Origin of the sequence: Pantoea sp. CTOTU46764 (assembly GCF_031974595.1) — a bacterium.
Classification (GTDB): Bacteria; Pseudomonadota; Gammaproteobacteria; order Enterobacterales; family Enterobacteriaceae; genus Pantoea; species Pantoea trifolii.
Map to the genome: position 1 here is coordinate 22,426 of NZ_DALYOQ010000012.1, position 56,962 is coordinate 79,387.

At 54.6% G+C, this 56,962-nt stretch carries 53 protein-coding genes and 2 tRNA genes (1 of these 55 cut by a window edge); 24 read left to right on the forward strand and 31 right to left on the reverse strand.

Annotated elements, in window-relative coordinates:
• Positions 1-230: 230 nt before the first annotated feature.
• The 3 genes from ompC to pncB form a co-directional block, all read right to left on the reverse strand.
• Positions 231-1,352: a porin OmpC gene (gene ompC / locus RTM06_RS06575; RefSeq protein ID WP_305961170.1), complete on the reverse strand. Its 1,122-nt coding sequence runs from the start codon at positions 1,350-1,352 to the stop codon at positions 231-233.
• Between the two features lie 299 nt (positions 1,353-1,651).
• Positions 1,652-3,052 (reverse strand): asparagine--tRNA ligase, encoded by a 1,401-nt coding sequence (gene asnS / locus RTM06_RS06580; RefSeq protein ID WP_256696105.1) that lies wholly within the window; start codon positions 3,050-3,052, stop codon positions 1,652-1,654.
• Between the two features lie 152 nt (positions 3,053-3,204).
• Positions 3,205-4,410 (reverse strand): nicotinate phosphoribosyltransferase, encoded by a 1,206-nt coding sequence (gene pncB / locus RTM06_RS06585; RefSeq protein WP_312180888.1) that lies wholly within the window; start codon positions 4,408-4,410, stop codon positions 3,205-3,207.
• Between the two features lie 252 nt (positions 4,411-4,662).
• Here pncB and pepN point away from each other — a divergent pair, with 252 nt between their 5' ends.
• Positions 4,663-7,278, forward strand: a complete 2,616-nt coding sequence (gene pepN, locus RTM06_RS06590; protein WP_312180807.1) for an aminopeptidase N — start codon at positions 4,663-4,665, stop codon at positions 7,276-7,278.
• A 39-nt stretch (positions 7,279-7,317) separates the two neighbouring features.
• Here the strand turns inward: pepN and ssuB are convergent, their stop codons facing one another.
• The 5 genes from ssuB to ssuE are packed head-to-tail and all read right to left on the reverse strand — an operon-like array spanning position 7,318 to position 11,584.
• On the reverse strand, positions 7,318-8,109 hold the full coding sequence (ssuB, locus tag RTM06_RS06595) for an aliphatic sulfonates ABC transporter ATP-binding protein (RefSeq protein ID WP_312180809.1): 792 nt from the start codon (positions 8,107-8,109) through the stop codon (positions 7,318-7,320).
• Positions 8,106-8,894, reverse strand: a complete 789-nt coding sequence (ssuC, locus tag RTM06_RS06600) for an aliphatic sulfonate ABC transporter permease SsuC (RefSeq protein WP_256696108.1) — start codon at positions 8,892-8,894, stop codon at positions 8,106-8,108. The genes ssuB and ssuC overlap by 4 nt, the downstream gene beginning before the upstream one ends.
• A gap of 11 nt (positions 8,895-8,905) precedes the next feature.
• The gene (gene ssuD, locus RTM06_RS06605; protein ID WP_312180811.1) at positions 8,906-10,051 is read right to left on the reverse strand and encodes an FMNH2-dependent alkanesulfonate monooxygenase; all 1,146 of its coding nucleotides are present in this window, start codon (positions 10,049-10,051) and stop codon (positions 8,906-8,908) included.
• Positions 10,052-10,053: 2 nt separating this feature from the next.
• On the reverse strand, positions 10,054-11,022 hold the full coding sequence (locus RTM06_RS06610) for a sulfonate ABC transporter substrate-binding protein (RefSeq protein WP_061717113.1): 969 nt from the start codon (positions 11,020-11,022) through the stop codon (positions 10,054-10,056).
• Between the two features lie 10 nt (positions 11,023-11,032).
• Complete coding sequence (ssuE, locus tag RTM06_RS06615; protein ID WP_256696109.1) at positions 11,033-11,584, reverse strand: NADPH-dependent FMN reductase; 552 nt, start codon at positions 11,582-11,584, stop codon at positions 11,033-11,035.
• A 754-nt stretch (positions 11,585-12,338) separates the two neighbouring features.
• Between ssuE and RTM06_RS06620 the strand changes: the two genes are divergently transcribed.
• From RTM06_RS06620 to RTM06_RS06640, 5 genes are all read left to right on the forward strand, one after another.
• Entirely contained in the window at positions 12,339-13,166 is an 828-nt protein-coding gene (locus RTM06_RS06620) for a hypothetical protein (protein WP_312180815.1), read from the forward strand.
• A 97-nt stretch (positions 13,167-13,263) separates the two neighbouring features.
• On the forward strand, positions 13,264-14,781 hold the full coding sequence (locus tag RTM06_RS06625; RefSeq protein ID WP_312180817.1) for an oligosaccharide flippase family protein: 1,518 nt from the start codon (positions 13,264-13,266) through the stop codon (positions 14,779-14,781).
• A 2-nt stretch (positions 14,782-14,783) separates the two neighbouring features.
• Positions 14,784-15,785 carry a glycosyltransferase gene (locus RTM06_RS06630; RefSeq protein ID WP_312180819.1) on the forward strand — a complete coding sequence of 334 codons (1,002 nt, stop codon included), beginning with the start codon at positions 14,784-14,786 and terminating at the stop codon, positions 15,783-15,785.
• 119 nt (positions 15,786-15,904) lie between these two features.
• On the forward strand, positions 15,905-16,915 hold the full coding sequence (gene pyrD / locus RTM06_RS06635; protein ID WP_312180821.1) for a quinone-dependent dihydroorotate dehydrogenase: 1,011 nt from the start codon (positions 15,905-15,907) through the stop codon (positions 16,913-16,915).
• 147 nt (positions 16,916-17,062) lie between these two features.
• On the forward strand, positions 17,063-17,605 hold the full coding sequence (locus RTM06_RS06640; protein WP_256696114.1) for a cell division protein ZapC: 543 nt from the start codon (positions 17,063-17,065) through the stop codon (positions 17,603-17,605).
• Between the two features lie 5 nt (positions 17,606-17,610).
• Here RTM06_RS06640 and RTM06_RS06645 read toward each other — a convergent pair whose 3' ends face one another.
• Positions 17,611-18,720: an MOSC N-terminal beta barrel domain-containing protein gene (locus RTM06_RS06645; RefSeq protein ID WP_312180823.1), complete on the reverse strand. Its 1,110-nt coding sequence runs from the start codon at positions 18,718-18,720 to the stop codon at positions 17,611-17,613.
• A gap of 108 nt (positions 18,721-18,828) precedes the next feature.
• Between RTM06_RS06645 and rlmKL the strand changes: the two genes are divergently transcribed.
• From rlmKL to rmf, 6 genes are all read left to right on the forward strand, one after another.
• Positions 18,829-20,946, forward strand: coding sequence for a bifunctional 23S rRNA (guanine(2069)-N(7))-methyltransferase RlmK/23S rRNA (guanine(2445)-N(2))-methyltransferase RlmL (gene rlmKL / locus RTM06_RS06650; protein ID WP_312180825.1), 2,118 nt, complete (start codon positions 18,829-18,831; stop codon positions 20,944-20,946).
• A gap of 5 nt (positions 20,947-20,951) precedes the next feature.
• A complete protein-coding gene (locus RTM06_RS06655) occupies positions 20,952-22,862 on the forward strand; it encodes an ABC transporter ATP-binding protein (RefSeq protein WP_256696116.1) in 1,911 nt (636 codons plus the stop codon).
• Between the two features lie 15 nt (positions 22,863-22,877).
• Positions 22,878-24,161 carry a membrane integrity-associated transporter subunit PqiA gene (pqiA, locus tag RTM06_RS06660; protein WP_312180828.1) on the forward strand — a complete coding sequence of 428 codons (1,284 nt, stop codon included), beginning with the start codon at positions 22,878-22,880 and terminating at the stop codon, positions 24,159-24,161.
• Positions 24,133-25,776 (forward strand): intermembrane transport protein PqiB, encoded by a 1,644-nt coding sequence (pqiB, locus tag RTM06_RS06665; protein ID WP_256696118.1) that lies wholly within the window; start codon positions 24,133-24,135, stop codon positions 25,774-25,776. Before pqiA ends, pqiB begins: the two co-directional genes overlap by 29 nt.
• On the forward strand, positions 25,773-26,339 hold the full coding sequence (gene pqiC / locus RTM06_RS06670; protein ID WP_312180831.1) for a membrane integrity-associated transporter subunit PqiC: 567 nt from the start codon (positions 25,773-25,775) through the stop codon (positions 26,337-26,339). The genes pqiB and pqiC overlap by 4 nt, the downstream gene beginning before the upstream one ends.
• Positions 26,340-26,610: 271 nt before the next feature.
• Positions 26,611-26,778, forward strand: coding sequence for a ribosome modulation factor (gene rmf / locus RTM06_RS06675; RefSeq protein ID WP_071531634.1), 168 nt, complete (start codon positions 26,611-26,613; stop codon positions 26,776-26,778).
• A gap of 66 nt (positions 26,779-26,844) precedes the next feature.
• Here the strand turns inward: rmf and fabA are convergent, their stop codons facing one another.
• Positions 26,845-27,363, reverse strand: a complete 519-nt coding sequence (gene fabA, locus RTM06_RS06680; protein ID WP_007887361.1) for a bifunctional 3-hydroxydecanoyl-ACP dehydratase/trans-2-decenoyl-ACP isomerase — start codon at positions 27,361-27,363, stop codon at positions 26,845-26,847.
• A 67-nt stretch (positions 27,364-27,430) separates the two neighbouring features.
• Positions 27,431-29,293 (reverse strand): Lon protease family protein, encoded by a 1,863-nt coding sequence (locus tag RTM06_RS06685; RefSeq protein ID WP_312180836.1) that lies wholly within the window; start codon positions 29,291-29,293, stop codon positions 27,431-27,433.
• 53 nt (positions 29,294-29,346) lie between these two features.
• Between RTM06_RS06685 and matP the strand changes: the two genes are divergently transcribed.
• On the forward strand, positions 29,347-29,814 hold the full coding sequence (gene matP, locus RTM06_RS06690; RefSeq protein ID WP_293796005.1) for a macrodomain Ter protein MatP: 468 nt from the start codon (positions 29,347-29,349) through the stop codon (positions 29,812-29,814).
• Between the two features lie 73 nt (positions 29,815-29,887).
• On the opposite strand, the gene ompA is transcribed toward matP, so the two are convergent.
• Together ompA and sulA are read right to left on the reverse strand one after the other, a co-directional pair.
• A complete protein-coding gene (gene ompA / locus RTM06_RS06695) occupies positions 29,888-30,958 on the reverse strand; it encodes a porin OmpA (RefSeq protein ID WP_049851043.1) in 1,071 nt (356 codons plus the stop codon).
• Between the two features lie 350 nt (positions 30,959-31,308).
• Positions 31,309-31,800 (reverse strand): SOS-induced cell division inhibitor SulA, encoded by a 492-nt coding sequence (gene sulA / locus RTM06_RS06700; RefSeq protein ID WP_312180842.1) that lies wholly within the window; start codon positions 31,798-31,800, stop codon positions 31,309-31,311.
• Between the two features lie 222 nt (positions 31,801-32,022).
• Between sulA and RTM06_RS06705 the strand changes: the two genes are divergently transcribed.
• Positions 32,023-32,649, forward strand: coding sequence for a TfoX/Sxy family DNA transformation protein (locus RTM06_RS06705; RefSeq protein WP_312180890.1), 627 nt, complete (start codon positions 32,023-32,025; stop codon positions 32,647-32,649).
• Here the strand turns inward: RTM06_RS06705 and yccS are convergent.
• The gene (gene yccS / locus RTM06_RS06710; RefSeq protein ID WP_312180844.1) at positions 32,646-34,784 is read right to left on the reverse strand and encodes a YccS family putative transporter; all 2,139 of its coding nucleotides are present in this window, start codon (positions 34,782-34,784) and stop codon (positions 32,646-32,648) included. The genes RTM06_RS06705 and yccS overlap by 4 nt on opposite strands.
• Before the next feature lie 9 nt (positions 34,785-34,793).
• Positions 34,794-35,237 (reverse strand): YccF domain-containing protein, encoded by a 444-nt coding sequence (locus tag RTM06_RS06715; protein WP_312180846.1) that lies wholly within the window; start codon positions 35,235-35,237, stop codon positions 34,794-34,796.
• A gap of 123 nt (positions 35,238-35,360) precedes the next feature.
• On the opposite strand from RTM06_RS06715, the gene helD reads away from it, so the two are divergent.
• Entirely contained in the window at positions 35,361-37,415 is a 2,055-nt protein-coding gene (gene helD, locus RTM06_RS06720) for a DNA helicase IV (RefSeq protein ID WP_312180848.1), read from the forward strand.
• Between the two features lie 3 nt (positions 37,416-37,418).
• Here helD and RTM06_RS06725 read toward each other — a convergent pair whose 3' ends face one another.
• The gene (locus RTM06_RS06725) at positions 37,419-37,880 is read right to left on the reverse strand and encodes a methylglyoxal synthase (protein WP_061717079.1); all 462 of its coding nucleotides are present in this window, start codon (positions 37,878-37,880) and stop codon (positions 37,419-37,421) included.
• A 68-nt stretch (positions 37,881-37,948) separates the two neighbouring features.
• A complete protein-coding gene (locus tag RTM06_RS06730) occupies positions 37,949-38,575 on the reverse strand; it encodes a DUF2057 family protein (protein ID WP_312180852.1) in 627 nt (208 codons plus the stop codon).
• 177 nt (positions 38,576-38,752) lie between these two features.
• On the opposite strand from RTM06_RS06730, the gene RTM06_RS06735 reads away from it, so the two are divergent.
• Entirely contained in the window at positions 38,753-39,166 is a 414-nt protein-coding gene (locus RTM06_RS06735) for a CoA-binding protein (protein WP_312180854.1), read from the forward strand.
• Positions 39,167-39,198: 32 nt separating this feature from the next.
• Here the strand turns inward: RTM06_RS06735 and hspQ are convergent, their stop codons facing one another.
• Both hspQ and rlmI read right to left on the reverse strand, forming a co-directional pair.
• On the reverse strand, positions 39,199-39,516 hold the full coding sequence (gene hspQ / locus RTM06_RS06740) for a heat shock protein HspQ (RefSeq protein ID WP_008101422.1): 318 nt from the start codon (positions 39,514-39,516) through the stop codon (positions 39,199-39,201).
• Positions 39,517-39,575: 59 nt separating this feature from the next.
• The gene (gene rlmI, locus RTM06_RS06745) at positions 39,576-40,766 is read right to left on the reverse strand and encodes a 23S rRNA (cytosine(1962)-C(5))-methyltransferase RlmI (protein WP_312180857.1); all 1,191 of its coding nucleotides are present in this window, start codon (positions 40,764-40,766) and stop codon (positions 39,576-39,578) included.
• An 85-nt stretch (positions 40,767-40,851) separates the two neighbouring features.
• Here rlmI and yccX point away from each other — a divergent pair, with 85 nt between their 5' ends.
• Positions 40,852-41,130 carry an acylphosphatase gene (gene yccX / locus RTM06_RS06750; RefSeq protein WP_312180858.1) on the forward strand — a complete coding sequence of 93 codons (279 nt, stop codon included), beginning with the start codon at positions 40,852-40,854 and terminating at the stop codon, positions 41,128-41,130.
• Here yccX and tusE read toward each other — a convergent pair whose 3' ends face one another.
• Together tusE and yccA are read right to left on the reverse strand one after the other, a co-directional pair.
• Complete coding sequence (gene tusE / locus RTM06_RS06755) at positions 41,131-41,457, reverse strand: sulfurtransferase TusE (protein WP_312180892.1); 327 nt, start codon at positions 41,455-41,457, stop codon at positions 41,131-41,133. It lies immediately after the preceding gene.
• A 98-nt stretch (positions 41,458-41,555) separates the two neighbouring features.
• A complete protein-coding gene (gene yccA, locus RTM06_RS06760) occupies positions 41,556-42,209 on the reverse strand; it encodes an FtsH protease modulator YccA (RefSeq protein ID WP_312180859.1) in 654 nt (217 codons plus the stop codon).
• Between the two features lie 222 nt (positions 42,210-42,431).
• On the opposite strand from yccA, the gene RTM06_RS06765 reads away from it, so the two are divergent.
• The 3 genes from RTM06_RS06765 to agp all read left to right on the forward strand — a co-directional run bounded on the left by RTM06_RS06765 (position 42,432) and on the right by agp (position 44,519).
• Positions 42,432-42,519: transfer RNA gene (locus RTM06_RS06765), tRNA-Ser, on the forward strand.
• A gap of 38 nt (positions 42,520-42,557) precedes the next feature.
• A tRNA-Ser gene (locus RTM06_RS06770) sits at positions 42,558-42,645 on the forward strand.
• A gap of 257 nt (positions 42,646-42,902) precedes the next feature.
• Positions 42,903-44,519, forward strand: a complete 1,617-nt coding sequence (gene agp, locus RTM06_RS06775) for a bifunctional glucose-1-phosphatase/inositol phosphatase (RefSeq protein WP_312180861.1) — start codon at positions 42,903-42,905, stop codon at positions 44,517-44,519.
• 54 nt (positions 44,520-44,573) lie between these two features.
• Here the strand turns inward: agp and RTM06_RS06780 are convergent, their stop codons facing one another.
• From RTM06_RS06780 to wrbA, 3 genes are read right to left on the reverse strand one after another with little or no spacing between them, the layout of a single operon-like run.
• Positions 44,574-45,947 carry an NAD-dependent succinate-semialdehyde dehydrogenase gene (locus RTM06_RS06780; RefSeq protein ID WP_176970835.1) on the reverse strand — a complete coding sequence of 458 codons (1,374 nt, stop codon included), beginning with the start codon at positions 45,945-45,947 and terminating at the stop codon, positions 44,574-44,576.
• Positions 45,948-46,003: 56 nt separating this feature from the next.
• Positions 46,004-46,234: a YccJ family protein gene (locus RTM06_RS06785; protein WP_007887329.1), complete on the reverse strand. Its 231-nt coding sequence runs from the start codon at positions 46,232-46,234 to the stop codon at positions 46,004-46,006.
• Between the two features lie 21 nt (positions 46,235-46,255).
• A complete protein-coding gene (gene wrbA, locus RTM06_RS06790) occupies positions 46,256-46,855 on the reverse strand; it encodes an NAD(P)H:quinone oxidoreductase (RefSeq protein WP_256696132.1) in 600 nt (199 codons plus the stop codon).
• 297 nt (positions 46,856-47,152) lie between these two features.
• Between wrbA and RTM06_RS06795 the strand changes: the two genes are divergently transcribed.
• Both RTM06_RS06795 and RTM06_RS06800 read left to right on the forward strand, forming a co-directional pair.
• A complete protein-coding gene (locus tag RTM06_RS06795) occupies positions 47,153-47,317 on the forward strand; it encodes a general stress protein (protein WP_061717065.1) in 165 nt (54 codons plus the stop codon).
• A gap of 109 nt (positions 47,318-47,426) precedes the next feature.
• Positions 47,427-48,341 (forward strand): DMT family transporter, encoded by a 915-nt coding sequence (locus RTM06_RS06800; RefSeq protein WP_256696133.1) that lies wholly within the window; start codon positions 47,427-47,429, stop codon positions 48,339-48,341.
• Here RTM06_RS06800 and rutG read toward each other — a convergent pair.
• The 6 genes from rutG to rutA are packed head-to-tail and all read right to left on the reverse strand — an operon-like array spanning position 48,338 to position 53,288.
• Entirely contained in the window at positions 48,338-49,663 is a 1,326-nt protein-coding gene (gene rutG / locus RTM06_RS06805; RefSeq protein WP_256696134.1) for a pyrimidine utilization transport protein G, read from the reverse strand. The genes RTM06_RS06800 and rutG overlap by 4 nt on opposite strands.
• A gap of 45 nt (positions 49,664-49,708) precedes the next feature.
• On the reverse strand, positions 49,709-50,230 hold the full coding sequence (gene rutF, locus RTM06_RS06810) for an NADH-dependent FMN reductase RutF (protein WP_265297129.1): 522 nt from the start codon (positions 50,228-50,230) through the stop codon (positions 49,709-49,711).
• A 15-nt stretch (positions 50,231-50,245) separates the two neighbouring features.
• Positions 50,246-51,049, reverse strand: coding sequence for a pyrimidine utilization protein D (gene rutD / locus RTM06_RS06815; RefSeq protein WP_265297128.1), 804 nt, complete (start codon positions 51,047-51,049; stop codon positions 50,246-50,248).
• Entirely contained in the window at positions 51,049-51,444 is a 396-nt protein-coding gene (gene rutC, locus RTM06_RS06820) for a pyrimidine utilization protein C (protein WP_265297126.1), read from the reverse strand. Before rutC ends, rutD begins: the two co-directional genes overlap by 1 nt.
• 42 nt (positions 51,445-51,486) lie before the next feature.
• Entirely contained in the window at positions 51,487-52,197 is a 711-nt protein-coding gene (gene rutB / locus RTM06_RS06825) for a pyrimidine utilization protein B (protein WP_312180867.1), read from the reverse strand.
• Positions 52,197-53,288 carry a pyrimidine utilization protein A gene (gene rutA, locus RTM06_RS06830; RefSeq protein WP_312180869.1) on the reverse strand — a complete coding sequence of 364 codons (1,092 nt, stop codon included), beginning with the start codon at positions 53,286-53,288 and terminating at the stop codon, positions 52,197-52,199. Before rutA ends, rutB begins: the two co-directional genes overlap by 1 nt.
• Positions 53,289-53,595: 307 nt before the next feature.
• On the opposite strand from rutA, the gene rutR reads away from it, so the two are divergent.
• Together rutR and RTM06_RS06840 are read left to right on the forward strand one after the other, a co-directional pair.
• Complete coding sequence (gene rutR, locus RTM06_RS06835; protein WP_036649823.1) at positions 53,596-54,231, forward strand: HTH-type transcriptional regulator RutR; 636 nt, start codon at positions 53,596-53,598, stop codon at positions 54,229-54,231.
• 23 nt (positions 54,232-54,254) lie between these two features.
• Positions 54,255-55,229 (forward strand): metal-dependent hydrolase, encoded by a 975-nt coding sequence (locus RTM06_RS06840; protein WP_312180872.1) that lies wholly within the window; start codon positions 54,255-54,257, stop codon positions 55,227-55,229.
• A 351-nt stretch (positions 55,230-55,580) separates the two neighbouring features.
• Here the strand turns inward: RTM06_RS06840 and cycA are convergent, their stop codons facing one another.
• Positions 55,581-56,962 carry the 3' portion of a D-serine/D-alanine/glycine transporter gene (gene cycA, locus RTM06_RS06845; RefSeq protein ID WP_312180874.1) on the reverse strand. Its footprint extends 10 nt past the window's final position, so the window shows 1,382 of its 1,392 coding nt (coding positions 11-1,392); its start codon lies off the right edge, out of view; it ends in the stop codon at positions 55,581-55,583.

Consider the following 56,962-nt stretch of genomic DNA (forward strand, 5'->3'; position numbering starts at 1 on the left):
CGGCGGGTGCGGCAGAGATCGATTCAAACATGAGTCAGTTCCGTTTGGGTGAACTTTAGCGAAATGAGCTATCAGGTTAACGTCAGTCGGCACGCTTGCCAACCGCTGATATAAAAAAGAAATATGTCGGCAGGATAAAGTAGAAAAGCTAATTGCGAAGCCGATCACTGAAATGCAAAACGGAGCCCGAAGGCTCCGTTTTTAGGTATTACGCAAATCTAATCGGGTGATTAGAACTGGTAAACCAGACCGACACCAACGGTGTCATCAGTAGAGATGCCAGCCGCGCGGGTGAAGTCGTTTTCGTCCATCAGGTTGATTTGATAATCAACATAGGTAGACATGTTTTTGTTGAAGTAGTAGTACGCGCCAACAGAAACGTATTTATAGATGTCTTGATCACCCCAGGTCTCGATGTCCTTACCTTTAGACTGGACGTATGCCAGGGATGGACGCAGACCGAAGTCGAATTGGTACTGAGCAACTGCTTCGAACTTCTGCTCTTTATTGATTGCGCCGCCTCGGGCTGGAGCAATATCGGTAGCATCAGTTGAAATCCAGGTTGAATTACGGGTTTCACCGTACATTGCTGCCAGGTATACGTTGTTCGCATCATATTTCAGAGCGGTTGACCATGCATCAGCTTTTTTGCTGCCGTTGCCATAGAAGGACGCTTCCTGGCCATTGGTACGGTCTGAAGAGGTGTATGCAGCAGAAACGCCAACACCGATGTCAGAGGTATAAGTCAGAGAAGTACCCCAACCGTCGCCATTAGCACGGCTCAGGCTACGGCTGTTAGCGTTAGTGCCTTCTTCATTTTTGCCCTGATACTGAACAGCAAATGCCAGTCCATCAACCAGACCAAAGAAATCGTTGTTACGGTAAGTTGCCAGACCATTAGAACGACCAACCATGAAGTTATCAGAGTAACCCGAGTCACCACCGAATACTGGCAGAACGTCGGTCCATGCCAGTGGGTCGTAACCTACACCGTAGTTACGGCCATAGTCGAACGAACCAACATTGGCAATTTTCAGACCGGCAAAGCCCAGACGGGTTTTGTTGCCATTTTGAGCATCGCTAGCGCCTTCAGAGTTGTTAGCCTGAATGTTGTATTCCCACTGGCCGTAACCGGTCAGTTGGTCATTAATCTGAGTTTCACCTTTGAAACCGAAGCGAACATACGTTGCATCGCCATCGCTGCTGGCATTATCAGAGAAAGTGTGGCGCGCATCGACTTTACCGTACAGGTCCAGTTTGTTGCCGTCTTTATTATAAATTTCTGCTGCGTTTGCTGCACCAGCAGCTAACAGAGCTGGAATAACCACTGCAAGAATGTTGCGCTTCATCATTATTTATTACCCTCATTGGAGTTATTTGGACATCTGCCACTGCTGCCAAGAAATCTTTACAGAACCTTGAAAGAAGTTTGATGTCTCCTGTGTCTGCACGCATCTTTCCATCACAGGGTTGCTAATTCTAGCCCGAAAATGATTCAAATCTCTCGATTAGGTATCAAAAGGAAAATATGTATTACAAAATGTAAAATATCGGGAACTTTGTGAGAGAACTCTAAATTTACAAAAATAAAAAAAGGCCGGCTGGGCCGACCTCTTTATATATATGAATTACTTATAATTAATTGCTAAATTTAGAAATTCGCGTTGCGTGGCGTACGTGGGAAGGGGATAACATCCCTTACATTTTGTACGCCGGTGACATAGGCGATTAATCGTTCGAAACCTAATCCGAAGCCAGCATGTGGCACGGTGCCGTAACGACGCAGGTCACGATACCACCAATAATCTTCTTTATTGAGGCCCATTTCTGCCAGACGCGCATCCAGCACATCCAGACGCTCTTCACGCTGTGAACCACCGATGATTTCACCGATGCCCGGTGCGAGAACATCCATCGCCGCCACGGTTTTGCCATCTTCGTTCATACGCATATAGAAGGCTTTAATGTCTTTCGGATAGTTTTTCACTACCACTGGCGCTTTAAAATGCTGCTCTGCGAGGTAACGCTCGTGTTCTGATGACAGATCCACGCCCCATGAAACCGGGTTTTCGAAGGTCTGACCGCTTTTCAGCAGAATATCAACCGCATCGGTGTAATCCACCTGAGCAAAGTCGGTAGTCACGAACCGTTCGAGACGCGCAATCGCATCTTTATCAACACGCTCGGCAAAGAAGGCCATGTCATCAGCACGTTCGTTGAGAACGGCCTGGAACACGTATTTCAGCATAGATTCAGCCAGAGCTGCGGCATCATCCAGCGTCGCAAAAGCAATTTCCGGCTCCAGCATCCAGAATTCCGCCAGATGGCGGCTGGTGTTGGAGTTTTCTGCGCGGAAAGTCGGACCAAAGGTGTACACCTTTGAGAGCGCACAGGCATAAGTTTCTGCGTTGAGCTGGCCGGATACGGTCAGGAACGCTTCTTTACCGAAGAAGTCTTTATCGAAATCGATTTTGCCCTGCGGATCGCGCGGCAGATTTTCCAGATCCAGCGTCGAAACGCGGAACATCTCGCCGGCACCTTCGGTATCCGAAGCGGTGATCAGCGGAGTCGAAACCCAGAAATAGCCGTTTTCGTGGAAGAAGCGATGCAGCGCCTGCGCCAGCGTATGACGCACGCGCGCCACGGCGCCCACCAGGTTGGTGCGCGGACGCAGGTGCGCCACTTCACGCAGGTATTCGATGCTGTGACGTTTCGCCGCCATCGGATAAGTATCCGGATCGTCAACCCAACCGGTAACTTCAACCTTGGTTGCCTGCAGCTCGAAGGCCTGGCCTTCGCCTGGCGATTCGACCACTTTACCGGTAATGATTACCGAGCAACCGGTGGTCAGACGCAGCACTTCGTCCTGATAATTATTCAGAGAATTATTGACGACGGCCTGAACGGGATTAAAGCAGGAACCGTCGTAAACGGCGATAAAGGAAAGACCAGCTTTGGAATCTCTTCGGGTACGCACCCAACCACGTACGGTGACTTCACTGTCAACCGCGACACGGCCGTGCAGTACATCCGCTACAGGCACAACGCTCATAAAGTTCTCTCTATATATAAAAGAAGGTGGATAAAAGCCCTTTTTCAGGGTTTTGCTATGTTACTTGCGAGCCGACAGGAAACAAGCAAAATTGCCGTGTAAACAGGAGATTTGTTGCGTGAGAGCAGGGTGCAAGCACCCTGCAATAAGAATCAGCTGGCTCTTTTAACCAGCGGCAGATCGAAGGCTTTGCGCAAGGCGCGCACGAAGGCTTTATCCTGGCAAATGGTTTTGCCGGGACTGTCGGAGAGTTTTGCTACCGGTTTGCCATTGCAGCTCACCAGTTTGATCACGATATTCAGCGGCGTCACGCCAGGAATATCGCAGGACAAGCGCGTTCCGATACCGAACACCACATTTGCCCGTTGGCCGAAGTGACGATAAAGTGCTAGCGCTTTGTCCAGATTGAGGTTATCCGAGAACACCAGCGTTTTGCTTTTTGGATCGATATCCAGCCGCTGATAGTGCGCAATGGCTTTTTCACCCCATTCCACCGGATCGCCAGAGTCATGGCGTAGGCCTTGGTAACGATGAGCAAAACCGGGACCAAAGTCGCGCAGGAAGGCATCCATGGTGATGCAGTCAGTCAGGGCGATACCTAATTGATCGTCATACTCGTCCAGCCAGGATTGCAGTGCCGCACGTTGGCTGTTCGCCAATACCGGGCTGATTTGCTGGTGCGCCTGGAACCATTCGTGCGCTTGCGTACCTACCGGATTTAGCTGCAGGCGGCGCGCCAAATCGTAGTTGCTGGTGCCCACCAGCCACGGAAACTCCGCTTTAAGCGTCGCGACAATCGCTTCCTGCACCGCTTTGGAGTAGCGGCGACGCGTGCCAAAATCCATCAGCTGGAAGCGTGACATATCCAAATCGCCAACCTGCTGACGGAAATCCACCAGCTTATGCTGCAAGTGCGCAACGGCCTGATCCACACCCATTTGCGGTGTGCGATGGCGATGCACCACCTCACTGATCAGCGCCAGCAGCGGCACTTCCCACAGAATCACTTCACGCCACGGCCCGCTGATCTGAATCGTCAGATGGCCGTTGTTATTACGCACGTTGACTTGTGACGGATCGAGGCGGAACTGACGCAGCCAGTTAAGGTAATCGCTCTGGAAGAAAGGCAGCCCGCTGAGATAGTGATACTCATCGTCGCTCAGGGCGAGCGTTTGCAGGGTTTCAATTTGTGCGCGGATCTCATCCGCATAAATACCGAGCAGTTCGTCGCCACGGCAGCGAAATTCCGCCGTAACCGGGACATCATAATAGCGATGATAGACGGCCTGCTGCATATGAAGCTTGTACGCATCGGTATCAAGCAGCGTGGTCAAAATCGGGGAAGCATGTCCAGTCATGGTGCGTTTCAGCATCCTCTTCCGCGGAGCAAAGCCCGGTGTTCAATAAAGTCATAAAGACGCAGGAGTATAAAACAGTAATGACCGCGATCACACCATAATTGCGGGTGGCAGGTCGAGGGTCATTTGTGCCATTGTTAATGAATTGTAGCCTTTTCAACGAACGCACGCATTGACCGTGGCAACCGAGGCACAACCCGCTTAGACTTTGACGGGTCAACATATTAACGAATAACGATGCGAGAAGGACTTATGACGCAACAGCCGCAAATTAAATATCGCCACGACTACCGTGCGCCGGATTACACCATTACCGATATCGACCTGACTTTTGATCTGGATGCAGCTTCGACGCGCGTTACGGCGGTCAGTCAGGTGAAGCGCATTGGCGCTGCCGATGCGGAACTGCGTCTGGATGGTGAAGATCTTACGCTGGTATCGCTGGCGGTGGATGGCAATACGTGGTTGCATTACCGCGAAGAAGAGGGCGCGTTGTTCATCAGCCAGCTACCGGATAACTTCACTCTGACCATCATTAATGACATTCATCCGGATAAAAACACCGCGCTGGAAGGGTTATACCAATCTGGCGAGGCGCTCTGTACCCAATGCGAAGCCGAAGGTTTCCGCCACATTACGTGGTATCTCGATCGCCCGGACGTGCTGGCGCGCTTCACCACCACCATCATTGCCGATGCCGCGCGTTATCCTTATTTACTCTCCAACGGCAACAAGCTGGAGAGCGGCCGCCATGAAGATGGCCGCCATTGGGTGAAGTGGCAAGATCCGTTCCCGAAACCATGTTATCTGTTTGCGCTGGTGGCGGGTGATTTCGATGTGCTACGCGACAGCTTTACCACGCGTTCAGGCCGCGATGTGGCGCTGGAGATCTTTGTCGATCGTGGCAATCTCGATCGTGCCGATTGGGCAATGACCTCGCTGAAAGCCAGCATGAAGTGGGATGAAGAGCGCTTTAACCTCGAGTACGACCTCGACATCTTTATGATTGTCGCGGTGGATTTCTTCAATATGGGCGCGATGGAGAACAAAGGCCTCAACGTCTTCAACTCCAAATATGTACTGGCGAAAGCCGAAACCGCCACCGACAAAGATTACCTCGGTATTGAAGCGGTTATCGGTCACGAATATTTCCACAACTGGACCGGCAACCGCGTGACCTGCCGCGACTGGTTCCAGCTCAGCCTGAAAGAGGGTCTGACGGTGTTCCGCGATCAGGAGTTCAGCTCCGATCTGGGTTCACGTGCGGTGAACCGCATCGATAACGTACGCGTAATGCGCGGTGCGCAGTTCGCGGAAGACGCCAGCCCAATGGCGCATCCGATCCGTCCGGATCAGGTGATCGAGATGAACAACTTCTACACCTTAACGGTTTATGAAAAAGGTTCAGAAGTGATCCGCATGATGCACACCTTGCTGGGCGAAGAGAACTTCCAGAAAGGCATGCAACTCTATTTCGAACGTCACGACGGCAGCGCCGCCACCTGCGATGATTTCGTGCAGGCGATGGAAGATGCGTCGAACGTTGACCTGTCACAATTCCGTCGCTGGTACAGCCAGGCTGGCACGCCAATTCTGACGGTGCGTGATGACTACAATCCAGAGCTGGAGCAATACACGCTGCACGTCACTCAGCGCACGCCGGCCACCGCCGAGCAGAAAGAGAAGCTGCCGCTGCACATTCCACTGGATATCGAACTGTACGATAACGAAGGCAAAGTGATTCCGCTGCAGCATAATGGTCATCCGGTGCATCACGTGCTGAACGTTACCGAAGAGTTCCAGACCTTTATTTTCGATAACGTTTATTTCCAGCCGGTGCCGTCGCTGCTGCGTGAATTCTCTGCGCCAGTGAAGCTCGACTACAAATGGAGCGATGCACAACTCACCTTCCTGATGCGCCACGCACGCAACGACTTCGCGCGCTGGGACGCGGCACAAAGCCTGCTGGCAACCTACATTCGCCTCAACGTCGCGCGTCATCAGCAGGGCCAGCCGCTGTCGCTGCCGCTACATGTGGCCGATGCGTTCCGCGCGGTATTGCTGGATGAGCAGGGTGACCCAGCGTTGAAAGCGTTGATTCTGTCGCTGCCGTCTGAAAATGAAATCGCCGAGCTGTTTGATGTTATCGATCCGCTGGCGATTTCGGCGGTGCGCGATGCGCTGGTGCGCACGCTGGCTAAAGAGTTGAGTGACGAATTCTTTGCGCTCTATCTGGCCAACCAAAGCAGCGAATACAAAATTGAGCATGCGGAGATTGGCAAGCGCACGCTGAAAAACGTCTGCCTCGGCTATCTGGCGTTTGCCGATGCGGCACAGGCCGACAAGCTGGTGCAAGCGCAATATCAGCAGGCGAATAATATGACCGACGCATTAGCGGCGCTGGCTGCAGCGGTAGCGGCGAACCTGCCGTGCCGCAATTCACTGCTGGCGGCCTATGATGAGCGCTGGCATCAGGATGGTTTGGTGATGGATAAATGGTTTGTGCTGCAAGCCACCAGCCCAGCGGCGGATGTGCTGAGCAACGTGCGTAAGCTGCTGAATCACCGTTCGTTCACCATGGGCAACCCGAACCGTATCCGTTCACTGATTGGTGCGTTTGCCTCAGGCAATCCAGCGGCGTTCCATGCCAAAGATGGCAGCGGTTATCAGTTCCTGGTGGAGATGTTGACCGATCTCAACACGCGCAACCCGCAAGTGGCTGCACGCATGATCGAGCCGCTGATTCGCCTGAAACGCTACGATGCCGATCGTCAGGCGCTGATGCGTAAGGCGCTGGAAACCTTGAAAGGGCTGGATAAGCTGTCTGGCGATCTGTACGAGAAGATCACCAAAGCGTTGAATGCGTAAAAGTAACCATGGGGTCGCCATTTAAGGCGACCTCTATCATTAACTCTGCTGCGCAAACTTCAACGGCTGTTCCGACGAGCCCCGCTTCATCACCCGATCCAGCACTTCCGCTTCCAGTTCCGCCAGACGTGCCGATCCGCGACGGCGTGGGCGTGGCAAATCGACGATCAAATCCAGGCCAATCTGGCCTTCCTCAATCAAAAGTACGCGATCGGCAATCGCCACCGCTTCGCTGACATCGTGCGTCACCAGCAGCACGGTAAAGTTATGCTGTTGCCACAGCGACTCAATCAATCCCTGCATTTCGATGCGCGTCAACGCATCCAGCGCACCGAGCGGCTCATCGAGCAGCAGCAAACCTGGGCGATGAATCAGCGCACGTGCCAGCGCCACACGCTGTTTCTGTCCGCCGGACAACGCGGCAGGCCACTCGTTGGCGCGATCCGCCAATCCCACGGCTTCCAGCGCGTCCAGCGCGGCGGCGCGCCATTCGCGGCCTTTCAGTCCCAGCCCAACGTTATCAATCACCTTTTTCCACGGCAGCAAGCGTGAATCCTGGAACATCAAACGCGTATCTTCGCGTGCCTCGGATAACGGCGCATTGCCCGCCAGTAACTCACCGCGCGTGGTCGATTCGAGTCCCGCCAGCAGACGCAGCAAGGTACTTTTCCCGCAGCCGCTGCGGCCGACGACGGCGACAAACTGTCCGGAGGGAATGTGCAGATCGATATTATTCAGGATGGTGCGGTCGCCATATTGCTTGCTGACGCCATTCACACCCACCGGCGTACCGCGATTTAAACGCGCCGGATTCAGGGTTACGTTGCTCATGCGTTCTCCTTCAATTGGTAGGCCGGATGCCAGCGCAGCCAGACGCGCTCCAGCAGTTGTGCCGCAACGTCGGCGAGTTTGCCGAGCAGGGCATAGAGAATGATGGCAACGACCACCACGTCGGTTTGCAGGAATTCACGCGCGTTCATCGCCAGATAACCAATGCCGGAGTTAGCGGAAATGGTTTCGGCCACAATCAGCGTCAGCCACATCAGGCCAAGGGCAAAACGTACGCCAACCATAATCGAAGGCAGCGCACCCGGCAGAATCACCTGAATGAACAGGCTCCAGCCAGACAAGCCGTAGCTGCGCGCCATCTCAACTAAACCCCGATCAATGTTACGAATGCCGTGATACGTGTTGAGGTAAATCGGGAACAAGGTGCCCAGCGCCACGAGGAAAATTTTGGCGGATTCGTCGATGCCAAACCACAAAATCACCAGCGGAATCAGCGCCAGATGCGGCACGTTACGCAGCATTTGCACCGAGGTATCCAGCAAGCGTTCACCGACGCGCGAGGTGCCGGTAATCAATCCCAGAATCAAACCAATCGAGCCGCCAATGGAGAAACCGATGGCGGCACGCCAGCTGCTGATCGCCAGGTTTTGCCACAGTTCACCGCTGGCAGTCAGTTTCCAGAAGGTGATGAGGATATTTTCTGGCGACGGCAAAATGCGCGTCGACAGCCAACCCACTTGCGATGCCAGTTGCCACACCGCAATCAGCACCACTGGCAAAACCCAGGGCAGCACGGCATTACTCAGCTTGGTTTTAACGTTCGCCATGATCGGCTCCTTTAGCTCTGTGACACTTTTTGCGGCGTGAAATCGTTAGCCACCGCTTCACCGTGCGCTTGTACCACACGCGGCCTCGGTACTTCCGGAATCGCCAGATCGAGGTGCGGGAACAGCAACTCGCCCACGCGATAAGCCTCTTCCAGATGCGGATAGCCGGAGAGAATAAAGGTCTCGATGCCGAGATCCTGATACTCCTGCATGCGCGCCGCCACGGTTGGGCCATCGCCCACTAACGCGGTGCCTGCGCCGCCGCGTACCAGACCGACACCGGCCCACAGATTTGGGCTGATCTCCAGCTTGTCGCGACGTCCGCCGTGCAGTGCCGCCATGCGCTGTTGGCCCACCGAATCGGTGCGCGCAAACGCGGCCTGCGCTTTAGCAATGGTGGCATCATCAAGATGGGCAATCAGGCGATCCGCCGCTTGCCACGCTTCTTCATTGGTTTCACGCACAATCACGTGCAGACGAATCCCGAAGCGCACGGTGCGGCCTTGCGCTGCCGCTTTGGCGCGCACTTGCTCAATCTTCTCTTTAACTAAGGCGGGCGGTTCGCCCCAGGTGAGATAAACATCAACCTGCTCGGCGGCCAGATCCTGCGCGGCATCCGACGATCCGCCAAACCACAGCGGAGGACGCGGTTCCTGCACCGCTTTAAACATCAGACGCGCAGCGCGCACCTTCACATGCTTGCCTTCGTAATCGACGGTTTCGCCTTCGCTAACGCGACGCCAGACGCGGGTAAACTCGGCCGATTCTTCATAGCGTTCGCGGTGATCGAGGAACACGCCATCGCCGGCCAACTCTTCCGGATCGCCGCCGGTAACCAGATTAAACAGCGCGCGACCATTCGACAGACGATCCAGCGTGGCGGCCTGACGCGCCGCTTGCGTCGGCGAAATCACGCCCGGTCGCAGTGCAACGAGGAAACGCAGACGCTGCGTCACCGGAATCAGTGATGCTGCCACCAGCCAGGCATCTTCACAGGAGCGGCCGGTGGGGATCAGCACGCCGCCGAAGCCAAGGCGATCCGCTGCCTGCGCAATCTGTTGCAGGTAACCATGATCAACCGGGCGCGAACCTTCCGCTGTGCCAAGATAGTGACCATCGCCGTGCGTCGGGAGAAACCAAAATACGGATACGCTCATGATTAATTTCCTTTGGGCTGGGCGGATTGTGGATGCCAGATGCGGTCAGCGATATTCACTTTTACCGGCATCAGATGATTGGCATAAAACAGATCGGCCGTTTGCTGTTGGGCCTGCGCGGTATGGGCGCTGACCGGCGTAATGGTGGTGGGTGGACGATGGTCGAGATAGCTGGCAATCACCGGTTTCGGTAAGCCCATGGCGTTTGCCAGCAGATCGATACTCTGGTCGCGCTGACTGCGCGTTAATGCATCGGCGTCGCTGAAGGTATTCAGTACCTGCTGCACGAAGGCGCCGTTCGCCTCGGTGTATTTGCGCGTGGCTAAATAGAAGGAACCGGTTTGATTGAGTTTGCTGCCATCGGCCAGCACGCGCACGTTGCCTTGCAGTAGGGCGGCTGAGTAGTAAGGATCCCAAATCGCCCAGGCATCGACGTCACCTTGCTGGAACGCGGCGCGTGCATCGGCGGGCGTCAGATAGGTTGGCTGAATATCTTTAAAGCTCAATCCGGCCTGTTCCAGCGCACGCAACAGCAAGTTGTGCGAGCTGGAGCCTTTCTGGAACGCCACTTTGTGGCCTTTCAGTTCGGCCACGCTGTGAATCGGGCTATCTTTCGGCACCAGAATCACTTCGGCCTGTGGCTTCGGCGGTTCCGAACCAACATAAAGCAGATCGGCACCCGCAGCTTGGGCAAACAGCGGCGGGATGTCGCCGGTGCTGCCCAAATCGATGCTATCGACGTTAAGCGCTTCTAGCATTTGCGGGCCAGCCGGGAATTCCACCCACTTGATGTTGGTATGCGGGAAGCGCTGCTCCAGCAGCTTGTGGGTTTTCGCCAAAACCATGCTCACTGAGCCTTTCTGATAACCGATGCGCAACTGTTCGGGTGCATCGGCGGCCTGGGCGCTTACGCTCAAGGTGAGCAGTGCCGCTACGGCTGGCATAAGTAAACCCGTCAATATCCTTTTCATCTCTCTTCCTTTATACCGCTTGTGCGTAAGGTTGGTGGCGACGATGCAGCGCGTGCCAGAAGGTATCCAGCGCCTCGTCAATGCGTTGCGACAGCAGCGGATCGAGCAGCGGCTGGCGATCGTAATCAGTAATCTGGCTGTCAGTGGCGAACACGCCGTGCAACACTTCCTGCGCCTTCAGCGCATTCAGCACCGGCTTCAGCGCGTAATCCACCGCCAGCAGATGTGACGCGCTGCCGCCGCTTGCCAGTGGCAGCACCACTTTATGCTCCAGCGCGCGCTCTGGCAGCAGATCGAGCAGGGTTTTCAGTGCGCCGGAAAACGAAGCCTTATAAATAGGCGTGGCGACAATCACCCCATCTGCCAGCGCCAAATCAGCTTTCAACGCGGCTAAGGCAGGTGAATCGAAGCGTGCATAGAGCAAATCTTCAGGCTGGAAGTTGTGAATATTCCACGGAATCACGTCAACGCCGCGTGCTTCCAGCGCGTGCTGGCAAAGGCTCAGCAGCGCAGTAGAGCGTGAAGGGTAGCGAGGGCTGCCCGCCAGCGTAATAATCCGCATGGTCACTCCTTATAACTTAAAGTTATTGATTATCTGATATTCAGAACTGATGTGTTCAATACTGTCAGAGCAGGCAGCGAGGCTTAAATGATTTATCTGGTAATCCTAAGTCGCAAAATGGGATAGTCCGGAACAGATAAAGGAAGAATAAAAACCAGCGGAATTGATGCTTAGGGTTAATCTGAAAAGCACTCGAGCAATCGAGCAGTTATATCAGTTACTGCATCGCGTTTTACTGCGCCATTAGTTAAAGCGCTTAATGCATGACCTTAATTGAGGTATCAATAAAGAAACATATCCCCATAGCTCGTAACATCCTGTGATGAAGGTTGTTGCGAACTTTGAAATAAAAGAAGAAAAATGATGATTCTGATTTATTCTAAAGTTTGGGAATCAGATTTAACTTAGAGGGAATGAAAGTTATTCTATTTATTTATGGTTTTTATTTGAGCTAACCGTTGAGATGGCGCGAGTAAATGTTAAATACAAGACGGGTCTCATGCTCGTCTCAAAAAAATATTGTTACTTTTTGCGCCCTGATTTACGTTTTACTAAAGCAATGCTGAACAATTAAAAGTTGTATTGATAAAACAACGGTGATCGTCGTTGGAATCAGAACGCTAAGCCTGTTTATAATTGGTTGAGCTAATTTCCGCTAGAACACGATAACGATATTTCACTTATTTATTTACGCCCGCGTTTTGTGGCGTGAACTGCCGTTGCGGCAAGCTACTTTATTCTTAGGGAGATAAATATGGGTAGTTCTTCATTTGCTCAGGATTTAACTGAGCAGCAGGTCGTGCCTGCCACCTTCAATCGCATCTCACCCTCACCTAAACCAGAAGAAGAGCTGGTGTGTTATTGGCTGCAACCCGATGCCGCAGGCGCGCATCTTATTTCTTCATTGCTGCCAACCTTCCCGCACAGCACGCCTGCTGAAGATGATTTCCTGCTGTTCAGCGCGGAGCGCAACGCCTTGCCGGCCAGCCTGCTGCAGGACGTGGCGAAGCTCAGTGACCAGCGTCCAGAGCTGAACTGCTTTATTGTCTCGCTGGCAAAGCGCGAGCTGCCAAACGGCTTACACTCGTCTCTGCAGCTGTTTCAACAGTTGCATGCGCAGCGCTGGTGGCAGGAGGGCGGCTTTGCGGTGATCTTGCGTGCTGGCCTGGCCCGCGTGGGTGCGCCGCTGACGCGTATTCAGGATGTGATGCTCGCCGGATTACTGCATACGCAAACGGCGTGGGTGCTCGATTACGCCAGCGAAGCCTCGCTGACCACCAAAGCCGATGCATCGCCGCGCTTAACTTATCAGCAATTTATTACTGATTATGAAAAACTCACGCGTTTGTCACACTATATTCCGGAGCGAAACCGCTATCGCGAAAGTTATTTACGCAGCGGCTTATTACAATTAGTCATGCAGGAGTTGAGTGGCGCGGCGAAATTCTCAGATAATACCCGCCACGCATTAACCTACTTTGCGGAAAACTTCCCGGCCAAAGGTGCAATGGAAAAACTTATGTTGAAACAACCTGACATCTATTTCGCTATCATGAAAATGAGAAAAAGGCTGGGCGCTTAGCACCAAGGTTAATTTTAAGAATAACTCCGGTGTGCGCGTGAATACTTTTATGTCACGCTTAAGGCCACTGAGATAATCCCCAGATGCCAAAACACCTATGTCTATAAAACGTAACGCGATTGCCAACTATGTTGGTCAAATCTATCTGACGCTGTCAGGTATTTTGGTTGTACCACTTTATATTCAACACTTAGGAATGGAAGCCTACGGTTTAGTGGGCTTCTTTTCGATCTTATTAACCTGGCTGCAATTACTGGATGCCGGTGTTTCTACTACCTTAATGCGGGAAGCGGCGCGTTATCGTGCTAATCAGGCGGAGTTCGTCTGGTTCCCGGCGCTGTTTGCCACGCTGACCAAATTCTTCCTGTGCTCCACCATTGTGCTGGTGGTATTGGGTTGGCTGGCAACGCCATGGATTGCCACGCACTGGCTGGATGCACGTCATCTGCCTGCGGGTGATGTGGTGATTGCCGTGGCGATTATGGTGATCACCGCCGCGATTCGCTGGCGCACCAGTCCGTATCGCAGCGTGATTGTCGGCTTCGAACATCAAGTGTGGCTGAACGGCGTCAACTTGATCATCACCACCTTGCGCACTTTCGGCGCGGTGCTGGTAATCCAGTTCTTCTCCAATCCGGTATTGGCGTTCTTTATCTGGCAGCTGATGGTGTCGATTGCTGAAGCGGCCTGCTGTATCTACAAATCCTGCCAGCTGATTCCCAAAGCGGCGCGCAAAGAGAAGCGCGGCGATCTGAAAGAGGTGCTGAAACCCTTTATTCGCTTTGCCCTCAGCGCGGCATTCTCCAGTGCGGTGTGGACCTTTATTTCGCAAATCGACCGATTGGTGCTCTCCAAAACGTTGCCGCTGAGCGAATACGGTTCGTTTACCGTGGTGGCGACGGCCGCGACCGGCATTTTGCTGCTCAGCAGCCCGATCATGCAGGCGATTGTGCCACGCATGACCGGCATGAAAACCCGTAAAGAGGGCGATGCGGAGTCGCTGAAACTCTATCGCTACACCACGCAGGCGGTGGCGATCTTTATGGCGCCGCTCAGCATTACTATCGCCTGTTACGCTGGCCCGCTGCTGTGGGCGTGGACGCAGAAGAGTCAGATTGTTGATGAGATGTCGTTTGTTCTCAGCCTGTACGCATTGGGCAGCGGCATTCAGGCCATCTGTGGCTTGCTCTATCACCTGCAATACATCAACGGCAACCTCAAGCTGCACATGAAAGGCTTCACCTGCTTTGCCGTGCTGCTGGTGCCGCTCAACATCTGGTGTGCCGTTCACTACGGCGCATTGGGTACCGGTTGGTTGTGGCTGGGACAAAACATCTTCTATCTGGTGGGTTGGGCATGGTTGGTGCATCGCCGCTTCGCGCCGGGCATTCATTTCACCTGGTTAACCCGCGACGTGATGCTAATTTGGGCGGTATCCGCCGCCATCGCCTGGTTGAGCACTTTCTTGCCGATCGAGTGGAATCAAAATCGCTGGATCAACCTGTTGTGGCTCGGCTTGATTGGCGCATTCAATCTTGGTGTCTGCTGCCTGCTGCACAGCGTGGTGTTGAAGCGTCTCAGAATTCCGTTGTTTAACGTTGAGGAAAGAGGATGAGCATGATGTCATCTCACCGTATCCCTACGGTTTCGGTCATCATACCGAACTGGAATTGCGCGCCCTGGCTGCCAGAAGCGATGAGTTCTTTGTTGCGTCAGTCATCGCCGCCGGAACAAATCATTGTTATCGACGATGGCTCCAGCGACAGCAGCGTGGCCTGGCTAACGGCGTTTGCGGCCCAGCACCCGCAGGTGATGCTGCTGAGCGGTGAGCGCGGCGGCGTCAGCGCGGCGCGTATGAAAGGGCTCGCTGTAGCAACCGGCGATTTTGTTTACTTCATGGATGCGGATGATTTTGTCTCCACCGACTTGTTTGCCGACTTCCGTCGCGTGCAGGCGCGCCATGAGGATATTGACCTGTTCTGCTTTGGCGCAAAGATGTTCTTCGATCTGCCCGCCGCGCAGCGCCACTATCAAACCATTCACCAGCGTCATGTCAGTGGATTATTGCCCGGCGGCAGCACCAGCTTGCGTACGCTGATGCAGCATCAGTCGGCGCACCGCGTAGTGTGGAGCAGCATCATTTCGCGTCGCTTGATTGATCAACTGGCGCTGCAGTTTCTGCCGATCCAGAACCATGAAGATGCACCGTACATGTTCGCGCTCTATCTGCAGGCGCGTAATATTTATTGCACTAGCCAAAGCTACTACTACAAACGCTTTATGCTGACCTCGTTGTCGCAGAGCACGCGCGATTTTTCCTATGTGAAAAACTACTTTATTGCGCGCCAAAGCAGCGAACAATTCCTGCGTGAACAGCAACTGCCGGTGGATGCGGCCTTGCTGGATAGCTATTACCAAACGGTGATGCACAGCTGTCTGGCCCAGATCCGCAAAAATCATATGGTGATCCCGACAGACTGGCAGCCGCAGGTGAATCAGCTGGTGCGCAATGTGTTGCAGCACAGCGCGCGTCTGAAGCTGATGTGGTATTGCCCGACGATTTACAGTGGCCTGCAGGCGTGTCGTGAACAGCTTGGCCGCTATTCTGCACGACGCTGATAACGATCAAATTGTGATGCAGTAGAACAATTTACTTTTGCGCCAGAGCACCTTACCATTCTGGCGCACATTTTCCCGTGCACCCCGACTTCCCTGGTTTCCGTCATTGAGGAGAGTGCATGTTATATCCTATCGTCCGGCCGGCGCTGTTTAAGCTTGATCCTGAGCGTGCGCACGAACTCACCTTTCAACAACTGCGTTTTATCAGCGGCACCCCGCTGGAAGGGCTGATTCGCCAGTCGCTGCCATCCCGTCCGGTCACCTGCATGGGATTAACCTTCCCGAACGCGCTCGGCTTAGCGGCCGGCCTCGACAAAAATGCCGAGTGCATTGATGCCTTCGGCGCGATGGGCTTTGGTTTTGTCGAAGTGGGAACGGTAACGCCGCTGGCGCAACCGGGAAATGATAAACCGCGTATGTTCCGCTTAGTGCCTGCGGAAGGGATTATTAACCGCATGGGGTTTAATAATCACGGCGTTGATCATCTGATCGCCAACGTCAAAAAGTCGCGCTTTAAAGGCATTCTCGGCATCAATATTGGCAAAAATAAAGATACGCCGGTCGAGAAAGGCAAAGACGATTATCTGATTTGCATGGAAAAGGTATATGCCCACGCCGGTTATATTGCCATCAATATTTCCTCACCGAACACGCCAGGATTACGCACGCTGCAATATGGTGAAGCGCTGGACGATCTTCTCTCCGCCATCAAATTAAAACAGCGAGAGCTGCAAGAACGGCACCTTAAATATGTGCCGGTGGCGGTAAAGATCGCGCCGGATCTGACTGAAGAGGAATTGATCCAGGTTGCCGACAGTTTGGTGCGCCACAATATTGATGGTGTGATTGCCACCAATACTACGCTCGATCGTTCGCTGGTGACCGGCCTTAAATATGCCGAAGAAGCGGGCGGATTAAGTGGTCGTCCGGTGCAGTCACGCAGTACCGAAGTGATTCGCCGCCTGGCGCAAGAGCTGCAGGGCCGCTTACCTATTATTGGCGTCGGTGGTATTGATTCCCTGGTTTCTGCGCGCGAGAAAATTGCCGCGGGTGCAACATTAGTGCAGATATACTCCGGATTTATTTATAAAGGCCCAGGCTTAATTAAAGATATCGTGACCCACCTCTAAGACATTTCCCACTTTACTGCGCCGAGGGGTTTATTTATCCCTTCGGCTCGTTTATATTTTGTCCTGCTGGTGCATTTTTCAGCTTTTTCTCAGATTTATTTTTTAATTAAGCGCCATTTAGCGCAGCGATAAACCACAGGGCAGATCATGAAAATCAAACCTGATGACAACTGGCGTTGGTATTTCGACGCAGAGCATGACCGCATGATGCTGGATTTAGCCGACGGCATGTTATTTCGCTCGCGCTTCTCGCGCAAAATGCTGACGCCTGATGCATTTAATGTCAGCGGTTTTTGCGTTGATGACGCCGCGCTTTATTTTACTTTTGAAGAACGTTGCCGTCAGAGTGGATTAAAAGGCGATCAGCGTGCCGAATTAGTATTAAACGCGCTGGTGGCCAGCCGATTTCTCAAACCCCTGATGCCTAAAAGCTGGCACTTCACCAATCACGCACACAGCTGGCAGCCGGCAGCAGGCGATATGGTGGCGGTGACGCTGGCCGATAGCGGCGAAAAGGCACAACTGTTTGTGGTTGAAAGCGGTGAAAATGCGGCGCTGTGCTTGTTGGCGCAAAACGCGTTAAGCGTGGCGGGGAAAGGTATGCAGCTGGGTGATGCGATCAAGATCATGAACGATCGTCTGCGCCCACAGCAGCAGGAACAAACCGCCCACTTCGCGCGGGCGGTGTGATCGGCTTACGCCAGTTCGATATCGCCTGCCGGAATACAGCTGCAGCTTAAGATCGTGCCATCTGCGCGCACCGCGCTTTTCTTCAGTGCTTTCACTTCACCCGCGACCAACGTCACTTTGCAGCTGCCACAAAGTCCGGCGCGGCACGAGTAGGGAATGCGGAAACCCTGCATCTCCAGTTGTTCCAGCAACACTTGCTGATTGTCGCCGCTAAAGCTCGCTCCCTGATAATCGATAGTTACTGCGCTGTGGCTGCTAGCGTCAGGTGCCAGCGTTTCGACCACGGCGCCCGCACCGTATGCGCGCGGCGTTTGCTTCTCTAAAATGGTCACCGCATCGCCAACGCGAATAATGCCGCTATTGAGCGCAATCAAATTCAGGCCGAAATCAATATCGCCGCTGCCATCCTGCGCGCTGCGGAAACCCTGCAAGGTGGTGAGCGGTTCGCCATTAGGATGTTTTTGACCCGTTTCGGTGCCGACGGTGGTAAACACGCAGCGGCTGCACGGCTTCGGCATCTCAAAGCTAATCTCGCCAATTTGCAGACGTTTCCAGCTATCTTCTTCCCATGCGGCCGCGCCGCTTACGACCAGATTGGGTCGGAACTGCTCAACACGCACGCTGGCCGGACAGCGTTGTTGCAGATCCTGCAACGAGGCCATGTTCACAAGCAAGTAGGGAAAACCGTCAGCAAAGCTCAGCGGCACATGATCAAAACGCTTCACGCGGCGCGTCGGTTCCGCGCCGGTCCAGCGCAGTTGCACCGGACGCGGGAAGAAGGTGCTCAACCAGCTATTAATCGTTTCCGGTGCAATACGCGCGGTGAAATGGTTGCCCCATACTTCGGTAGGTGACTGCTCAGCGGTGAAATCGGCAAAGCGGATCAGCGCCTGCGATCCATCCGGTGCTTGTAAAAACAGGCCATCCGGCAGCAGCGCAGGCGTGAAACGCACCATTTCCGGAAACTGGCGCGCGGTGACAAACGTGCCGTCCAGTTCGGTCACCATAAAGATGCGATCAAAGCCCAGACCGCTTTCCAGCACCTGCGCATGCGACAGTTGCAGACCGCGCATAGATTTAACGGGATGGATGTAAAGGCGTGAAAGCGTAATCATCACCACTCCAGAAATAGGGTCATAAGTTTAAAAGAAGCTAACTTTATGACATAGCACGCTGATTCGCTATAATGCGCAGCAATTTAAGCAAGAGTAAAAAGTGACGATATGAATTCTCTGTTTGCCAGTACGGCGCGTGGGCTCGAAGAGCTGTTGAAAAGTGAGCTAGACGCGCTGGGTGCGCAGGATTTGCAGGTGGTGCAGGGCGGCGTCCACTTTCAGGCCGACGACCATGTAATGTACCAAAGCCTGCTGTGGAGCCGTTTGGCTTCGCGCATTTTGCTGCCGCTGGGAGAATTTGGCGTCTGGAGCGATCTCGATCTTTACGTGGGTGCGCAAAGTATTCCATGGACCGAGATGTTCGACAGCAACACCAGTTTTGCCATCCATTTTAGCGGCACCAATGAGGTGATCCGCAACAGCCAGTTCGGTGCGTTGCGTATTAAAGATGCCATCGTGGACAGCTTTACCCGCCAGAATCTGGAACGCCCGAACGTTGATCGTGAACAACCGGGCATCCGCATCAATGCGTGGCTGAACAAAGATCGCGTCAGCATCGCGCTGGATCTGAGCGGTGATTCACTGCATCAGCGCGGCTATCGCCAGCAAACCGGCGCGGCGCCGTTAAAAGAAACCTTAGCGGCGGCGATTGTGATGCGTTCGGGTTGGCAGAGCAGCACGCCGCTGGTCGATCCAATGTGTGGTTCCGGTACGCTGCTGCTGGAAGCGGCGCTGATCGCCTGCGATCGCGCGCCTGGCCTGTTGCGCAGCCATTGGGGCTTCAATCGCTGGAAGAAACACAATCAGGCGGTCTGGCAGGAAGTTCATGCTGCCGCGAAAGAGCGCGCACGCGTGGGTACCGCTGCGGCGACCGCCCGTTTCTTTGGCTACGATAATGACAGCCGCGTGCTGGAATCGGCGCGCGCCAATGCTCGTCGTGCCGGCGTGTTCGAGCTGTTCACCTTCGCGCAGCAGGATGTGATCAAGCTGAAGAATCCGCTGGCGGGCAAGGAGATTACCGGTACGGTATTGAGCAACCCGCCGTACGGTGAACGTCTGGAAAGCGAACCGGCGCTGATTGCGCTGCACAGCCAGTTGGGCCGCATTATGAAGCAGAATTTCGGCGGCTGGAATCTGTCGCTGTTCAGCGCCTCGCCGGAGCTGCTGAGTTGCTTGCAACTGCGTGCCGATCGCCAGTTCAAAGCCAAAAACGGCCCGCTCGAGTGCGTGCAGAAAAACTATCAGCTGGCTGCGACCAGCGCAGAAGGCGGCGCGCAGATTGCGGAAGATTTTGCTAACCGCCTGCGTAAGAATCTGAAGAAACTGGATAAATGGGCGCGCCAGTCGAATATCGACTGTTATCGTCTGTATGACGCCGATCTGCCAGAGTACAACGTGGCGGTCGATCGTTACGCTGATTGGGTGGTGATCCAGGAGTATGCGCCACCGAAAACCGTGGACGCCAACAAAGCGCGTCAGCGTCTGTTCGATGTAATTAGTGCAACGCTGAGCGTGTTGGAGATCCCGGCGAATCGTCTGGTGATGAAAACCCGCGAGCGCCAGAAAGGCAAAAGCCAGTATCAAAAGCTGGGCGAGAAGGGCGATTTCTTCGAAGTGCAGGAATTTGATGCGCGCCTGCTGGTGAATCTCACCGATTATCTGGATACTGGTTTGTTCCTCGATCACCGTATCGCACGCCAGATGCTGGGCAAAATGAGCGCAGGCAAAGATTTCCTGAATCTGTTTGCCTACACCGGCACCGCCAGCGTGCACGCCGGTTTGGGTGGCGCGAAAACCACCACCACCGTAGATATGTCGCGTACCTATCTGGAGTGGGCCGAGCGCAACCTGCGTCTTAACGGTTTAACCGGTCGTCAGCACCGCCTGATGCACGCGGATTGCCTGAGCTGGTTACGCGAGAGTGACGAACAGTTCGATTTGATCTTTATCGATCCGCCGACGTTCTCTAACTCTAAGCGCATGGAAGACGATTTCGACGTGCAGCGCGATCACATGATGCTGATGCAGAACCTGAAACGTCTGCTGCGTCGCGGTGGCACCATTATGTTCTCCAACAATAAGCGCGGCTTCAAAATGGATCTCGACGGCTTAGAACGTCTGGGTCTGCAGGCGCAGGAAATTACCCAAAAAACGCTGTCGCAGGATTTCGCGCGCAACCGTCAAATTCACAACTGCTGGCTGGTTAGCCACGCCGGTAAGGAATAAGTTTTATGTCACTGATCAGTATCCATGGCGCTTACCTCTCGTTCAGCGATGCGCCGCTGTTGGATAACACCGAACTGCATATCGAAGAGGGCGAACGCGTCTGTCTGGTTGGCCGTAACGGCGCCGGTAAATCGACGCTGATGAAAATCATCAACGGCGAACAGCCGCTGGATGATGGCCGCATCATTTATGAGCAGGATTTGGTGGTGGCGCGTCTGCAACAGGATCCGCCACGCAACATTACCGGCTCGGTTTACGACTTCGTTGCCGAAGGCGTGGCCGAGCAGGCGGAGCATCTCAAGGCTTATCACGCGATTTCCCATCTGGTGATGGAAGATCCGAGCGAGAAGAACCTCAACGAGATGGGCCGTCTGCAAACCATTCTTGACCATCAGAATCTGTGGCAGCTGGATAGCCGTATTAACGACGTGCTGCTGCAGATTGGTTTGGATGCGGATACCGAGTTGTCCTCACTTTCCGGCGGCTGGCTGCGTAAAGCGGCATTGGGCCGCGCGCTGGTGAGCAACCCGCGCGTGCTGATGCTCGACGAACCGACGAACCACCTCGATATCGAAACCATCGACTGGCTGGAAACGTTCCTCAAGACCTTTAGCGGCAGCATCGTGTTCATCTCGCATGACCGTTCATTTATCCGCAACATGGCAACGCGTATTGTCGATCTCGATCGCGGCAAGCTGGTTTCCTGGCCGGGCAACTACGATCTGTTCCTGACCGGTAAAGAAGAAGCGCTGCGCGTCGAAGAGATGCAAAACGCCGAGTTCGACCGCAAGCTGGCGCAGGAAGAAGTGTGGATCCGTCAGGGCATCAAAGCGCGCCGCACGCGTAACGAAGGCCGCGTTCGTGCTTTGAAAGCGCTGCGTAACGAGCGCTCTGCACGCCGTGAAGTGATGGGCAAAGCCAATATGCAGGTCGGCGAAGCGGCACGTTCCGGTAAAATCGTGTTTGAGATGGAAGATGTCAATTACAGCGTGGGTGGTAAAACCCTGGTGAAAGACTTCTCTACTCAGGTGCAGCGCGGCGACAAAATCGCCCTGATTGGCCCGAACGGTTGCGGTAAAACCACCTTGCTGCGTTTGATGCTGGATCAGCTGAAAGCCGACAGCGGCCGCGTGCACTGTGGTACTAAACTGGAAATCGCTTACTTCGATCAGCACCGCGCTGAGCTGGATCCGGATCGTACCGTGATGGATAACCTCGCTGAAGGTAAGCAGGAAGTGATGGTTAACGGCAAACCGCGCCATGTGCTCGGTTACCTGCAGGACTTCCTGTTCCATCCGAAACGCGCCATGACGCCAGTGCGCGCCTTGTCTGGCGGTGAACGTAACCGCCTGCTGCTGGCACGTCTGTTCCTCAAGCCAAGCAACCTGCTGATTCTCGATGAACCGACTAACGACCTCGACGTCGAAACGCTGGAACTGCTGGAAGAGCTGGTGGATGGTTACCAGGGCACGGTGATGCTGGTGAGCCACGATCGTCAATTCGTCGACAACACCGTGACTGAATGCTGGATCTTCGAAGGCAACGGCGAAATCGGGACCTTTGTGGGTGGCTATCACGATGCGCAGCAGCAGCGCGCCGCGTATAAGCAGGGCAAAGCCACTCAGGCCAAACCGGCTGCACCGACGAAAACAGCAGAGAAAAGTGACGTCGCCAAACGTCCAGCCAACAAGCTAAGCTATAACCTGGCACGTGAGCTGGAACAGCTGCCGCAAAAACTCGAACAGCTGGAAACCCGCATCGGTGAGTTGCAGGCTAAAATGAGTCATCCGGACTTCTTCAGCCAGCCACACGATAAAACCCAGCCCGTTCTGGATGCGTTAGCGCAAACCGAGCAGGAACTGGAAGTGGCGTTTGAACGTTGGGAAGAGCTGGAAGCGCTGAAAAACGGCGCGTAAACGGAAGGAGTCAGCATGTGTGCAGCGGATCAAGCGCATCAGTGGAGTCTTTGTCCACAGTGTGATTTAACAGTAAAGCTGCCCGCTGTACCGGTCGGCAGCCGTGCGCGTTGCCCGCGTTGTCACACCACGCTGCAAGCCAACTGGCAGGAGCCGCGTCGACGTCCGACCGGCTACGCCCTTTCGGCGCTGTTTATGCTGGTGCTGGCCAATCTGTTTCCTTTCATCAATATGCACGTCGCGGGATTGAGCAGCCAGATATCGCTGCTCGAAATTCCGCAGGTGATGGATCGTGAAGATTACCGCAGCCTGGCAACGCTGTTTCTGCTATTTGTGCAGGGCATTCCCGCCTTCTGCATGATCACCATTATCCTGCTGGTCAATAACGTTCGCATGCCGCATAACCTGCGGCTTGGATTGGCGCGCGTGCTGTTTCAGCTGCGTAGCTGGGGCATGGCGGAAATCTTTATGGCCGGCGTGCTGGTCAGTTTCGTCAAGCTGATGGCGTATGGCGAGATTGGCCTCGGCAGCAGTTTCTGGCCGTGGTGCCTGTTCTGCGTGCTGCATTTGCGGGCGTTTCAATGTGTTGATCGCCGCTGGGTGTGGCAACGTATCGATCCGTTACCGCCGCTGCCGAAAGTGCCGCTGGCCGGTGTTAGCGGCTTAAAGCAGGGTTTGCGTAGCTGTCCTTGTTGCACCGCTATTCTGCCCGCCGACCAACTGTCGTGTCCGCGTTGTGGTGTGAAGGCGCATGCGCGCCGCAAGCACAGTCTGCAATGGACGCTGGCGCTGCTGATCACCTCGGTGATGCTCTACATTCCCTCCAATATCATGCCGATCATGGTGACCGAAACGCTCGGTTCGCAGTATCCCTCGAACATTATGGCCGGGGTGATTTTGCTGTGGAGCGACGGTTCGTGGCCGGTAGCGCTGGTGATCTTCATCGCCAGTATCATGGTGCCTTCGCTGAAAATGCTGGCGATTGCCTGGCTGTGCTGGCACGGCAGCGGACGCGGCGGACGCGATGATGAAAAGATGCACGTGGTTTATGAGGTGGTTGAGTTCGTTGGCCGCTGGTCAATGATTGATGTGTTTGTCATCGCCGTTCTCTCCGCTCTGGTGCGCATGGGACGACTGATGAGTGTGTATCCTGCGCCGGGTGCGCTGCTGTTTGCCATGGTGGTGATTCTCACGATGTTTGCCGCCATGACCTTTGATCCGCGCCTACTGTGGGATCGACAACGAGAAACTGAACGTAAGGAGCCGCGTCTTGACGGACAACCATCACGGGACTGCTAAGGTCGACCAGATTAAACGCTGGTCACCGGTCTGGATTGTACCCATCGTCACGCTGTTAATCGGCGGATGGATTCTTTTTTATCACTTCAGCCATCAGGGTCCGGAAGTGACGCTGATTACTGAGAACGCGGAAGGCATCGAAGCAGGTAAAACCGCCATTAAGAGCCGCAGCGTTAACGTTGGCGTGGTGGAAAGCGCGGTTCTGACCGATGATTTGCACCACGTTGAGATTAAAGCGCGTCTCAACTCTGGTATGGAAAAGCTGCTGCAAGGCGACAGCGCATTTTGGGTAGTTAAACCGCAAATTGGCCGCGAAGGTATTTCCGGTTTAGGCACCTTGTTATCGGGTGCTTATATCGAACTGCAGCCGGGCGCGAAGGGTGATAAGCCAGAGAGATACCAATTGCTGGATGCACCGCCGTTAGCGCCGCCGGATGCCAAAGGGATTCGTGTCACGCTTGACAGTAAAAAAGCGGGACAGTTGAATCCGGGGGATCCGGTGCTGTTCCGGGGTTATCGTGTCGGCTCGGTGGAAACCAGCACCTTTGATACCGATAAACGTATGATGGCTTATCAGCTGTTTATCTCGGCGCCCTACGATCGCCTCATTACCACCAATGTGCGCTTCTGGAAAGACAGCGGCATTGCGGTGGATATGTCGGCATCCGGCATGCGCGTAGAGATGGGATCGCTCACCACACTGTTCAGCGGCGGCGTCAGTTTTGACGTGCCGGACGGCGCTGAGCTGGGCCGTGCTGCGGAGAACAAAGCGGAATACCATCTGTACGACGATCAGCGCAGCATCCAGGATTCGCTTTACAGTGCTCACACCGATTTCCTGCTGTTCTTCACCGATTCGATTCGTGGCTTGCAGGTTGGCGCACCGGTTGAGTTCCGTGGCATTCGTCTGGGTACAGTGTCACAAGTGCCTTACATGATTCCGGGTGTGAATCAGGCGCTGAATACTGACTATCGCGTGCCGGTGCTGATTCGCATTGAGCCGGATCGTTTTGTTAATCGTCTGGGCGGGGATTTCAATCTTGAGCAGCATCTGCAGGAAGGCAAAAAACGCGGTCTGCGTGCGACGCTGAAAACCGGCAACCTGCTGTCTGGCGCGCTATTTATCGACCTCGATTTCTACGACAATGCACCGGCATATAAAGGCCCGAACGAAGTGGCGGGACTGGAAGTGATTCCAACCGTCAGCGGTGGCCTGGCGCAGATTCAGCAGAAATTGATGGCGGCGCTGGATAAGATTAACGGCTTGCCACTTAATCCTTTGCTGAATGAAGCCACCGGTACCTTGAAAGAGAGCCAGCGCACGCTGCAACAGCTGCAGAAGACGCTGGATAATCTCAATCAGATCACCGCTAACCCTGCGATGAAAACGCTGCCTTCAGACATGCAGCAAACCCTGCGTGAACTGAATCGCAGCATGAAAGGGCTGCAGCCAGGTTCACCGGCTTACAGCAAGCTGGTGGGCGATATGCAGCGGCTTGATCAGGTGCTGCGTGAGCTGCAGCCGGTGTTGAAAACGCTGAATAGCAAAAGTAACGCGCTGGTATTTGAAGCCAAGCCGGGCCAGGATCCACAGCCAAAGAGGGCGAAACAGTGAAAAAAGGGCTAATGATCGGGGCGCTGTTGCTGCTAACAGGCTGCAGCAGCACCATTGAAAATACCTATTATCAGCTGCCGACAGGCAATAATGTGGCGCGCGTTGAAAGTGCCGCTGGCACTGGACAGCCGATGATTTGGGTCGAGCAGGTGACAGTGCCGGATTATATGGCGGGCAATGGCCTGGTGTATCAGACCAGCGATGTGAAGTACGTGATTGCGGCCAATAACTTGTGGGCCAGTCCGCTCGATCAACAGCTGCAGCAAACGCTGATCAGTAATCTCAGCAAAGCGCTGCCTGGCCGTTTGGTTGCTGGTGCTCCGCTGGGCGATAGCCACGACACGCTCTCCGTCAATGTCACCGGTTTCCAGGGACGTTACGATGGGCAAGTGGTGGTGAGTGGCGAATGGTTACTGCAGCATCAAGGGCGCCTAATCAAACATGGCTTTAATCTGATGCTGCCGCAAACTGAAGATGGCTATGATGCGTTGGTGCGTACTCTGGCTCTCGGCTGGCAGCAAACGGCGCAACAAATCGCAAATAGTGTCGTTTCGCTAAATTAAGATTTGTTCGATGCTTATGCTAAGTCCTTGATTTGCTGTAGTGTGATCGCAGTCAAATCAGGGGCTTTTTTTATTGCCTAATCAGCCAGATAGACATTCCACTGACGATTCTACATGGCACTTTAACGTCAAAAACATGACATTGGCGTGAATTTTGCGCATTGACCTTTCTTCTGCATCGGGTTAGAACATTACTGTGGTTGAACATTATATCGCCACTCTTTCTTTCCACCCAGATTCCACCAGACCTGAAAAATGAGGGAAACGAGGCATGAAGAGACAGAAGAGAGACCGCCTGGAACGAGCACATTCACGAGGCTACCAAGCCGGGATTACAGGGCGTTCAAAAGAGATATGCCCTTATCAATTGATCGATGCACGGTCTCACTGGTTGGGAGGTTGGCGTCAAGCCATGGAGGACAGGTCAGCGGTGGCCTAGCACTGCTGGATGTCTATCATTATGGAAGAAACCTCCGCTGCGTGCGGAGGTTTTCGTTTGGAAGGATTAGAAAGCGGAAGTGTCTTTGAACAGACCCACTTTCAAATCCGTAGCAGAGTAAATCAGGTTCCCGTCAACAAAGACTTCGCCATCTGCCACGCCCATTACCAGTTTACGGTTGATCACACGCTTGAAGTGGATTTTGTAGGTCACTTTCTTCGCGGTAGGCAGGACTTGCCCAGTGAACTTTACTTCACCCACGCCCAAAGCGCGGCCTTTACCTTCTGCGCCCAGCCAGCCGAGGTAGAAGCCAACCAGCTGCCACATCGCATCAAGGCCGAGGCAACCCGGCATCACCGGATCGCCAATGAAGTGGCAGTCAAAGAACCACAGGTCGGGGCGGATATCCAGTTCGGCTTCTACGAAACCTTTATCGAATTTACCGCCGTCTTCTGTCATTTTGACCACGCGGTCCATCATCAACATGTTGTTGGATGGAAGCGGCGGTCCATTTTCGCCAAACAGTTCGCCGCGACCCGAGGCAACCAGGTCTTCTTTACTATAGGATTCGCGTTTATCTACCATGTTCTCAATATGCCTTCTTTTAGTGAAGCCCGAATATTAGCGAACAGTTGTACGCTGAGCAATCTTATCAACTGTGGTTGAACCAGTTGAGCCAACGTAATGGCCATGGACGCAGGCGAGCTTCCTGCTGGTTCAACTGGGTAATGCGTTCCTGAATGGTGCTAAGCAATGATTCGCCGCTTTCATACTGCCAGGCAATACCGGTCAGCAGCGGCAGCGCTTCATCTACGCTCTCAATGGCCCAAAGATGGAATTGTCCGGCTTTAACCGCTTCCACTACGTCCTGATTCAAACTGAGATGGCGCGCGTTACTGGCAGGGAAAATCACACCCTGCTTACCGGTCAGTTCGCGTGAATTACAGATGTGGAAGAAGCCTTCAATTTTTTCATTCAGGCCGCCGACGGGCTGCACGTTACCAAACTGATCCACTGAACCGGTCACCGCAATCTGCTGATTAACCGGTTGATTAGCCAGCGCGCTGATTAACGCACACAGCTCGGCCAGCGAGGCGCTGTCGCCATCCACTTCAGAATAGGATTGTTCAAACACCAGCGAAGCCGAGAAGGGTAGCTGTTGTTCCAGTTCCAGTTCGGCAATCAGATAGGCTTGCATGATCATCATGCCTTTTGCATGAATGTTGCCACCTAACTCAGCTTTGCGCTCTACATCGGTGAATTCGCCATCGCCGGGATGTACCACACAGGTAATGCGTGAAGGTTCGCCCCACGGACGCGGATGACCCGGGAACTCAACCACCGAAAGGCCATTGATTTGGCCGACCACTTCGCCTTCGGTCTCAATCATGATCTGATTAAGCAGGATTTCATCGCGCATGCGATCGGCGAGGAAGCCTTCACGCCACTGGCGTGCTTCCAGCGCTTCTTTTAACGCTTCGCCATTGATGCTGTCGCCATGCAACGCCGTTTCCTGCAGTTGACGACGAAGCCAGCGTGGGCAAAGCGGTAAGGTGTCTTGATCACCGGTCATGCGTGCCGCTTCGGCGATCAACAATGGCCAGAAATCCGCTTCAGGCTGGGCTAACCCAGCTTGTTCAGCTTGTGTTAGCGTCCACTGGCACCATGAAGTCATGTCGTCTTCGTCGAGAATCTGTAAGCTCTCTTCAAATTCGCTGTATAGCGCCATCTCATGAACTTCGACGTCCATTTCCTGGAAGGCGGCCAGTGCATCACGGTCGCCACACAGTACCAGACGCAGTTGCAGCGGTAGCGAGGGAATGGCGACGGGCAGCGGTTGACGCTCATCCTGTGAATACCAATCGAAGCGACCTTGCTCAATGCACTTACGCAGACGCAGCCACAACAGCGGCTGTGCCAGCAAAGTATTGACCGCAAGTATTAACGTGCCGCCATTGGCGCGATGCAGTAGGCCCGGTTCAGGCTGCACACGGTCTTTATATTGACGTACGCAACCGAACAGTTGCTCAGCTTCAATCCAGTCGGCGAAATGCACGCCGCCCTGGCTGGTGAACGGGCGATTGATATCGGTTGGCGCGAGCAGGCTAACGTTATCGCCCATCACATGATAGTCACCACCGTAGAGAGCAATCTCATCCGGCTGGAAACGTTGCGCTGCATCGGCGATGCAGGCCAGGTAATCGCTGTTTTCCTGACTGCGCAACAGCAGCAGTGGGAAACCCAGGGTTTGATGATGCAAATGCGCCAGCGCATTCAGCAGACGCGGCTGAACCGCGGCAAGACTATCGCAATCTTCCAGTGAGACGTTCGAGAAAATGGATTGGTAGCGGTCGCTATCCGGCTGCAGGGCTTGCCACGTAATTTGAGTGCTGGTCAAAATATTCGCATTAGTCTGATTTAGGAAAAGCGCGATTATACAGGAATCAACCCGGTTAATCACGGCGGAGTTCCGGCCCGGATTGTGACGGCTGCAACATGTTTTTCCTTGCTGCATCCAGGAAAAAAGCTGTTATTCTTAGTTTGTTACGTGATCACGATGAGATTCCGATGAAATACCAGCAACTCGAAAATCTTGAAAGTGGATGGAAGTGGAAATACCTGGTGAAAAAGCATCGGGAGGGTGAACTGATCACCCGTCATCTTGAGCTTAGCGCGGCGCAAGCTGCGGTTGATATGCTGCTATCGATGGAAAATAGCCCGGTTGAGGTTAACGAGTGGATCGCCCAGCACATTCATCCTGATTTGGAGAATCGTCTCAAGCAGACGATACGTGCGCGCCGTAAGCGTCACTTTAATGCCGAGCATCAACATACGCGTAAGAAATCGATCGATCTGGAATATCTGGTGTGGCAGCGACTGGCGGGATTGGCGCAGCGTCGCAGTAATACGCTGTCAGAAACTATCGTCCAGTTGATTGAAGATGCTGAACGCAAAGAGAAGTATGCCAGCCAGATGTCTACGCTGAAACAAGATCTGCGGGCGATCCTTGGGAATGGTGGTTCGGAAAAAGAGTAGAGTTCTTTTCTTTCTCATTACATTCAGCCATAAAAAAACCCCGCCTAAGCGGGGTTTTTTACTGCGTGATAACTTAAGCCTGTGGCTGAGTTACAACGTCTTTGATACCTTTCACGTCGATTTCAACGCGACGGTCTGGCGCCAGGCAGTCGATCAGGGCATTGCGGCCTTTCACGCTGTCACAGGTGTTGCCAGTAACTGGGTTAGATTTGCCCATACCGCGTGCAGAGATCTTGTTAGAAGGGATACCTTTAGATACCAGGTAATCAACTACAGACTGAGCGCGTTTCTCAGACAGTTTCTGGTTGTACTGCTCTGAACCGATGCGATCGGTGAAGCCCAGTACTACAACAGAACCGTCTTTCGGATCCATTGAGCTCAGCTGGCTGTACAGCTGATCGAGAGCTTGCTGACCTTCTGGCTTCAGAGTTGCCTTGTTGAAGGTGAACAGAACGTCAGACTTCAGAGTGAAACGCTTGGTTTCAACAACTGGCGCTGGAGCTGGAGCCGGAGCGACAACTGGCGCTGCATCATCTTCCTGACCGAAACGGTAAGAAACTCCGACGCTCAGCATGCTGTTGTCTGGACGTGCACCAACGGTACCTGCGTCACCGATGTTGTTAACCCACTGATAGTCCAGGCGAGTCGCCCAGTTTTTGGTCAGTGCGTATTCAACACCAACAGCAGCCAGCGGAGAAACGCCGGTGTCGTGGTCGCTGATGCGGCCAGTAGTTGGGTTGGTCTGAGTAGAGTCAGCACGCCATACCATACCACCCAGACGGGTGTAGACATCGAAGTCTTCGGTGATTGGGTAGCTCAGTTTAGCAGCCAGCTGAACGCCTTGTGCTTTGAACGCGCCATTGGTCACGCTGCCTTTGTTAGGCATACGGCCTAACCAGTCGTAGCCCAGCTCGAAGCCCAGGTACGGGTTAGCCTGGTAGCCCATGAATGCACCAGCACCCAGCTGAGATTCGTGAGTTGGACCGTTGTTGTTCTCGTAACCGTTACCGTAGTAACCAGTATCGTGATACTGAGACCAGCCCAGTTTAGCACCGGTATACCAGGTGTTATCTTTAGGGGCGGCCTGCGCTACGGTAGCGAAGCCAGCCAGTGCCACTGCAATTGCGATAGCTGTCTTTTTCATTTTTGCGCCTCGTTATCATCCAAATAGGCAATGAGCAAAAAGGTTGCTCTTTGTGTTAATCCTTCGCCGGGTCTAAACGCTCGCTTTTGACTCTACCGAAAAAACGGAGGTTATTGAGCACCCTGGCGAGCTAAAGTCTACAACGAGATTGGAAACTTACAAGTATGATGTGACGCCGGGCAGCAAAAAAACAGCGATTTATACACACATTTTAACAAATCACCTGGCTAAATCTTCGGTATTAGAAAACAAAAAAGCGTCTAAGCCATTGTCATAGCTGGCGGGAAAAGAATCAGTAGCTTAGATGCAACTTATGCAAAAAAAATGCTGAGAAAATTCCTGGAATTTACTTAATGAAACAATTCAGACGGAATTTTTGCTGAGTTAGGTTGTCTGGAAGGGGCAAATTGTTGTCCCTGCGGACGCAAAATCAGACCCAGCGCTTCACCTTCTGCCGCGGCTTTTTCCAATTCTAGACGCTCTTCATCGCTCAATTCGTACGGAATCCAGGCTAGAACCACGCTGTAATTACCTGTACGTAATGCCTTCACCATACTTTCCACGGTGTTAAAACGTTCAGATTCGGTGATATGCATACTCTTTTCTAACGGCAATCCCGACTGCTGCATCCAGCTACGATTCAACTTATGAGCCGGAGTGAGCCACAGCTGCCAGCGCGATTGCTCGCTCAGCTGTTTCAGCACCGGCAGCAGTATAAGTTGCATCATTCCAGGTTGTTCGCTGGAGCGCAGTTCAGTGATTCCACCCAGCGAAGGTTGCGCTAAGCTGGATGAAGCGAAACGATGTGAACGGTCAGCAGAGCCAGAGAAATGAGTACGCATAATTTAATCACTCAGTAATGAACTGTATGGATGTACAGTAATGGCTTCCTGGATAAAGATCAACCTCAATTTCTGAAAACGCCTCGCAATTTCTGCACAAGATACCTCCCGTCTGCTTTTATTCATTGAACAGCTAAATCGTTTTTTTTATCTTCTAACCAGATGAATCTGCGAGCTTTTATAGGAAATTTCCCGCGCATGGAATCCATTGAAGGGGGCGTTATGAAGAGATATAACCCGGTAGTTGAACAATCGAAAGCGCAGTTGGCGGCATTAGGTAAAATTGAATCGCGCACGCAATTTGGTGGTTATGCACTGACTGTTGAGAAGGTGATTTTTGCGTATATCAATGAGGATGCACTCTATCTTCGAGCTAGCGAGGCGCTTCACCACTATAACGCACAGCGTTCACTGGAACCGCTAGTGTACCGTAAGCGTGGCGTGCCGGTGACACTAAGCTACTTCAAAGTGGATACGCAGTTGTGGCAAAACCCTGAACAGTTATTGCAACTGTCAGCATGCTCTCTGCGTGCCGCACAGGACGAGGCGGCTACCAGACTTGTCTCGCTGCGTTTGAAAGATCTGCCGAATTTAAGCCTGCGATTGGAGCTGATGCTGCATAAGGTAGGGATCAGTTCGGTGCAATTGCTGTGTGAAACAGGCTCGCGACAAAGCTGGCTGAAACTACGCGCGGTGAATAAGCATATTGGGTTAAAAACGCTGTTGGCGCTGGAAGGTGCAATATCAGGACATCATGAAGCGGCGTTACCCAGCGCCATCAGGCAAGAGCTTTACACCTGGTATTTAAAAATGCTCCGCCAGCACGCGGCGGAGCATCAATCGCTTTAGTCATTGATGAGAGTACGGCGTAGACGGGCAATTTCAGGCAGCAGCGCGACTAACAAGCCCAATTGCTGAATCACTAATGGTGCGCGTGTATCCGGGCTGTTTTTCATCTCGTTCATGCGCTGCATTAGCGCCTGCTGCATCTCAGTGGCTTGAGTATCCGTAACCCGGTCGATCTGCAGCACATCTTCAATGAAGCAGACTGCGTCATCCAGTAAGTTCAGTAAGGTAGTATCCGCGAGATGTGCGCGGTGCGCTCCCAGTGCGGAGATATAGCTGAGGAAGGAGTGGTTCAGACATAGCAGTCGAAACGCATTCTCACGTAGCGGCTGTTGTAGCTTGAGTTCACCACTGATGTTTGACACCACTGACGCCAGCTCGGCATCGGCATTATGCGCATCGCGGCGTGCCACGCGATAAGCGAGACGATTGTCTTTGCCTTGGTGATATTGCTCCATAATCGCATCCAGATAGCGACAGTTCGCATACAGTGTGCGATCGGCGACGGCGGTGATTTTGCGAAAACGCCAGTCTGGCCAGACAAAGGCCACGGCCAGCCACGCCAGTCCGCAGCCCAGTAAGGTATCCACCACGCGCGGCAGCGCCACTTCAAAACCTTCGCCGAGCAAATTGAAGCACAGCAGAACCAGCAAGGTGATAAACAAGGTGGCTTGCGCATACTGAATCTGGCGGAAGGCGAAGAACAGCACGCCGCTCAGTACAATCAGCACCAACTGGCCTTCAATCGAGGGCACCAGCCACAATACCGGCAGGCCGATGGCAATGCCGGCTAAGGTACCGCCAATACGCAATGCGAGGCGTCGTCGGGTGGCGTTGTAGTTGGGCTGGCAGACAAACAGGCTGGTCAGCAAGATCCAGTAACCGCGATCGACGCCAGTGATTTTAATGAAGGCGTAGCCAACGCACAGCACCAGCGACATACGTACCGCATGGCGGAAGAGGGCCGATTGTGGGCTGAGATGGCGACTCAGGCGCAAGCGGATATCCGCCCAGCCGCTGAGTCCTTCCCGTGACAGATGGTGATCGCTCTGCGGGGACGGTTCGGCCAGCATCTGTTCTGATTCAATAGACGCCAGTTGCGCATCAATAGCACGCAGATTACGCAGCAGCCAAAACAGCGCGTGAATGTGTGGATCCTGCGGCTCATTTTGCTGAAGACGTTGCAGCGCGGTTTCCAGCCGTTCGAAAGTGCGTTCAAAATGGCTGTCGTGATGCCACGACTGACGCAGCAAAATGGTCTCCGCCAGCTGCCGACAGGCGCGCGCTTGCATATTCATCAGGCGCTGGAAACGGAACAGCACTTCGTTGTAACGCCAGTTATCACGCAGCAGATGGTATTGCAGATGCGAGGAGCTGGCGCGCTCATGGATATCCTGCGCGACAAAATAGTAATGCAGGCTACGACGCGTGCTACGTGAACCGCGGTCGCCGCGCAAACGGCTTTGAATAGTGCTTTTAGTAAGATTTAGCTGTGCTACCAACTGGCTGTTAACCATCGCCGTGGCAACCAGCGTGGCGTCATCCTGATCGCCGCCATCGGGATCAAACAGGTTCGCTTTGGCTTCCAGATAGCGCGCCAATTGGGAAAAACTGCCTGCCAGCTGCTCCTGTACCGGGCGCACCGGGAACATCAAATGACCGATAAAGGTCAGCAAGTTGTACCAAAGAGCACCGATCAACAGCAGCGCTGGTTGCATCCACCATTGGGGGAACAAGCCGATGCCCAGCATGGTGTAAACCGCAATCAGCAGCGCACCGAAGGCGATGGTGGCATAACGCTGTCCCAGCGCACCGAGCAAAATAAAGCCCCAGCTGGAAAGTGCCAGGCCCAAACCGAATGCCCACGGATGGGGGAACAACAGTTCCACCGACACCGAAGCGATACAGAAACATACCAACGTGATCAACAGATTGCGCACACGCCCAATCCAGCGATCGTCGAGATCCGCCAGCGCCGCAGCGACGACACCCAGCGTCAGCGGAATGGTCCACTCGATTTGGTGCAGCCACCACGGCACCGCCGCGCATCCGGTCAAGGCAAAGAAGATGCGCAGCAAATAGCGTAGGCTGCTGTTAAACAGATAACGTCGCCAGCCTGGCAAGGCGTCATGAATCATTGAACGGCCTCAGTAGCGGCGACGCGCATTGGCTTCACGCGCGGCCTGCGCTTCTTCAACGGAGACCACACGACGGCCCACCGGCCACAGCGCAATCGCGGCGATTTTGAAGTTGGCGATGCCAACAGGAATGCCAATGATGGTCAGACACTGCACGATACCGGCCGAGATATGCGCCAGACACAGCCACCAGCCAAACAGTATCAGCCAGAAGATGTTGAGGAAGGTACCGCCGGTATTCATCACATGGCTTTTGCTTTCGGGGCGCAGTACATCGACATGCACCGCTTCGTTGCCAAAAGGCAGCAGAGACAGTTTGGTGATTTCCCAGCAGGAACGCGTCAACGGCAGCGTGAAAATCAGTACGATGCTCACCAGCGTGGCGAACAGCCAGCTGAGGGTGGTGAAGAAGCCGCCGAGAATGAAATTAAGAATATTAAGTACGGTACGCATAAACGTGATTTTCCTTTTGCAATCCGCAATATGTGGCGCCAAGTTTAGCTCTTTTTAAGGCTGGAGCGCCAAGAGTCTGACAGGTAAACTGCGCGATATCGAATTCCACATGACGGTGCGGACATGGAACTGAAAGCAACATCAATGGGTAAACGTCTGGCACAGCATCCCTATAATCGGGTGCGCTTGCTGGCCGCCGGCGTGGAAGTCAGTGGCGATCGCCATGAATATCTGATTCCGTTTAACCAGTTGCTCAACATTGCCTGCAAGCGCGGCATGGTGTGGGGCGAACTGGAGTTTCTACTACCAGATGAAAAAGTGGTGCGCCTGCATGGTACCGAATGGCAGGAAACGCAGCGCTTTTTCCACTATTTGCAGCACGCCTGGCAGCAGTGGAGCGAGGAGATGAGCGAGGTGAGCGCCGAGGTGCTCGCCGCGCTGGAGCAGGAAATTCTCGCCTTTACGCAGCAGGATCGCTGGTTGAAACGCAGTGAGCTGAGCGCGGTGAAAGAGAGCATTACGCGCCAGTTTTCTGCCTTGCCGTTGCCTCTCGCGCGTATTGCTGAGTTTGACAACTGTCGTGAACGCTGGGAATTTTGCCAGCAATGGCTGGAGCAGGGTGAAACAGCCATCCGCCATCGCAACCGTGAATGGACCAGTAAGATCCTCAGCGATTATCACGAATTCTTCTCCACGGTTGAAACCACGCCGCTCAATCCATCGCAATGTAAAGCTGTAGTGAATGGTGAGGGCGCGCTACTGGTGCTGGCGGGTGCCGGTAGCGGCAAAACCTCGGTGCTGGTGGCGCGCGCAGGTTGGTTGCTGAAACGCAAACTGGCGCAACCGGATCAAATTCTGCTGCTGGCGTTTGGTCGTCAGGCGGCAGAAGAGATGAATGACCGCATTCAAACGCGTCTTGGCGAGAGCGCGATTCAGGCGCGTACCTTCCATGCGCTGGCGCTGCATATCATCCGCGAAGGCAGTAACAAACAACCGGTAATCAGCAAATTGGAGAGCGACAGCAAGGCGCGGCGACAGCTGCTGATTGAGACCTGGCGCGAGCAGTGCAATAGCAAAAAAGCGCAGGCCAGCGGCTGGCGTCAGTGGTTGCAGGATGAGCTGGAGTGGGAAATTCCCGAAGGTCCGTTTTGGCAGGATGACAAACTGGCGCAGCGTATCGCTTCGCGTATGGAGCGCTGGCTGGGTTTGATGCGCATGCACGGCGGCGCACAGGCGGCCATGATCGCGGATGTGGCAGAAGCGCAGCGCGACAACTTCAGCAAACGCGTCAAACTGATGGCGCCACTGCTTAAAGCGTGGAAAAGCGCGCTGAAAGAGGAGGGCGCGGTCGATTTCTCCGGGCTGATTCATCAGGCGATTGCCATTCTGGACAAAGGGCGCTTTATCAGCCCGTGGAAGCATATTCTGGTCGATGAATTTCAGGATATCTCGCCGCAGCGAGCTGCTTTGTTGACGGCGCTGCGTCAGCAAAACAAGCGAACCAGCCTTTACGCGGTGGGCGATGACTGGCAGGCAATCTATCGCTTCAGCGGTGCCGAAATGAGCCTGACCACCGCGTTCCATCATTATTTCGGTGATGGCGATCGCTGCGTGCTGGATACCACCTATCGCTTTAACGAGCGCATCGGTGAGATTGCCAATCGCTTCGTGCAGCAAAACCCGCATCAGCTGCGCAAGCCGCTAAACAGCTTGAGCAAGGGCAACAAAAAATCGGTGACCTTGCTGCCGCAGGATCAACTGGAAGCGCTGTTCGATAAACTGAGCGGCTATGCCAAACCCGATGAGCGCGTGCTGCTGCTGGCGCGTTATCACCATTTGCGCCCGTCAATCCTTGATAAAGCCAAAACGCGCTGGCCAAAGTTACAGCTGGATTTTATGACGATTCATGCCAGCAAAGGCCAACAGGCGGATTTCGTTATAGTGCTGGGGCTGCATCAGGGACGCGACGGTTTCCCGGCAGAAGCGCGTGAATCGATTATGGAAGAGGGCTTGCTGCCGCAGCCGGAAGATTTCCCGGATGCGGAGGAGCGGCGGCTGGCGTATGTGGCGATGACGCGCGCGCGCCAGCAGGTATGGCTAATGTTCGATAAAGATCGGCCTTCGGTATTTGTCGAACACCTGCGCGAGTTGGGGGTGCCGCAAAGCCGTAAGGCCTGATGATTAGGGTTTCAGACGTTCGGCGAGATAACGCTGATAATCTGGAATCTGAATCTCAATCTGCTGGGCAAATTTCGGTGACTGAATAATAAAATCTGCGGTGGTGCGATTATTGGCCACCGGGATATTCCATACCGTGGCGAGGCGCAGCAGCGCTTTGACATCCGGATCGTGCGGCACCGCATTCAGCGGGTCCCAGAAGAAAATCAGCACATCAATTTTGCCTTCCGAAATCAACGCGCCCACTTGCTGATCGCCGCCCATCGGGCCGCTCAGCATGGCGTTAACGTCTAATCCCGTATGACGATTAATCAGATTGCCGGTGGTGCCGGTAGCGTAAAGCACATGCTGTTGCAGCGTGCTTTGGTTGATTTGCACCCACTCAAGCAGCGAGGCTTTGCAGTGATCGTGTGCAACGAGGGCGATATGTTTCTGAACCTGAAGGGTACGAACGGTCTGCTCCATAGGGCTTCCTGTTTCTTCTCATGCATTATGTGTTAATGCAGGAGTTTACCCCTGGCGTTTCATCACTATCAACTTGTGCGTAAGGTTTTCATCCAGCTAATAAAACGCAGACGTGTGGCAGCATCAAAACGCTTAAACCAGACTTGCAAAGAGGGAAGATCGCTAACGTCCTGCCAGGCGTAATCCATATTCAATTGCGCCTCGCTCACGCTCAGCGAATGCAAGGCAAAACGCGGAACCGAAGCGGCGTGGGCATCACGATTATAATTCACCATCGCCTTTTCGAAATCGTTATCACTTTCCTTCGGCAAATGGTCGCGCAGGCTGGTGATCTCCATGCCACGTTCATCAATCAGCTGGAAGTTGAGCGTTTTGTCGAAGGTGGTGCGTTCGCGACGATTATTGAGCGCGGGCAAACGAATCGCCACCGAATGGGCGTTAGCGTTAAAAGTGACAATCATCGGCACGGATTGAAAGTGCGCGGCGTTAGCGCCCGGTTTTTCTACACGAAACAGAAACTGATGCTGCCCACGCTCCAGTTCAAGGCTACCGGCGCCTTTCAGCAGCGAGCCAGAGATTTTACGCCCGTCCAGCACCAGCAGTTCGATCTCGGGATCGAGCTTGAGAGTGATGGCCTGGCATGAGGCTGATACGAGCAACAGCAGTAAACCCGTAGCAGTTAAAGACAGCTTCATTTCAACTCCCGGCAGAAGGGGGTAAATCGATTATGTGTAGCAAAGTATTACATTATGGCAGTAAATTTACATTTTTACATATTTATTCGTGCTGCTGCGCAAAGTTCTCGTGCCCGGCAGTTGCAGCCTAATGCGCAATGCCATCTACACTTAAGCGAATGAACCAGGAGAAAAAAGATGAATGATCAAACGATTCGCGATGTGCTGATTAAAACCAAACGTATCGCATTAGTAGGCGCCAGCGATCGCCCCGACCGCCCAAGCTATGGCGTGATGAAATACTTGCTCGAACAGGGATACGACGTGATTCCAGTGAGCCCTAAACTGGCGGGTCAACAACTTCTTGGTCAAACCGTTTATGCCACGCTGGCGGATGTTCCTGGGAAAGTGGATATGGTGGATGTGTTTCGCAATGCCGAAGCGGCGTGGGGGGTAGCGCAGGAAGCGATTGCCATTGGTGCAGACACGTTGTGGTTACAGCTGGGCGTGATTAATGAGCAGGCGGCGGTACTAGCGCAAGACGCGGGTATGACCGTAGTGATGGATCGCTGTCCAAAGATTGAAATTCCGCGGTTAGGCATCACGCGCTAAAACAAAAACGGCGACCTGAGTCGCCGTTGTCATTAATGTCGCAGGCTGGGTGCCTGCAGCTGCTGCCGTATTGACGCGGCCAGCTCATCCATTGAAGGTTGTTCAGGGTGTTCAAAGGAGGTTTCTCCCGCCAGTTGAACTTCCGCTACATAGGTATGCACCTGATCGCCTTCTTCATCTTCCATTACCACGTGATACCAGGGCGCGGCGCGCAGCGTTTCGCTGGCAGCGACATCATCAACTTCTGGCTCATCAAGTGAAAACTCCGGATCGACATCCACGATAACGCCGAGCACCCCGGAGAGACGATGTCGGACCTGCTGTCCAATTCCAAATTTAGTCGTAATCATTGTGACCTCCCAAAAGACTGCCCTGTAACCAATATGGAGGCAGGGACAGCGTTTTCAAGTCACAGCACGCGGCAGGCAAAACCTTTCAGATAAAGCCCTTCAGGATAGCTGGCGATCACGGGATGGTCGGCTGCCTGACGGAACTGCTCTATAAATTGTACATCACGACCGGCATCAACGGCGGCATCCGCAATGATTTTCTGGAACAAATCAGTCGGCATCAAGCCAGAACAGGAGAAGGTCAACAAAACGCCGCCGGGATTCAACAGCTGAATGGCCAGCATGTTGATGTCCTTATAACCGCGACACGCGCCCATCAGCTGATTCTTGTTCTCAACGAATTTCGGCGGATCCATGACGATCAGGTCGAACTTCTCGCCGCTGTCGCGATAACGACGCAGCAGCTTGAACACATCGTCACGCACGAACTGGGCGCGCGACACATCCAGACCATTAAGCTCAACATTCTGTTTCGCCACGTCGAGTGCGTCCTGCGAAGTATCAACGCTGATCACTTCACGGCAGCCGCCCATCAAGGCCGAAACCGCAAATCCGCCGGTGTAAGAAAAACAGTTCAGCACGCGTGCATTCTCTGCGTAGCCACGCGTGGCAAAACGGCTGTCACGCTGATCAAGGTAATAACCGGTTTTATGACCACCCTGAATATCCACCAACAGCTTCATACCGTGTTCAGTAATCGGCAGCAGCGGAGGCGGCAGTTCACCCGAAACCGGGCCTTGCGCCAGCTCAAGTCCCTCTTTTTTACGCACCGCCACGTCTGAGCGATCGTAAATAGCGCAATCCGGGAAGCACTGCTGCAAAGCTGAAACGATGGCTGGACGTTGATACTCGGCACCCGCAGATAACAGCTGCAGCACCAGGAAGTTGCCGAAGCGATCAATGGTAACACCCGGCATGCCATCGGACTCACCGGCAATCAGGCGATAGCTGTCCAGCCCGTCACGTTTTGCCAGCCAGTCACGCCACAGCTGCGCTTGCTCAAAGCGGCGCACGAAGAAGGTGATGTCAATTGACTCATCCTGTTGCCAGCTCCAGACGCGTGCGCGAATTTGTGATTGCGGCGAATACGCGGCGCGAGCCAGCCATTTGCCATTGCTGTCACAGACATCAATGGTTTCACCAGACTGGGCTTTACCTTCCATACGTGCAACGGCACCAGAAAACACCCACGGATGGCGGCGGAGCAGGGATTTTTCACGTCCCTTTGCGAGAATCAATCGAACGGTCATAGTTTGCTATGCTTACCTGAAAAAATGAGGCGCCATTTTCCGGCGGATGGCGGCAAATTGCAACGCAAGGTGATGGGAGAACGCAATGGCAACCACATGCTGCAAAATTTGGGTACATGGCATCGTGCAGGGCGTGGGGTTTCGCTACCACACGCAAGCGCAGGCCAGAGGGTTGAATGTTAACGGTTATGCGCACAATCTGGCGGACGGCAGCGTTGAAGTGCTGGCGTCCGGTGAAGCGCAGCAGGTCGATGAATTGATCAGTTGGCTAAAAGCAGGTGGGCCGCGTAGCGCGCGCGTGGACAAAGTGCTGGTAGAGCCACATCAGCCCAGGGAAGTGCCTACCCGATTCACCACTGGCTGATTACAAACACTTGGCCGGTTTTGGCAATCCGGCAATTTTGGTCGCTTGCTTCGCTGGGCCTTCCGGAAACAGGCGGAACAGATAGCGGCTGTTGCCTTTCTCCTCCCCATACTTTTGCGCCATGGCTTTCACCAGCATGCGTACCGCCGGCGAGGTATTAAATTCCTGATAAAACGCGCGCACAAAGTGCACCACTTCCCAGTGCGCTTCACTCATCACGATCGCCTCTTGCTCCGCAATGGCGGCGGCCAGCGGTTCGCTCCAGTCCGCTCTATTTTTCAAATAGCCTTCCGCATCGGTGGCAATCTCTTTACCGGCAAAATTCACAGTCATTCCTCATTGCGTTAATGGACACATTGTAAATTCGCCCAGCCATAAAAAGCAAAAACCCCGCCGAAGCGGGGTTTGATAACGGTTACGGCATCTTAATCGCGGTTAGCGAAGCCCAGCAGGCTCAACAGGCTAACAAAGATGTTATACAGCGAGACATACAGACTCACGGTGGCGCGAATGTAGTTGGTTTCGCCGCCGTGAATGATGTTGCTGGTTTCCCACAGAATGGCACCGGCAGAGAACAGAATGAACAGGGCGCTAATCGCCAGATGCAGCGCAGGCAGTTGCAGGAAGATGTTGGCAACTACCGCCACCAGCAGCACCACAAAGCCCGCCATCATCATGCCGCTCAGGAATGACATATCGCGGCGCGTGGTCAGTACATAGGCCGAGCAACCGAAGAATACCAGCGCCGTGCCGCCCAAGGCCATGGCGATCACATCACCCATGCCCGCAGTCAGGAACGAACTGAGGATTGGGCCAAGGCAGTAACCGAGGAAACCGGTAAAGGCGAAGGCGGCCAGAATTCCTGCCGGACTGTTAGCCAGTTTATGCGTCAGGAACATCAAACCATAAAAGCCCACCAGCATCAGAATCAGACCCGGCGAAGGCAATGCAAACACGGTGCTCAGTGTTGCGGTCAACGCCGAGAAGGCCAGCGTAAAGCCAAGTAACAGATAAGTATTGCGTAGCACCTTGTGGGTGCTGACTAACGATTGCTGCGACGAGCTAAAAACTCTTTCCATCACGCGCTCCTTAAAGAGAGAAACACCAAATATGGCACGAGGATACGCAGCGCCTGAAAGACAGAAAAGGCGTTTTACCCATCTTTACGCGATAAATTGCTGTTTCACTGAGCAGAATGGCGAAATTGACGCCAAAAAAATAGAATTTGGCTGTTTTTCAGCCGAACGATTCATTGCAGGCTTTACATCGTTATGGGGGATGTTTATAGTGCGCCTCATTGCGGAGGGGTGGCCGAGTGGCTTAAGGCAACGGTCTTGAAAACCGTCGATGGGAAACCATCCGAGAGTTCGAATCTCTCCTCCTCCGCCATCACTCTTGCTGAGTGATGACGCAACAAAAAAATCCCCGGAGGGATGGCCGAGTGGCTTAAGGCAACGGTCTTGAAAACCGTCGATGGGAAACCATCCCAGAGTTCGAATCTCTGTTCCTCCGCCATATTAAAGAAGCCCGCAGAAATGCGGGCTTTTTGCTTTTCTACGTTCACAGATGCCGAAAAACATCGCGTTGCTTTTCAATCTGCTGCCATTGCCCAACGCCAGGCGCGTTTACTGCTATATTCCATGCACGGTTTTTTGCAAACATCTGGCGATTTTCCGATGCAAGCTGAGTTACACTGTGCGGTAATTCGCTCTTTGGCGGGCTAATCGTTTGAAAGCCAGAGTGTTTCACTGATGAATTATGGAATAGGCACAATGATCAAGAAACTGAGTCTTTGCGCGTTGTCAGTCATCGCTGCGCTCCCGATGGGCATGTCCGCCTATGCTGCGGATGGAGATATGCAACTCCAGCAGGTGCTGATGTTAAGCCGTCATAACCTGCGTGCGCCGCTCGCCAATAACGGCAGCGTACTGGAACAATCCACCAGGAAGAGCTGGCCGCAGTGGGATGTCGCGGGCGGTGAGCTCACCACCAAAGGTGGCGTGCTGGAAGTCTACATGGGGAATTACACCCGTCAGTGGCTGGCACAGCAGGGCTTAGTCCAGAACGGAACTTGCCCGGACAGCAGCAACATCTTTGTCTACGCCAACAGCCTGCAGCGCACCGTGGCGACCGCGCAGTACTTTATCACTGGCGCCTTCCCAGGCTGTGATATCGCGGTAACGCATCAGGATGCGATGGGCACCATGGATCCTATCTTCAATCCGGTCGTCACCGACGGCAGCGAGGAATTCAACAAGAAAGCGTTGGCTGCGATGACCGCCGCCAATGAAAAGCTGGCACTGAAACCTGCCTTCCAGCATCTGGAAAAAATCGTTGATTACAAATCTGCCCCGGCCTGTAACGGCAAAAAGCAGTGTGATTTGAGCAGCGGCGATAACACCTTCAGCGCGGATAACGGTAAAGAGCCAAACGTAAGCGGTCCGCTGAAAATCGGCAACTCGCTGGTGGATGCGTTTACGCTGCAATATTACGAAGGTTTCCCGGCCGATCAGGTTGCCTGGGGCCAGATCAAAACGCCTGAGCAGTGGAAAGAGCTGGCGTCGATCAAAAACGGTTATCAGGATGCGCTGTTCGCCTCTCCTGAAGTGGCGCGCGAAGTGGCCGCACCGCTGGTGGATTACATCCGCAGCCAGTTAGTCGATCAGGACAAAGCCAATGCGCCAAAAGTGACGCTGATGGTCGGTCATGATTCCAACATCGCCTCCTTACTCAGCGCGCTGCAGGTTAAACCTTATGAACTGCCGGGCAACGATGAGAAAACGCCGATTGGCGGTCAGGTGGTATTCGAACGCTGGCACGATGTGAAGAACAACAAAGATCTGCTGAAAATCGAGTACGTCTATCAAACGGCCGATCAGCTGCGCGATGCCGATGTGCTGAGCCTGAAAAATCCACCGAAGCGCGTCACGCTGCAACTGGCAGGCTGTGAAACGGATGCCAACGGCTACTGCAGCTGGGATCAATTCACCGGCGCGCTGAATGGCGCTCTGCAAGGTACGCCACTGCAGCCTGCTGCTGCACCAGCTCCGGCAGAACAGCCAGCACCAGCGGCGGCGGCACCGGTCGCAGATGATGCCAAGCAGAAAGCCGATCAGGCCGCTGCCGATAAAGCGGCTGCAGACAAAGCAGCAGCGGATAAGGCCGCAGCACAGAAGGCCGCAGATGCGAAAGCGGCTGAAGAGAAGGTGAAGGCGGATAAAGCTGCCGCGCAGAAAGCCGCTGACGAGAAAGCCAAAACCGAGAAAGCCACTGCCCAGAAAGCAGCGGATGACAAAGCCAAAGCCGATGCGGCAGCTGCACAGAAAGCACAAGCCGATGCCACGCCAGTCAAGCCTGAAGAGCCGGCAAAAGCCGCGACCAGCAACTGAGTTTGCTAGCAATAAAAAACCCCGCCGAAGCGGGGTTTTTTTATGCCTGTGAACTTAACCGGCAACCACGACCAATTTTTGGTTGGCGAACTCTTTAATACCCAAATCCGACAACTCACGTCCGTAACCCGAACGTTTCACGCCACCAAACGGCAGCTCTGCTGAGGTATCGCTCTGCGAATTGATGAACACCATGCCCGTTTCAATCTGCGACGCCATCTTGCGTCCGCGCGCAATATCTTTGGTCCAGACCGAACCGCCAAGGCCGTAATTTGAATCATTCGCCAGCGCCACAGCGGCACGATCGTCCGCCACCACATACACCTGCGCCACCGGGCCAAAAAATTCCTGATAGTAAGCCGGATTATCTGGCGTCAGACCGGTAAGCACCGTTGGCTGGTAATAGCAGCCGACGCCATCAATGGCGCGTCCACCAAATTCCACGCGCGCGCCATTTTTCACTGCTTCATCAACCTGTTTCACTAAACGATCGCGCGCATCTTTAGAAGAGAGTGGACCGAGCGTGGTCTTCTCGTCGAGCGGATCGCCCGGCGTGGCCGATTGCAGAGCCGCGCTGAATTTGGCCATAAACGTATCGGCAATTTTCTCGTGCAGAATGAAGCGCTTGGCGGCGGTACAGACCTGGCCGCAGTTGCTGAGGCGAGCTTGCGCGCCCTGACGTACCGCTTCATCGATATCGGCATCGTCCAGCACCACAAACACATCGTTACCGCCCAGTTCCAGCGTCGATTTCTTCAGATGTTTACCGGCCTGTTCCGCCACGGCGCTACCGGCGCGTTCGGAACCGGTCAGCGCCACACCTTGCACACGTGGATCGGCGATCAGATCCGCAACCTGATCGGTAGAGATAAACAAGTTGGTCCACGCGCCTTTTGGCGCCCCGGCTTCTTCCACCAATTTTTCAAATACATCGGCGCAGTGCGGCACAATGTTGGCGTGTTTTGCCAGTACCGGATTGCCCAGCGCCAGGTTTGGCGCCAGCACGCGCATCAGCTGATAATAAGGAAAGTTCCACGGCTCAACCGCGACAATCACGCCAATCGGATGGTATTCAAGCCAGGCATCGCCCACATCACTGGCGTAGGGTTGTGGCTGTAAAAAGGTCGCGGCATGTTCCGCGTAGTAGCGGGCGATCTGCGAACAGATTTTTACTTCACCGCGACTTTGCCCAATTAACTTGCCCATCTCTTTACTGGCGATGGTCGCCAGCTCTTCGGCCCGTTGGTCGATCAGGTCGGCTAAACGGTGCAGCACCTGCAAACGCGGCTGAATATCGCCTTTACTCCACGCGGAATGATAAAGCGCATCTGCGGTTTTCAGTGCCTGTTGTGCATAGGCATCATCGTGCTCGTTCCACGCTTTTAGCAGTTGGTTATTGGCTGGATTGATACTTTGATAGGCAGACATACAAGGCTCCTTGGTGATGTAAAGGTAACAAAGGCGGGACAATGCCCGCCTGTCACTCAAACGTTTTTGCGCTCGACCGTTTTGTCGTCCCAGGTCAGAACATCCTGGTCGGTCTTTTTGAAGGCGCGAATCAGTACTTCATCGCTGCCTTGCTGGCTCCAGATCTGCTCGGCTAAACGTTCGTCGTAGTTGGCTACCTCAAAAATGGCTTCAGCGATTTCGCGTGAAGTGTGGCGCAGTGATGCCCATTCGCCCACGTGATGCTCTTTCGACTGTTCTGTTGTCATGAAGGTCTCCTGTTGTGGATTTTATCCCTGTAGCTTAACCGCCAGTCCGGCGACGTGTTGGCCCTGATAACGGGCAATATCCAGTTCTTCCGCCGAAGGTTGACGTGATCCATCTCCGCCCGCCAGCGTAGTCGCGCCGTAAGGCGTTCCGCCGCGTACGTGAGAAATGTCGAAAAGTTCTTTAGTGCCATAACCGATAGGAACGATCACCATGCCGTGGTGGGCGAGGGTGGTCCAGACGGAGGTGATGGTTTGCTCCTGGCCGCCGCCGGTGCCGGTGGAGGCAAAAACGCTGGCGATTTTGCCGTACAGCGCGCCCGAAGCCCACAGACCGCCAGTGCGATCCCAGAAGTTACGCATCTGGCCCGCCATGTTGCCGAAACGCGTGGGTGTGCCAACGATGATGGCATCGTACTGCGGCAAATCTTCCGGTTTCGCTTCAGGCGCAGCCTGATTCACTTTGCCGCCAACCTGAGCGAAACGCTCGGCATCCATGCTTTCCGGCACGCGTAATATCGTGACTTCCGCGCCACTCACGCTCTTTGCACCGTCGGCCACGGCTTGCGCCATGGTTTCAATATGTCCGTACATCGAATAATAGAGCACCAAAATCTTTGCCATAGTTTTCATCCTGCTGGGGTGATGAGTAATCAGAAGTATAGAAGAGCCTGCGCAGGCTGCTGTACAGAGGTTAAGCAGGTGCCAATAAGTGTCGGCTAACTACTTGTAACACGGCGGTAAATTTGGTTTTTCGCAGTGAAATGAGTGGATTATCTGTTTCAAATTATGAATATCAGGCTCATTTCAGCGTTGCGTTGTCTATTCTTTAATCAGGCGTGCGGGATATCCGCCGCCGTGCTCTTCACGGCAGCATCGTGATCAGCCCGTAATCTGAACGCTCAATCCCTGGAGGAAATGATGGCCGAACATCGTGGAGGATCAGGCAATTTCGCAGAGGACCGTGAAAGGGCCGCAGAAGCGGGTCGCAAAGGCGGCAAAAACAGCGGGGGTAATTTCAGAAACGACCCACAGCGCGCTTCTGTAGCCGGAGAAAAAGGGGGACGCAGCCGCGGCAAGAAATAGCGCGACTGCCCGTTAATCCCCGGCCGCCGGGTTCGCCCGGCGGTAACAAGCATTGCAATTTCCCCGCTCTCTGAGCAAACTGACCGCCAACTGATTATTCTGGTGCGTTATGTCCGCTTCCTCTTCTCGTCTCAGCCTGCGTATTTCGCGTCAGGAGCTGGTGCTCATTTTTATTACCATGGTTTGGGGCGGCACCTTTTTGGTGGTACACCGCGCGATGGCGCATTCCGGTCCATTCTTCTTTGTCGGATTACGTTTTGCCACGGCATCGCTGCTGCTGGCCTTTTTCTTCCGTCGTTATCTCAAGCAGGTGACCTGGCTGGAAATTAAAGCTGGTGCGTTGATCGGGTTGTCGATTGCCGGCGGCTACGGTCTGCAAACCTGGGGCATGCAAACCATTTCCAGCAGCCAGTCGGCATTCATTACCGCGCTGTATGTGCCGGTGGTGCCGCTGCTGCAGTGGTTATTCCTGCGTCGTCCGCCGGGATTAATGGCGTGGCTGGGCATTTTGCTGGCGTTTACCGGTTTAGTGCTGGTGGCCGGTCCGCAGGATGGCAGTTTGACGCTGAACGCCGGTGAAATCGCTACCTTGCTGAGTACGCTGGCGATCGCGGCAGAGATCATCCTGATCAGCCGCTATGCCGGACAGGTTGATGTGCGCCGCGTCACGCTGATTCAGCTGATGGTGGCATCGGCCTGTGCCTTTGTTCTGATGATCCCGAATGGCGAATCGGTTCCTGCTCTGTCAACGCCGCTTCTGTTGAGCGCGTTGGGTTTGGGCGCAGCCAGTGCCTTAATTCAGGTGACGATGAACTGGGCGCAACGCAGCGTGTCGCCGACGCGTGCCACAGTGATTTACGCCGGTGAACCGGTGTGGGCGGGCGTAGTGGGACGTTTGGCGGGTGAGCGTTTACCTGCGGCGGCGCTGCTGGGCGCGGCATTGATTGTTTGTGGGGTGATCGTCAGCGAACTGCGTCTTCGTCGCAAGAAAGCGGTGCCCGATCAGGCACCGCTGGAACCTTAAGGATGTTGCCGTGCCGTCTGGTTCGCCAGTGCGGCGCCGCGACGTTGTAAAATGGCGTTCAGGATGATGGCACCAAAGGTGGCAGTGCCAATGCCGCCGATGGTGAAGCTGCCAATCTTCAGAGCAAAATCACCCGCGCCGAGCACCAGCGTGGTCGCTACCATGATCAAATTGCCATTCTGATTGAAATCCACGTGGTTCTGCACCCAGATGCGTGCGCCGGCCACCGCAATCAACCCAAACACCACAATCGATGCGCCACCAATCACCGGACCGGGAATGGTGTGAATCAGCGCGCCAAATTTCGGTGAGAAGCCGAGCACCAAAGCGATCGCTGCAGCGGCCACGAAGGCCAGCGTGGAATAGACTTTGGTTACCGCCATCACGCCAATATTTTCCGCGTAAGTGGTGACGCCGCTGCCGCCGATAGATCCCGACAGCATGGTTGCCAAACCATCGCCAACAAAGGCGCGCCCCATCCAGGGATCGAGGTTGCGTCCGGTCATGCCCGCTACGGCTTTGATGTGGCCAAGGTTTTCCGCCACCAGAATGATCGCCACCGGCGCGATCATCACGATGGCCTGCATATCAAAGATCGGAGCGGTGGTGTGCGGTAGGCCAAACCACGGCGCGTTGGCAAGGCCGCTGAAATCCACCGGTTTGCCAAAGCCCATCACGTTGGTCAGCAGCGCGTAGATCGCCCACGCGACAATCAGGCCGACCAGAATCAGCAGGCGCTGGATCATACCGCGCGTGAACACCGCCACCAGACCAATGCACAGCACCGTCATCACCGCCATCCAGCTGTCGAACATCGATCCGGAAACACCGTGCACCGCAATCGGTGCCAGGTTCAGACCAATTGCCATCACCACCGCGCCCGTGACCACCGGCGGCATCAGACGCTCGATCCAACCGGTGCCGACTTTCATCACGATCAGGCCAATCACCGTATAGAGCGCGCCGCAGGCGATCACGCCGCCCAGCGCCAGCGCCAGATTGGGGTTGAGTCCCTGGCCGTTAAAGCCGGTTACCGCGATGATCACGCCGACAAACGCCGCGCTGGATCCGAGATAGCTGGGTACGCGTCCGCCGGTGATCAGGAAGAACAGCAGCGTACCGATGCCCGAAACCAGAATCGCCAGATTGGGGTCCAGTCCCATTAGCAACGGCATCAGCACCGTTGCGCCAAACATTGCCACAGCATGCTGCAGGCCAAGGACGACCGTCTGCGCAAACGGCAGCGTTTCGTCCGGCGCAATCAGCCCATCATCGGTCAAGGCTGACTTTTTCTGCCAGCGGGGGAACCAGGAACTCGCCATCGTCATCTCCAGGGTGTCAGTGAAAGCCGTCCGCACAAGGCGGCGTTAGCGGGCGTCCTGCCGTAAAAGGTGATGATAGCCACGGTCAAACCATGCCAGACCGTGGGTTTCATCATTGCGTACCAGCGCCTGCACTTCGCAAAACAGAATGTCGTGCGTGCCCACGCTGACTACTTGCGCCACTTTGCAATCAAACGACACCAGCGCGCCGTCTAACAGCGGTGAACCGCTGGCCAGCGTGTGCCAGTCAGCGGCGGCAAAGCGGTCTGCCATTGGCGTTTTGCCGCCAAACAGCGTCGAGAGTTCTTCATGCCCAGCGGCAAGTGTGTTGACGCACAGATAACCGTTGTCGCGGAAAATCGGCCACACCGACGCTGAGCGATTAAGACAAACCAACAGCGTCGGCGGCGAATCGGTGACGCTGCACACCGCCGAGGCGGTAAAACCGGCGCGTCCGGCGGGGCCGTCGGTGGTGATGATATTGACCGCTGCGCCTAAGCACGCCATCGCGTTGCGAAATGCATCGCGTTCTACAGCGGGTAAAACCGGCAGTTCATGCACGCTCATTGGCTGCTCCTGTGATTAGCTGGCCGCACGCTGAGCAGGCGCAGCCGTGTCGGCCAGCCAGCGCAGCAGCAGCGCATTAAAGTTGTCGGCATCGGTGACGCTCATCGCATGTCCACCCCAGGCCATCTCAATCAGGCTGCCGTTGGGCAGCGTCTGCGCCAGCTGCGGTGAGCAGCTCCACGGCACCAGCAGATCGTCCTGGCTGCAAATCGCTAATACTGGCTGGGTGATGCGCGCCACCTGTGGCCGGAAATCCGCGCTCTTTAGCGCATGCAAGCGGCGCAGCAGGTTTTCCATGCCCTGGAAATGGGCGACATGGTGTGCATCTTCCGCGTTAATGCGCTCCTGATTGCGCGCCAGCCATTCAGCGGGATAGAGGAACAGCGGCTGTGCACGCACAAAGGCTTCGACGCCGACGTTCATCAGCAGATCCTGACGTACCTGGAAGCAGCGTTGCGTGTGCGCATCCAGCGAAAGCCAGCCGTTGATCACCACCACGCGGCCCACGCGCTGCGGGAAGTCCAGCGCCAGCTGCAGGCCGATTAAGCCGCCCAGCGCATGGCCGATAATGTCGTAACGCTGGATGCCGTGTTGTTCCAATGCCTCCGCCAGTTCTGCTGCCATCATCGCCATGCTGTAGCCGTCCGGCAGCGTATCTGCGCTGCGGCCGGTGCCGCGCTGATCGTAGGTCACCACGCGATAATGCGGCGTCAGCGCCGCCAGCTGCGGCTGCCAGAAACCGGCGACGCCGCCCAAACCAGAGGCGAGCACCAGCGTCGGCGCATCTTCAGCGGTTAACCCCTGAATCTCCAGATGCATCACGCCTCCTGTTTCCCAATATGCGCAACGGTGGCAATTTCAATCAGCGCATCCGGTTTCACTAAGCCGCACTGGATGCAGAAGCGTGCCGGTTTATCGCCGGGGAAATATTCGGCATAGATTTGGTTAATCGCCGCGTAGTTGCTCCAGTCGGTGAGAAAAATCGAGTTGAAGGTCACGTCGTCCATGGTGCCGCCAGCGGTTTCGATCACCTTTTTGATGGTCTCCAGCACGTGACGCGTTTGCGCGGCGGCATCACCGATGTGCACCACATTGTTGTTGGCATCGAACGGCAAGGTGCCGGAGACGTACACAATACCGTCAGCTAAGGTGCCGGGCACGAATGGCGCGATTGGCGTACCGCTGCCGGGCGGAATAATGACACTTTTAGGCATGGCGAAATCCTCTTCTTATTGATGTGCAGGTGAATTGAGGCGTTAACTTTTCAACGTTTCGCAGAACGTGTCGGTATCGCTGACCCAGCCAAAAAACGTTTCAATGTTGAAAATGGCTGCCTGCTGCGCAAACGCCGGACCCGCCTGATAGGTCGCGTCCTCCAGCACCACGCCGAAATACTCCAGGAAGAAGCCGTCACGCAACGTCGATTCCACACAGACGTTGGTAGCAATGCCGGTAAACACCAGATGGCGAATGCCACGGCTGCGCAGCATGCTGTCGAGCGAAGTGTTGAAAAAGCCGCTGTAGCGCGGTTTCGGCAGCACGATATCGCCTTCCTGCGGCACCAGCTCATCGACCAGCGCATAATCCCAGCCGCCTTTCGACAGCAGCGTGCCCTGTAACTCCGGGCGCTTGCGCATGGTTTTCAGCGCGTTGGATTTGTGGAAGTTCGGGGATCCGGCATCACCGGCTTCAACGTATTGGTCGTCCCAACCGTTCTGGAACCAGATGATCTGCATCCCGGCGGCACGCGCTGCGGTGACCGCCTGATGGATTTTGGCAATCACCGGTTTGGTGGCGGAGACATCAAAGCCCGCCAGATCGAGATAGCCGCCTTGCGTGGCGTAGGCGTTTTGCATATCCACCACAATCAGCGCACTTTGCGCGGGCGGCAGCGCGATGGCTTCCGGGCGCGCCGGTAAGGTGACGTTCGGTAACGTTAAGGTATGGGCGCAAACTACGGTACTCATCAGGCAACCTCCTGCTGGGATGCGATTAAATCGTGGCGACACTGCATTAATGGCTGAATACGTTCACCGAAATCTTCGATGCCTTGCAGGAAGTCGTCGAAGGTGAGCAACACGCCTTGCGTGCCATCGACTAAAGCAACCTCATCCAACATTCGTGCCACATTGGCGTAAGAACCCACCAGCGTGCCCATGTTGATGTTGACGGCGGAGGTTGGATCGGCCATCTGGCGCACGTTGGTGTCGCTGCCAGATTTAGTGTCCTGTTGACTTTGCGTGGTGAGCCAGGCGAGCGCTTCTTCATCGGCTCCGGCTTTGTAGTACTCCCATTTGGCGCGTGCGGCCTCGTCGCTTTCGGCGGCAATGATCATAAACAGCACATAAGAACCGACGTCGCGGCCCGCTTTATCGGCAGCCTGCTTCATACGCGCGGCAGTTGGCGCAAAGGCGGTTGGCGTGTTGACGCCTTTGCCAAAGCAGAAGTTGTAATCGGCATGCTGCGCCGAGAACGCCATGCCTGCATCGCTCTGGCCAGCGCAGATCACTTTCATCGGTTTCTGCGGCTGTGGGCTGACGCGGCAATCGTTCATGGTAAAGAACTCGCCTTTGAAGTCGCTTTGGCCGGTGCCCCACAGATCGCGCAGCACGGTGACGTATTCGGTCAGGTATTCGTAACGACTAGAGAAGTAGGCATCGCCCGGCCATAAGCCCATCTGCTCGTACTCGGGTTTCTGCCAGCCGGTAACGAGGTTGACGCCGAAGCGGCCATTGGAGATGGAGTCAACAGTGGACGCCATACGCGCCACAATCGCGGGCGGTAAGGTGAGCGTGGCGGCGGTGGCGTAAATCTCAATGCGTGAGGTCACCGCCGCGAGTCCCGCCATCAGCGTGAAGGATTCGAGGTTGTGATCCCAAAACTCGGTTTTACCGCCAAAGCCGCGCAGCTTGATCATTGAAAGGGCAAAGTCGAAATGATAATGCTCTGCTTTCAGCACGATCTCTTTGTTCAGTTCAAAAGTCGGTTTGTATTGCGGTGCATGGGTGGAGATCAGCCAGCCGTTATTACCAATCGGGATAAAGACGCCAATTTTCATGTGAAACCTCTCTGCATTAGACGGGGACTGCTTCACGCGCTGCGCTGCTTCCTGCACGCATCCTGCGGGCGGCGCTCCATCACAAAATTGCAAAGGCTGTGCCACATTTTCAAAAGACTTAAATAACAATGTGTTAAAAGTAGCGATGTTTGTAAACTGGAGTGATTGGTCCAATTTAGACCGTTTGGTCAAAACGTTTTGCACGTTTTTCATGCGCGACATGGTCAAAAAAGGTGCAGGCAGGCGATTAGGCAGGAAAGAAGGCCTTTGTTATGATGCGTTCACGCAGGACGGAAGAGGTAACAGTGTGAAAAGCGATGAAAAAAAACCGGGACGCCGTTCGCGTGCGGTCGCCGCAAAGCGGGCAGCCATTCTGGAAGCGGCATTAGCCTTCTTCTCGCAATACGGCATTCACGGTACCAGCCTGGATAAAGTGGCGGAGCGCGCCGATGTCTCGAAAACCAATCTGCTGTATTACTATCCATCGAAAGAAGTGCTGTATGTGGCTGTTTTAAAAGAGATTCTTGATGTGTGGCTGGCGCCGTTGCGTGCGCTGCAGCACGATCACGATCCGCTGACGGCCATTCGTCAATACATTCGCCTCAAACTGGAAGTCTCGCGCGATCATCCACAAGCTTCGCGGTTGTTCTGCCTTGAGATGTTGCAAGGCGCGCCGCTGCTCAAAGGTGAACTGGCCGGTGATTTAAAAGCGCTGGTGGATGAGAAGGCAGCGATTATCGAGCAGTGGATCGCCGAAGGGCGGCTGGCGGGCGTGCAGCCACAGCACCTGTTTTTCCTGCTGTGGGCGACCACGCAGCACTATGCGGATTTCGCCTCGCAGGTGGAAGCGATTACCGGTCAGACGTTGAACGATGCGGCGTTCTTTGAACAGACGCTGGAAAATGTGCAGCGCATGATAATTGAAGGGATCCGCGTGCGCTGATCCCGCGTTTTCAAGGAGAGTGCATGGATTCGTTATCACAACTGACGTTAGGCGCGGCGGTCACCGTTGCGGTGATGGGCAAACGCGTTCCACTGTGGCAAGCCGCGCTGGTGGGCGCTGTGGCGGGCACTTTGCCGGATCTCGACGTGTTTATCGATCACGGCGATGCTATCCGTAATATGACGCTGCATCGCACCGAAAGTCATGCGCTGATATTCCTCACCTTATTTGCACCGCTGTTCGGCTGGCTGGTGGCCGGTGCGACACGCAGTCGCGCGCACTGGCGCGGTTGGACGCTGGCGATGTGGCTGGCGCTGATAACGCATCCGCTGCTGGATCTCACCACGGTTTACGGCACGCAGTTGGGCCTGCCGCTCACCGATTTCCCCTATGCCATTGGCAGCATGTACATCATCGATCCGCTGTATACCTTGCCGTTGCTGATTGCGCTGCTGGTTGCACTGTGGCGACGCGATGCGGTGGGGTTGCGCTGGAATCAGGCGGGATTACTGGTGAGTACGCTCTATCTCGGCTGGAGCATGGTGGCACAGAGCATTGCGACGCAGCACATTGAGCAAGCGCTGACGCAGCAATCGGTGCAGCCGGAGCAACTGCTGGTGACGCCGACCGCGTTTAATACGCTGGTGTGGCGCACGGTGATCATGACGCCGGATCGCTATGGCGAAGCCTATTGGTCGCTGCTGTCACCGGAGCGTCCGCTGCAAATCAGCTGGCACGGTCGTCAGCCCGCGCTGTTTGCGCCGTTCAAAGGGCAATGGCATGCCGAGCGTGTGGCGTGGTTTAGTCATGGTTTTTACGCGATGAAGCAGCAGGGCGATCGTACGTTGATCAGCGATTTGCGCATGGGGGAAGAGCCGGATTACACCTTTACTTTTAATCTGGGGTCGCCGCAGTCGCCAGCGCTCGCGCCACAACGTGAACCGTCGATGCGTCCCTCGCTGTCGCAAGCATGGCACAAACTCCGCGAACGACTCTGATTCCGTGGGGCGTTATAAATGGCGACTCTAACTTCGTAGGGTCGCCATTTATGGTGACCTTGTTGCATTCTTTTTAGGATTGCTATCCGTGCGGGCTCTGACACATCTGCTGCGTCACGGGCCGTCCTCGCGCCGCTAGCGCGGTACCTTCGGCTTTCACGTCGTGCCAACGGACCGTTCGCGGATCGGCCGTCCTGGCCGGCCCCGAACTGCCTCACGCATCCATGCGTGAGGCTCCTGGCCCAACGTAAAAGCCTCAGCGCTGCGGATAGCCCTTTTGCCGCAGCAGACGCGCCAGCGCCTCTGGCAAATGTGCCACTGGCCAGCGCACGCGCCTTTGCCTTTAACGTTTTACGCTTTACGACGGCGCAGCAACCAGCCCATGGTCAAGATCACAAACCACAGCGGCGTTATCATCAGCGCCTGACGGGTATCTTCCTGCAGCGTCAGTAGCACCAGCACAAAGGCGAAGAACGCCATGCACGCCCAGCACATAAACTTACCCAGCGGCATTTTGAACGTCGATTCGGCATGACGCTGTGGATGCTGCTTACGGTACGCCAGATAGCTGCACAGGATGATGGTCCAGACGAACATAAACAGAATCGCCGACACCGTAGTAACCATGGTGAACACCGTCATCACATCCGGAATCAGGTAGATCAGCGCCACGCCCGCCAGCAGACACAGGCAGGAGAAGAACAGGCCGGTGGTTGGCACCGCCCGCGCGGAGAGGCGACCAAAGGCTTTATGCGCCACGCCTTGTTCCGCCAGACCGTACAACATGCGGCTAGTGGAGAAGATGCCGCTATTGGCGGAAGAGGCGGCGGAGGTCAGTACCACGAAGTTGACGATGCTGGCAGCAGCAGGCAAGCCAATCAATACAAACATCTCAACGAACGGGCTGCGATTTGGCAGCACCTGATTCCACGGCGTTACCGCCATGATCACCATCAGCGCCAGCACGTAAAACATAATGATACGCAGCGGAATGGCGTTGATCGCGCGTGGCAGAACTTTGTGCGGATCTTTGGTTTCTGCTGCCGCAGTGCCAACCAGCTCAATACCGACAAAGGCGAAAACCGCAATCTGGAAGCCGGCAAAGAAGCCGCTCAGTCCTTTCGGGAACATGCCGCCGTGATCCCAGATATTGCTCAGGGAAGCGGTGCCACCGTTCGGCGACGGATAATGCATGCTCACCAGCACAATGCCGGTAATAATCAGTGCCACAATGGCGACGATTTTGATAATCGCGAACCAGAATTCCATCTCACCAAACAGCTTCACCGTGGCGATGTTCAACGCCAGGAAGACAAAGACGCACAGTAGGGCGCTCATCCAGATGGAGAAGTCCGGGAACCACAACTGAAAATAGGCGCTGATGGCGACTACGTCGGCAATGCCGGTCACCACCCAACAGAACCAGTATGTCCAGCCGGTAAAATAGCCCGCCCACGGACCAAGTAAATCAGCGGCGAAATCGCTGAAGGATTTGTATTCGAGGTTGGATAACAGCAGTTCGCCCATGGCGCGCATGACGAAGAACAGCATAAAACCAATGATCATATAGACGAAAATGATCGACGGCCCGGCGAGGCTGATGGTTTTACCCGAGCCCATAAACAGCCCGGTGCCGATGGCGCCACCGATAGCAATCAGCTGAATGTGGCGATTATGCAGGCTACGCTGGAGCTTATCCGGCTGTTCGGCCTCAACGAGCGCCTCTTTTGATT

Bases quoted from the DNA above. Each gene is read 5' to 3' on its own strand.
- yccA (WP_312180859.1), bottom strand. From the start codon at position 42,209: ATGGAAAGAGTTTTTAGCTCGTCGCAGCAATCGTTAGTCAGCACCCAC.
- RTM06_RS06735 (WP_312180854.1), top strand. From the start codon at position 38,753: ATGAATGATCAAACGATTCGCGATGTGCTGATTAAAACCAAACGTATC.
- RTM06_RS06715 (WP_312180846.1), bottom strand. From the start codon at position 35,237: ATGCGTACCGTACTTAATATTCTTAATTTCATTCTCGGCGGCTTCTTC.
- RTM06_RS06655 (WP_256696116.1), top strand. From the start codon at position 20,952: ATGTCACTGATCAGTATCCATGGCGCTTACCTCTCGTTCAGCGATGCG.
- rutA (WP_312180869.1), bottom strand. From the start codon at position 53,288: ATGAAAATTGGCGTCTTTATCCCGATTGGTAATAACGGCTGGCTGATC.
- rlmKL (WP_312180825.1), top strand. From the start codon at position 18,829: ATGAATTCTCTGTTTGCCAGTACGGCGCGTGGGCTCGAAGAGCTGTTG.
- rutC (WP_265297126.1), bottom strand. From the start codon at position 51,444: ATGCCTAAAAGTGTCATTATTCCGCCCGGCAGCGGTACGCCAATCGCG.
- ssuE (WP_256696109.1), bottom strand. From the start codon at position 11,584: ATGCGGATTATTACGCTGGCGGGCAGCCCTCGCTACCCTTCACGCTCT.
- yccS (WP_312180844.1), bottom strand. From the start codon at position 34,784: ATGATTCATGACGCCTTGCCAGGCTGGCGACGTTATCTGTTTAACAGC.
- RTM06_RS06780 (WP_176970835.1), bottom strand. From the start codon at position 45,947: ATGTCTGCCTATCAAAGTATCAATCCAGCCAATAACCAACTGCTAAAA.
- RTM06_RS06640 (WP_256696114.1), top strand. From the start codon at position 17,063: ATGAAAATCAAACCTGATGACAACTGGCGTTGGTATTTCGACGCAGAG.
- wrbA (WP_256696132.1), bottom strand. From the start codon at position 46,855: ATGGCAAAGATTTTGGTGCTCTATTATTCGATGTACGGACATATTGAA.
- ssuC (WP_256696108.1), bottom strand. From the start codon at position 8,894: ATGGCGAACGTTAAAACCAAGCTGAGTAATGCCGTGCTGCCCTGGGTT.
- RTM06_RS06625 (WP_312180817.1), top strand. From the start codon at position 13,264: ATGTCTATAAAACGTAACGCGATTGCCAACTATGTTGGTCAAATCTAT.
- rutF (WP_265297129.1), bottom strand. From the start codon at position 50,230: ATGAGCGTGCATGAACTGCCGGTTTTACCCGCTGTAGAACGCGATGCA.
- RTM06_RS06795 (WP_061717065.1), top strand. From the start codon at position 47,153: ATGGCCGAACATCGTGGAGGATCAGGCAATTTCGCAGAGGACCGTGAA.
- rmf (WP_071531634.1), top strand. From the start codon at position 26,611: ATGAAGAGACAGAAGAGAGACCGCCTGGAACGAGCACATTCACGAGGC.
- RTM06_RS06840 (WP_312180872.1), top strand. From the start codon at position 54,255: ATGGATTCGTTATCACAACTGACGTTAGGCGCGGCGGTCACCGTTGCG.
- ompC (WP_305961170.1), bottom strand. From the start codon at position 1,352: ATGATGAAGCGCAACATTCTTGCAGTGGTTATTCCAGCTCTGTTAGCT.
- RTM06_RS06685 (WP_312180836.1), bottom strand. From the start codon at position 29,293: ATGCAGCAAGGAAAAACATGTTGCAGCCGTCACAATCCGGGCCGGAAC.
- RTM06_RS06705 (WP_312180890.1), top strand. From the start codon at position 32,023: ATGAAGAGATATAACCCGGTAGTTGAACAATCGAAAGCGCAGTTGGCG.
- helD (WP_312180848.1), top strand. From the start codon at position 35,361: ATGGAACTGAAAGCAACATCAATGGGTAAACGTCTGGCACAGCATCCC.
- RTM06_RS06725 (WP_061717079.1), bottom strand. From the start codon at position 37,880: ATGGAGCAGACCGTTCGTACCCTTCAGGTTCAGAAACATATCGCCCTC.
- rutG (WP_256696134.1), bottom strand. From the start codon at position 49,663: ATGGCGAGTTCCTGGTTCCCCCGCTGGCAGAAAAAGTCAGCCTTGACC.
- fabA (WP_007887361.1), bottom strand. From the start codon at position 27,363: ATGGTAGATAAACGCGAATCCTATAGTAAAGAAGACCTGGTTGCCTCG.
- RTM06_RS06630 (WP_312180819.1), top strand. From the start codon at position 14,784: ATGATGTCATCTCACCGTATCCCTACGGTTTCGGTCATCATACCGAAC.
- rlmI (WP_312180857.1), bottom strand. From the start codon at position 40,766: ATGACCGTTCGATTGATTCTCGCAAAGGGACGTGAAAAATCCCTGCTC.
- yccX (WP_312180858.1), top strand. From the start codon at position 40,852: ATGGCAACCACATGCTGCAAAATTTGGGTACATGGCATCGTGCAGGGC.
- RTM06_RS06645 (WP_312180823.1), bottom strand. From the start codon at position 18,720: ATGATTACGCTTTCACGCCTTTACATCCATCCCGTTAAATCTATGCGC.
- hspQ (WP_008101422.1), bottom strand. From the start codon at position 39,516: ATGATTACGACTAAATTTGGAATTGGACAGCAGGTCCGACATCGTCTC.
- pyrD (WP_312180821.1), top strand. From the start codon at position 15,905: ATGTTATATCCTATCGTCCGGCCGGCGCTGTTTAAGCTTGATCCTGAG.
- matP (WP_293796005.1), top strand. From the start codon at position 29,347: ATGAAATACCAGCAACTCGAAAATCTTGAAAGTGGATGGAAGTGGAAA.
- ssuD (WP_312180811.1), bottom strand. From the start codon at position 10,051: ATGAGCGTATCCGTATTTTGGTTTCTCCCGACGCACGGCGATGGTCAC.
- RTM06_RS06730 (WP_312180852.1), bottom strand. From the start codon at position 38,575: ATGAAGCTGTCTTTAACTGCTACGGGTTTACTGCTGTTGCTCGTATCA.
- asnS (WP_256696105.1), bottom strand. From the start codon at position 3,052: ATGAGCGTTGTGCCTGTAGCGGATGTACTGCACGGCCGTGTCGCGGTT.
- sulA (WP_312180842.1), bottom strand. From the start codon at position 31,800: ATGCGTACTCATTTCTCTGGCTCTGCTGACCGTTCACATCGTTTCGCT.
- RTM06_RS06785 (WP_007887329.1), bottom strand. From the start codon at position 46,234: ATGACAACAGAACAGTCGAAAGAGCATCACGTGGGCGAATGGGCATCA.
- ssuB (WP_312180809.1), bottom strand. From the start codon at position 8,109: ATGAGCAACGTAACCCTGAATCCGGCGCGTTTAAATCGCGGTACGCCG.
- RTM06_RS06800 (WP_256696133.1), top strand. From the start codon at position 47,427: ATGTCCGCTTCCTCTTCTCGTCTCAGCCTGCGTATTTCGCGTCAGGAG.
- RTM06_RS06610 (WP_061717113.1), bottom strand. From the start codon at position 11,022: ATGAAAAGGATATTGACGGGTTTACTTATGCCAGCCGTAGCGGCACTG.
- ompA (WP_049851043.1), bottom strand. From the start codon at position 30,958: ATGAAAAAGACAGCTATCGCAATTGCAGTGGCACTGGCTGGCTTCGCT.
- rutD (WP_265297128.1), bottom strand. From the start codon at position 51,049: ATGCATCTGGAGATTCAGGGGTTAACCGCTGAAGATGCGCCGACGCTG.
- pepN (WP_312180807.1), top strand. From the start codon at position 4,663: ATGACGCAACAGCCGCAAATTAAATATCGCCACGACTACCGTGCGCCG.
- agp (WP_312180861.1), top strand. From the start codon at position 42,903: ATGATCAAGAAACTGAGTCTTTGCGCGTTGTCAGTCATCGCTGCGCTC.
- rutB (WP_312180867.1), bottom strand. From the start codon at position 52,197: ATGAGTACCGTAGTTTGCGCCCATACCTTAACGTTACCGAACGTCACC.
- RTM06_RS06620 (WP_312180815.1), top strand. From the start codon at position 12,339: ATGGGTAGTTCTTCATTTGCTCAGGATTTAACTGAGCAGCAGGTCGTG.
- pncB (WP_312180888.1), bottom strand. From the start codon at position 4,410: ATGACTGGACATGCTTCCCCGATTTTGACCACGCTGCTTGATACCGAT.
- pqiA (WP_312180828.1), top strand. From the start codon at position 22,878: ATGTGTGCAGCGGATCAAGCGCATCAGTGGAGTCTTTGTCCACAGTGT.